This window comes from Winogradskyella ursingii (genome assembly GCF_013403975.1).
GTDB lineage: Bacteria > Bacteroidota > Bacteroidia > Flavobacteriales > Flavobacteriaceae > Winogradskyella > Winogradskyella ursingii.
In genome coordinates, this window is sequence record NZ_JABFDH010000003.1 from 576,714 (window position 1) to 634,384 (window position 57,671).

Consider the following 57,671-nt stretch of genomic DNA (forward strand, 5'->3'; position numbering starts at 1 on the left):
TTGATGAGAATGTATTACCATTTCTTTTGAAAAAATTGAATGTCAATGTATCTATACTTCAACAAGTTTTAGATAAGGAACTAGAGAGTTTTTCTAAAGTAACTGGTGGCGAAATAATGTTGTCGCGTGAGGGAAGTAAATCCTTGAATGAAGCATCAATTATCGCCAAAAAGATGAACGATGATTACGTATCCATTGAGCACTTAGTTTTAGCCATCTTTAAATCTAAAAGTAAAATCGCGCAGATCCTAAAAGACCAAAGCGTCACAGAAAAAGGACTAAATGCAGCAATCGAAGAATTGCGAAAGGGAGATCGAGTTACATCTCAGAGTCAAGAAGAAACATATAATTCCTTAAATAAGTACGCCAAAAATTTGAACCAATTGGCACAAGACGGAAAATTAGATCCAGTTATTGGTCGTGATGAGGAAATTAGAAGAATACTTCAAATTCTATCACGTCGTACCAAGAACAATCCAATTTTAGTCGGTGAGCCTGGTACTGGTAAAACTGCGATTGCAGAAGGGTTGGCACATAGAATTATTGATGGTGACATACCTGAAAACTTAAAGGACAAACAAATTTTCGCTTTAGATATGGGAGCACTTATAGCTGGTGCCAAATATAAAGGTGAGTTTGAAGAACGTTTAAAAGCGGTTATAAAAGAAGTGACCACAAGTGAAGGTGACATCGTATTATTTATCGATGAGATACACACACTCGTTGGTGCAGGTGGCGGACAAGGAGCAATGGATGCTGCTAATATTTTGAAACCAGCTTTAGCCCGTGGCGAACTGCGTGCCATTGGTGCAACTACCCTAGACGAATACCAAAAGTATTTTGAGAAAGACAAAGCTTTGGAGCGTCGTTTTCAGAAAGTTGCCGTGAACGAACCTGATACCGAAAGTGCTATTTCAATTTTACGTGGTATCAAAGAAAAATACGAAACACACCATAAAGTTAGAATTAAAGACGAAGCGATTATTGGAGCCGTAGAACTTTCTAACCGTTATATAACCAATAGATTTCTTCCGGATAAAGCCATTGACCTTATGGATGAGGCGGCTTCCAAATTAAGAATGGAAATCAACTCTAAGCCAGAAGAATTGGATGTTCTCGACCGAAAAATCATGCAACTAGAGATTGAAATTGAGGCCATTAAACGTGAAAAAGATGAAACCAAACTCAAATCTTTAAAAGCAGATTTAGCAAATCTAAAAGAAGAACGTAATGAGCTCAATGCCAAATGGAAGAGCGAAAAAGAATTGGTAGATAATATCCAAAATACAAAACAGGATATTGAAAACTACAAACTTGAAGCGGAACGCGCTGAGCGAGAAGGTGATTACGGAAAAGTGGCTGAAATCCGATACGGAAAAATTAAAGAGGCGACGGAAAAACTTGAAGGCTTCCAACAACAATTATCAGAGCAGCAGGACAACTCGATGATCAAAGAGGAAGTCACTTACGAAGATATTGCAGATGTTGTTGCCAAATGGACAGGTATTCCTGTAACCAAAATGATACAAAGCGAACGTGAAAAATTGTTACAACTTGAAGATGAGTTGCACAAGCGTGTCGTAGGACAAGAAGAAGCTATTGAAGCCGTGAGTGATGCTGTAAGACGAAGCAGAGCTGGACTCCAAAATCCACAAAAACCAATTGGAACGTTTTTATTCTTGGGTACTACTGGTGTAGGTAAAACAGAGTTGGCAAAAGCACTTGCAGAATACCTCTTTGATGATGAAAGTGCAATGACGCGAATAGATATGAGTGAGTATCAAGAACGTCACGCGGTAAGTAGATTGGTTGGTGCACCTCCAGGATACGTGGGCTACGATGAAGGAGGTCAGTTGACTGAAGCTGTAAGACGTAAACCTTATTCGGTAGTGCTTTTGGATGAAATTGAAAAAGCGCATCCAGATACTTTCAACATTTTGTTGCAGGTTTTGGATGAAGGACGATTAACGGACAACAAAGGTAGAATTGCAGATTTCAAAAATACTATCATTATTATGACTTCAAATATGGGAAGTGATATTATTCAACAGCGTTTTGAAGCTACAAAAGATATTCCTTCAGCAATAGAAGCGGCTAAAGTGGAAGTTTTAGGTGTATTGAAACAAACGGTTAGGCCGGAATTTTTAAATCGAATCGACGACACCATTATGTTTACCCCTTTATCTGAAAAAGATATAGTTAAGATTGTTGGTCTTCAGCTTAAAAATGTCACTAAAATGATTGGTCAGCAAGGTATTACTTTCGATGCCACACCAGAAGCGAAGGCTTATTTAGCTAATAAAGGTTACAATCCAGAATATGGTGCGAGACCAGTAAAACGAGTGATTCAAAAAGAAGTCCTCAATCAGCTGAGTAAAGAAATTTTAGCAGGAAAAGTGACAACGGATAGCATTATCCTTCTCGATGAATTTGACGGTCAATTGGTGTTTAGAAACCAAGGAGATTTAGTTAGTGAAGATTTATAAATAAATGTAATAGACTGTAACAAACTATTATAAAAACAGTCTATAGATTGATTGGTTGGTTAAAAGCAGCACAAGGTTTAAGAAATTATAACATGTGCTGCTTTTTTATTTCAAAAACAGAAATATTATATTTTATACCTTACGATAATTAATCCGACCAAAATGGGCATTATTAAATATTACGACTTTAAAGATTCAGAATGTTTCATTTTTGATGAGTTCATTATCAACCAAATTAAAGAAGGTGTGGTCATAGAACCTCATCATAACGATAAGCTGAACGAAGTTATTCAAGAACATTTCAGTGGCAAAGACATGGTTTATGTGTCAAATAGGGTAAAATCTTATTCAGTAAATCCTTTGGTATATCCGGAAACTAAACAAATTCCGAATCTAATAGCTATAGCGATGATTCCCCTAACTGAAACTATGCGAAAAAGCGCTCAATATGAAAAACAATTCTTTGACAAACCCTATCAAATTTTTGATTCTTTAAGCAAAGCCATTCAGTGGGTGCACCAAATACTGAATGAAAAAGTGACAAAAGACAAACTAAATTAGTTTTAACCGTCGTACAAAACGCCCTACATCTAGGGTAAATTGATTGCATAAATCTTAACCATGCAATCATGTATAATTATTTCATATTGAAATAGCTACGAAGTTATTAACAATTATTCGACAAAATACATGATAAAATTTTGTTATAAAGCAGCATTTTAACGGATAAATATATACTTTTGTCTAGCTATTTAATTCCAACTTTTACATTAATAATATAAATTCTATTTGATAATTCTCAAATAATCGGAATTGTCATGTTTAATTTTAAAAAAAGCCTACTTCCCAATGGAATTGAATAGATATATAGATCATACCCTTTTAAAAGCATCTGCTACTGAGGCAGATATTCTTAAACTCTGTAAAGAAGCCATTAAATACCAATTTTGCGCAGTTTGTATAAATAGCGATTATGTACATATTGCAAAACAAGCTTTAGAAAAATCGGAGATAAAAATTTGCTCAGTCATTGGCTTCCCTTTAGGAGCAATGTCTACAGAAGCAAAAATTCATGAAGCCAAAACAGCTATAGATCAAGGAGCTTCAGAAATAGATATGGTAATGAATATTGGCCGTTTAAAAAGCAAAAATCATGTGGCAGTTTTAAAAGATATCAGCGATGTGAAACGTGCCATCGGCAAAATTCCTTTAAAAGTTATACTTGAAATAAGCGACCTATCTAAAAATGAAATCGTTAAAGCTTGTGAAATTTGTATTGATGCAAATGCTGATTTTGTTAAAACCTCAACCGGATTTTCTAAAAGTGGAGCCACACTAACCGCTGTAAAAATTATGAGAAAATCAGTGAAGAATAAATTGAAAGTAAAAGCCTCAGGCGGAATTAATGATGCCGAAACTGCCTTAAAATATGTTGAAGTTGGCGTGGATAGAATTGGTACATCTTCTGGAGTTAATATAATGACAGAATATATGACAAACTTAGCTTCTTAATAAACTTATTATTTAACAAACTTTTTCATAAGCACGCAAAATTTCTATCCTATATTTGATAATCAACCAAAAATGCTTGATTATGAAATCTATTCTGTCGATTGTTCTGCTAAGTTTTTGTTTTTTATCATTTTCACAAACATCTTCGGACGAAGAACTTATAAAAGCAACACTCAACAACTATATCGAAGGCTTTTATCAAGGTGACACCCTCAAATTACAGTCCGCATTAAAACCAAAATTATATAAATTTGGTTATTGGAAAAATAAAGACACTGGAGCATATGAATTTTCCAATCAAATGACTTACGATAGAGCTATTGCCTATGCCAAGAATGTTCTAGAAAAAAAACAACAGAAGGGAAGTGATGTAATCAGGAAAATAGAGATTTTAGATGTGGGCAATCACATTGCTGCTGGTAAAGTTACGGCTTGGTGGGGAATTGATTATATGCTATTATCAAAAGACAATGGCAAATGGATGATAGAACAGGTAATCTGGGAAGGGCCTCTGGAAAAATCGCATACCAACTAATAATTGTTATATGTCATGAAAAAACTCATCGTAATTCTTCTCATTTCAATGGTTGCTTTTCCATCTTGTGCACAGAAAAAAGACAAAGATAAAGACGAGGCAACATCAACCTATTATTTAATAAGACATGCTGAAAAAGATCGCTCTGATGAATCCAATCGCAATCCGAACTTGAAAGATGAAGGCTTACAACGTGCAGAAAACTGGGCTAAACATTTTGAGGATATAAAATTTGACGCAGTGTATTCTACAGATTACAATCGTACCAAACAAACTGCTATGCCAACAGCAACAGCAAACAATGTGAATTTACAGTTTTACAATCCTAGTAATATTAATTTTGAGGAATTCTTAGCTAAAACTAAAGGACAGACCGTATTGATTGTTGGTCACAGTAACACCACTCCGATGTTTACCAACGGGCTTTTGGGCGAGAAAAAATATGAGGACATGTCAGACGATGATAATTCTAGACTCTTCAAAGTCATAATAGCAAAAAACAAGAAAACCTCAGAAGTTTCAGTTGTTGAGTAAATCTACGGTAACGTCGTTAAGCTGTATAGTAGAAAGTAGAGTAAGCTTATCGGCTTCAAACGCTTTTCCCATTTCGGTAAGTGAAACGGATTTATCCTCGGTTTTATAATTATTATAATCCACAAAACGTAAACCATTAATATACCGTTCATTATACGCTTTTCTAAATCGCATGCCTTTGCCGTCCGATTCATTATATGAGTAAGCTAAATATTCTAACTTAAAAGTTTCTTGATTAATCCAATAAATAAATTCATCTTCATAATCTTCACCACCACCAGTTTCACTGAAGGTCACTTTTATTTTATGATAGGCATGATTATCGATGCGCTCCTCCCCTATTAATTCCTTTTTAACAGCTTTGTCATTAAGACCATATGGTAAAACTGAAAAATAATGAACGGAATTTACCGAGGCTGTATAATTGCTTGCAATAGAATCTTCCAACACAGCAACTTCATCATTTATAAAACGTCTAAAGCCATCGTTGGTGAGGACATCAAAAATTGAGTCGTTACTATTTTCTACCGCAGCTCTCAATAACAAAAAATCTCCGTTGTTCCTTTTGGCTGCATAAGACTTGTCTCTAAATTTAAATCCTATATCCGAATTTCCAAACTTCTCACCTCCAGAAACTTCAATGGATTTATCAATAATTTGATTAGCAGTAAGAATTTCAACCTGTGAATCGTTTTTATTTTTACAACCCAGAATCGTGAAAGCGACAAAAACAACAATCAAATATTTCATATTTATACTTTTGAATAGGAAGTCGCAAAGTTAACCAATCATTACACTTAACAATAAAATAAGATCAGTCAATTGTTATGTTTTTACAATGATGTTTCTAAAACTTCAAGCTTACTTCTTCAAACTTCAGACTTACTTTCATACCTTTGCTATACATGCAAAACAAGGTCAACATTCTCAATAAAAAAGCACGATTCCAATATGAGATATTGGATAAATATACTGCAGGAATTGTACTAACTGGCACGGAAATCAAATCCATTAGAGCCAGCAAAGCATCTATTGCCGAAGGTTTTTGTGAATTTAATGAACATGGTGAGCTTTTTGTTATTAACATGACGGTCGAAGAATATAAATACGGTACGCACTACAACCATAGACCTAAGCAAGAACGCAAATTACTGCTGAACAAAAGGGAGTTGAAAAAGCTCGAAAAAGAGGTGAACATAAAGGGAAATGCAATTATCCCTACACGCTTATTTCTTAACGATAGAGGTCTGGCAAAACTTGAAATTGCGCTTGCCAAGGGTAAAAAACTTTACGACAAACGCGAAACCATCAAAGACCGAGATAACAAGCGAAACTTAGACCGCATTAAAAAAATCTATAACTAAAATTTAAGATAGTTATAACTTCTACCCATTCATTTTTATTCTATGTTTGAAACGGTATTGGCAACTAATTGATCAAGAACGGTATCTTTATCAATATAGTAGCAGCATTAATTCACATCAATAAAAAATATTCGCTTTAAACAATCAATCATCAAAAATGATAAAAAAATCGCTCTTTGCATTTCTATTAATATTCTCATCTTTAGCTTCAGCACAAATTGTAGGTACTGTAACTGACACCAATAGCGAACCGCTTCCTTTCGTCAACATCCTAATAGAGAATACCTATAAAGGCACTACTACTAATGACGATGGTTATTACGAACTCAATATTATAGAGCCCAACACCTACACCGTTGTATTCACATATCTTGGTTACAAAACTTTAAAAAGGACGGTAACTATAAGTAAGTTTCCATACGTCTTAAACGCTACCTTAAAAGAAGAGTCTGTCTCGCTCAATGAAGTTGTGGTTAATTCCGAGGAAAATCCCGCAAATATAATTATGCGTCAGGCTATTGAAAAAAGAAAGGAAAATCTTGAGAAAATTAAATCTTTTAATGCTGATTTTTATTCACGTGGACTTATCAGAATCAAGGATGCTCCAGAAAAAATTCTAGGTCAAGAAGTTGGTGATTTTGATGGTGCATTAGACTCAACACGAACAGGTATTTTGTATTTATCTGAAACAATATCAAAAATTCAATATTTACAACCCGATAAATTGAAGGAAAAAGTAACTGCAAGTAAAGTAAGCGGTGACGATAACGGCTTCAGTTTCAACAGTGCATTGGATGTTGATTTTAATTTTTATAATAATACGATTGAATTTGGCAGCGAAATGGTGTCTCCAATTGCCAATAACGCTTTTAGCTATTACCGTTACAAGCTTGATGGTGTTTTTTATGACGAACGCGGAAATCTTATTAATAAAATAAATGTGATCCCAAGACGGGAAAACGATCCTGTTTTCTCAGGCTTTATCTATATCGTTGAAGACCAATGGACCATCTATGCTCTAGAATTGGATATTACTGGAGCACAAGCGAGGATTCCAGCAGCAGATCTCATTTCGTTAAAACAAAGTTTTTCATATTCTGAAAAAGAGAATATCTGGCCAATAATCTCACAAAGTATCGACTTTAAATATGGCCTATTTGGGTTTAATGGCGATGGCAGATTTACAGCTGTCTACAGTAATTATGAATTTAATTTAGGACTCACAAAAAAAGATTTTGGAAGAGAATTAGTAGCTGTTGAAGCAGAAGCCAATAAAAAAGATTCCCTTTTCTGGAATACCATAAGACCTGTACCACTTACGGACGAAGAGCGTACGGATTACATTAAAAAAGATAGCATCCAATTAGTCAGAGAATCTAAACCCTATCTAGATTCAATAGACCGTGCCAATAACAAATTTAAATTAGGCGATATTTTAGGCTATACCTATCAAAACTCTCATAAGGATTTTAGGCTCGGTTATGATATTCCGTTAGGTGGAGTACAGTTTAACACCGTTCAAGGTTACAGCGCAAATGCCAATATTTTTTTTACTAAAAACTATGATGAATTTAGACGCTACTTTAGGGCTAACGCATCCTTACAATATGGATTTTCTGATGACCGTTTAAGAGCCGCGGGTTCCTTAAGTTATAAGTTTAATAATACAAGTCGACGGTTTCTCACATTGTCTGGAGGAGTTAGCACAGCACAGTTTAATCCTTCAAACCCTATAACACCACTCATTAATTCTGTGAGCACATTGTTTTTCGAAGATAATTACATGAAAATTTATGACCGTAGTTTTATTCAGCTCAATTATTCCGAAGAACTATTCAATGGTTTTAGACTATATGCAGGTGTAAGTTACGAGAGACGAAAAGCTCTATTTAATACTACAGATCAAGTCTATATAAATCAAGATAATGATGTGTACACCAGCAACAACCCCTTAAATGAAAGTGCATTTGGCATTGCTCCTTTTGAAACACACAATATTATAAAAGTAAATGTAACAGCACAGATCAATTTTGGTCAAGAATATTTAAGCTATCCCGATAGTAAATTCAATGTTGGTAACGAGGATTACCCAACCCTATTATTAGGTTATGAAAAAGGTTTGGGTGCCACAAATAGCGATTATAATTTTGATCAAATCAAAGCAAGCTTATACCAAACGTTCAGCATTAAGGATAAAGGGCGATTTAGATATAATCTAAAAGGCGGCAAGTTTGCCAATGCAAAAAACCTAGCATTTATGGATTACCAACATTTTAACGGTAATCAAACCCACGTGAGCACTGAAGGTAACTACACCAATGTTTTTAATAATTTAGACTATTATTCAATGAGCACACAAGATGCTTATTTTGAAGGTCACATAGAGCATGACTTTAATGGCTTTATTTTAGGAAAAATTCCATTGTTAAATAAACTGAATTTTAATTTAGTGGTTGGCGCACACCTTTTGTCAACACCAGAGAATAATCCCTATCAAGAATATTCCGTTGGTTTGGATAATATAGGTTGGGGGAAATTTCGTTTCTTACGAGTGGATTACATTCGTTCATATCAAAGCGGGTTTCAAAGTGATGCGATTTTGTTTGGTTTGAAATTCTTTTAACTTTAATGCTTAATCATTGCCGGACAGTTAGTATCACATTAGTAAAACAAATACTTTTAAAATGAAAAAACTAATATTAGCGTTTATGTTTGCCTCATTCTTCTTAAGTGCTCAAGAAGAAACTAAAGACTATACTAAAAACGTAGCCACAATAGACAGCACTATCGAAACACTCTACACGGTAATTTCTGGTGATAAAGGTTTTGAGCGCAATTGGGATTTATTCAAACATTTGTTTCATGCAAATGCAAAGTTAATTGCAACAGGAAAAAACGAAGATGGGAAAACCGTAGTACGCTACATGAGCCCAGATGACTACATCAACACATCTGGCAAATGGTTGGTCGAAAATGGTTTTCACGAAGTAGAAATCAATCGAGAAGTTCAAACATTTGGTCATATTACTCAAGTTTTTAGCACTTACGAATCTTTCAGAACTAAAACAGATGACCAACCATTTATGCGAGGTATCAATAGCATTCAACTATTAAACGATGGAGAGCGTTGGTGGATCATCAATATTTATTGGATGCAAGAATCTGAAGAATTCCCCATTCCAAAAGCATACTTACCGCAGCAGTAATAACTGCGAAGTCAGGAATCCACATTCAGTTGTACCAAATAAAGGATTTTGCATCATCTGCGGAATAACAAAAAGAGAAATAAACACAGTTTGACTAAATTAATTGCGCAACATCACTCAAACTCACTATTAAGTTTAAACAATTCTTAAACAGATTTTAAATCTAAAATTAAGTCCGTATTTTTAAAAAGTACAAAAACCGTCATAACATGAAACCCACATTAAAAACTTATAATACATTAATTCTAGCTTTAGCAATTTCAATATCTAGTTTTGCTCAAGACGTAAAACCAGTTTTTAAAAATGGAGAAGCACAGGTTGTTGAGGCCTTTGCAAATCCTGAAAACTGGATCCGTCACGATTTATGGGTAGAAACCAATTTTGACACCGATGGAGATGGTGAACTAGATAGAATGCACGTGGATGTCACGCGCCCAAAACAAACCGAGACCGAAGGATTAAAACTACCTATCGTTTATGAATCTAGTCCGTATTATGCAGGTGTTGCAGGAGACGTCCCAGGAGTAATGTGGAACGTAAAACATGAACTTGGTGAAACCACCAAAGAACGCACACATCCTGAAGTACAACGTCGTGGGAAGAGACCGATTATTTCAAATTCGCAAGTAAGAACTTGGGTGCCACGAGGATATATTGTGGTACATTCATCATCGCCAGGCACAGGATTATCAGATGGTGCGCCAACTATTGGTGGCCCAAATGAATCTTTAGCACCAAAATTTGTTATCGATTGGCTGTGCGGTCGAGCCAAAGGTTATACGGAACGAAATGGAAATGAAGAGGTCAAAGCATTTTGGTCAACAGGAAAAGTGGGCATGACAGGAACCTCATATAATGGAACAATTCCTCTAGCCGCTGCTACAACAGGTGTAGACGGTTTGGAAGCCATTATTCCTGTAGCACCTAACACTTCGTATTATCATTACTATCGCTCTAACGGTTTAGTACGTTCGCCAGGTGGTTATTTGGGAGAGGATATCGATGTACTATATGATTTTGTGCATAGCGGAGAGGAAGCAAACAGACCATACAATAATAAAATGGTCAGAGACACTGAGATGATGCAAGGTATGGATCGCATCACAGGAGATTACAACGACTTTTGGGCAGGTCGAGATTACCTCAATCAAATGGAGGACATGGAAGCAGCATTGCTAATGTCACATGGTTTTAACGATTGGAATGTGATGCCAGAGCACAGCTACCGCATTTATAAGGCTGCAAAAGAAAAAGGACTTCCTGTTCAGATTTATTACCACCAAAATGGTCATGGAGGCCCACCACCACTGTCAATGATGAACCGATGGTTTACAAAATATTTACACGGTGTGGACAATGGTGTAGAAGATGAAGAAAACAAAGCCTATATTGTAAGAGAAGATGATAACAGACAAGAACCAACAGCATACAAAGATTACCCAAATCCTGATGCTGAAAACGTCGTACTCAATTTAACCAAAGGTGGAAATTCAGCTGGTGGGCTAACAACTAAATCATCAAATGCCGATTTTGAAAAATTGAAAGATGATGTGAGTTTTTCCGGGAAAGATTTAGCAACAGTAACAGAATCTAACAATCGCTTATTGTATGTTACCAATACCTTGAAAAAAGACCTACACATTTCAGGTGTACCAAAAGTGAGTATTACCTTGGCAAGCAATAAACCATCGGCTAATTTATCCGTCTGGTTGGTATCATTGCCGTGGCAAGAAGGTGATGATGTAAAAATCACAGATAATATTATTACACGTGGTTGGGCTGATCCAAAAAACCATACATCTCTGACGGACGAAGAACCTCTCGTCGCAGGCGAATATTACACTATGAATTTCGATTTACAACCCGATGACCAAATCATCAAAAAAGGCCAGCAAATTGGATTGATGATATTTTCAAGCGACCAAGAATTTACACTGCATCCAAAAGCAGGAACGGAATTGACCATTCAGCTTGATAAAACAAATTTAACTTTGCCTGTTGTTGGTGGTATGAAGAGTTTTGAGAGTGTCGTAGAAGAATAAGATTTTTAATTCTTATCTTCAAGCAAAGGCACAAACCGAAATTCACCAAACTCGTGCTGTTCAAATTCCTTAGGACCTTTTCTAATAAAAAGTGTCATGGTTTGTACATTGTCACCAACAGGGATAACTAGACGTCCATCAATCTTAAGTTGGCCCAATAATGGGTTTGGCACAAACGGAGCACCAGCAGTAACTATGATACTGTCAAATGGAGCTTCTTCAGGCATGCCTTTATAACCGTCACCAAAAATCATTTTTTTAGGTCGATAACCAATTTTTGGAAGAAATTTAGATGTTTTCTTAAATAATTCCTGTTGACGCTCAATAGAATATACCTTTGCACCCAATTCTAAAAGCACAGCAGTTTGATACCCACTTCCCGTCCCAATTTCCAACACTTTGTCACCCGATTTTATTTCTAGCAATTCAGATTGAAAGGCAACAGTATAAGGTTGAGAAATCGTTTGGTCGGCAGCAATAGGGAACGCTTTATCTTGATATGCATGGTCTATAAAACCAGAATCCATAAACAAATGCCGTGGAATCTTACCTATTGCATTTAAAACGTTTTCATCTTTAATCCCCTTTTTAATGAGTGTATCAACGAGTTTTTGCCGCATCCCTTGATGCTTAAATGTATCTTTCAAAGCGTAGTTTAGTTTCTGCTAAATTAATTGAAAGAACGGCAAGTTCAAAACTCAAATTTCAAACTTTCCTTAATTATTGAATCCACAGTATTTTATATTTTCTTTTTTAATTGTTTAATACAAAACGACTATTTTTGTTAAAAACTGAAAAACATGCTAAAAGCTGGTGTTCTTGGTGCTGGTCACCTTGGTAAAATTCATCTAAGACTTCTTAATCAATCCAACAAATATAATCTTGTAGGTTTTTACGATGCCGATCCTGAAAATGCAAAACGTGTAGTTGAAGAATTTGGCTACACCTATTTTGATTCAATCGATGAATTAATCGATGCCGTAGATGTGGTAGATATCGTCACTCCTACCCTTTCACATTATGATTGTGCTAAGCAGGCCATCAAAAAAGGTAAACACATTTTTATAGAAAAACCGATTACAAATACGGTGGAAGAGGCAGAAACCATAAGAACCTTAGTAGCCGAGCATGGAGTTAAAGGTCAGGTTGGGCATGTGGAGCGTTTTAATCCTGCTTTTATAGGAGTAAAAGACCAAATAGATAATCCTATGTTTATTGAAACTCATCGTTTGGCAGAGTTCAACCCTCGTGGCACTGACGTTCCTGTAGTTCTGGATTTAATGATACACGATATCGATATTATACTAAGTGTGGTGAATTCCCCCGTGAAACATATTTCAGCGAGTGGAGTTTCCGTAGTTAGTGAAACACCAGATATTGCCAACGCACGTATTGAGTTCAAAAACGGTTGTGTGGCAAATTTAACGGCTAGTCGAATTTCTTTAAAAAACATGCGCAAAACACGGTTTTTCCAAAAAGATGCATATATCTCTGTTGATTTTCTTGAAAAGAAATGTGAAGTCGTAAAAATGAAAAACGCACCAGAAAACCCAGGTGATTTTGACATGATTCTTCAAAATGCAGAAGGTATAAAAAAGCAGATCTATTTTGACAATCCCGAAATCGCAAACAACAATGCCATTTTAGATGAACTCGAAACCTTTGCGGATGCCATTAACAACAATACAAAGCCAATTGTAACATTGCATGATGGTACCGAGGCTTTACGCGTGGCTAACATGATTATTAACCAGTTTTAATTCAAAAAAAAAACGGGAGTCTCATTGTATATACTTAATTAACAGATTCCTGCATTCGCAGGAGTAAAAAGAAAATTTTAAATGAAAAATATAGCAGTAATAGGTGCAGGAACTATGGGAAACGGAATTGCCCACACATTTGCACAATCAGGATTCAAAGTTCAATTAATAGATATAAGTGAAGCATCACTAAATAAGGGAATGGAAACCATTTCTAAAAATCTGGATAGAATGGTCGCTAAAGAAAAAATTTCTGAAGCCAATAAATCCGAAACATTGAACAATATAACAACCCATACCAATGTAGAAAGTGGTGTTGAAAATGTAGAATTGGTTGTTGAGGCAGCCACTGAAAACATAGACTTAAAACTGAAAATATTTAAACAGTTAGACAAAGCTTGTGACAAGGACGCTATTTTAGCAACTAATACTTCATCTATTTCAATCACGCAGATTGCAGCAGCAACTTCTAGACCTGACAAAGTGATTGGTATGCACTTTATGAACCCTGTACCAATTATGAAACTGGTAGAAATCATTCGTGGTTATAATACAAGTGATGAAGTGACCAAGACTATAATGGTTTTGTCAAAAACACTAGGTAAAGTTCCGACAGAGGTTAACGATTACCCAGGTTTTGTTGCTAACCGTATTTTAATGCCAATGCTCAACGAATCTATTGAGACGCTTTACAACGGAGTTGCAGGTGTTGAAGAAATTGATACTGTTATGAAACTAGGCATGGCTCACCCAATGGGACCATTACAATTGGCAGATTTCATCGGTTTGGATGTTTGTCTGTCTATTTTAAATGTTATGTACGACGGTTTTAAAAACCCTAAATACGCTCCATGTCCATTATTAGTCAACATGGTTGCAGCAGGAAAATTAGGAGTAAAATCAGGCGAAGGGTTTTATGATTATTCAGAAAGCCGAAAAGCAGAAAAAATTGCGAAACAGTTTTTGAAGTAAACCAAATCTGTCTTTGCAAGCACACATGACATGGCATTCTCATTAAAATAAATAGACTGCCAGGCTTTTTTATAAACTACTTGCATTGACGCAAACAATAAACATGGCCAAAATTATCCCATTCAAAGCAGTTAAACCAAAAAGGTCTCTCGTTGGGCTTGTCGCCGCTAGACCCTATCAGAGTTATACCAAAAATGAGCGCGAATCACGTTTGGACTATAATCCGTTTAGCTTTTTACATATCGTAAACCCAGGTTACAAATACGACCAGGAAGTGACTGGGGAAGAACGTTACAAACTCGTAAAGAATAGGTATCTGGAATTTAAGGAAGATGGAGTTTTTATTCAAGATGAGAAGCCATCGCTTTATGTATATAAAATCGTGAATCGATACGGCCAGGAATTTAACGGTATAATAGCGGCTGCAAGTGCCGAGGATTATGAAAAAGATATCATCAAAAAACATGAAGATACCATAGCAAATCGTGAACAGACGTTTAAAACCTATCTTAAAACTGTAGGTTTTAATGCAGAACCTGTGCTGTTAACTTATCCTGACAACCATACTATTGAGAACATTATTAAAGACGTTCAAAAAGAATTTGCTGAGTTTGAATTTACTATGACTTATCGAGACACCCACTATTTATGGAAAATAGATGACGGTGAAAAAATAAAAATCATACAGGCTGAATTCGAAAAAATGAGAACCATCTATATAGCAGATGGACATCATCGATCTGCATCCTCCTACTTGTTATACAAAGATGAAAAAGAAGCCAACCCTGATCACAGCGGAGATGAATCTTACAATTATTTTATGTCGTATTTAATCCCTGAATCGGATTTGGTAATTCATGAGTTTAATCGTCTAATTACCGATTTAAATGGTTTGACCAAAGAAGAATTTTTAATAAAATTAGATGAATTATTCCGAATAGAAAACCGAGGTCTGATGCCTTACAATCCATCTAAGCCTCATCACTTTAGCATGTACCTTGATGGTGAGTTTTATTCGCTTTATTTAAGAAAAACCAATTACGAATTTAAAAATGCCTTGGACGAGTTAGATGCTCAAGTACTTTACAAAACAATTTTGGAGCCTATTTTAGGTATTACAGATTTACGAAATGACAGTAGAATTTCTTATGTTAACGGTGAACACGAAATGATCACAATAAAAAGTAGTGTAGACAGCGGAGATTATATAGTAGGCTTTGGAATGTGCCCTTCCAATGTTGGTCAGATGAAACAGATTGCAGATGAGGGTTTAAAAATGCCACCAAAAAGCACCTATATTTTACCAAAACTAAGAAGTGGTATGACCATTTACGAATTTTGACACAACGTGTCGTTCTGAACTTATTTCAGAATTTCAATCAAACAACTGAATGAGTATAAAAGAAAATCTTAATAAATTAAACACACAATTACCGCATCACGTGACTTTGGTGGCAGTTTCTAAAACCAAGCCAGTGAGCGATTTAATGGAAGCCTATAATATAGGTCATCGCATTTTTGGTGAAAATAAAATCCAAGAAATGGTGGAGAAATATGAGGAGATGCCAAAAGATATTAAATGGCACATGATTGGACATGTTCAGCGAAATAAAGTTAAATACATGGCCGAGTTTGTGAATCTTATCCATGGTGTGGATAGTTTAAAATTATTAAAAGAAATAAACAAACAAGCTAAAAAACACGATCGAATTATTGATTGTTTACTTCAGATTAAAATCGCCGAAGAGGATAGTAAATTTGGCATGTCTTCAAAAGAAGCCTCTACCGTTCTGCAATCTGAGGAATTATCAAAATTAAAAAACATTAAAATAACAGGCCTCATGGGTATGGCCACATTTACTGATGACATGAGTCAAGTTGAAAAAGAATTTAAATTCTTAAAATCCACTTTTGAAGATTTAAAACAGCTAAATACCTTTAATTGTGAATTAAAAACCATCTCAATGGGAATGAGTGGAGATTATCAGTTAGCCATAGATTGCGGAAGCAATATGGTTAGAATTGGAAGTAGTATATTTGGCGAGAGAAATTATAATAACTAGTTTTTCGTCTGAGTCGTAATATGTATTAGCGACCAGTCAAAGACTTAAAAAACACATTTATATCTACGCAATACTAGACATAGAAACCACAGGTGGTAAGTTTAACGAAGAAGGTATCACGGAAATTGCAATTTACCAATTTGATGGCCACAAAGTAACAGATCAGTTTATTTCATTAGTTAATCCTGAACGTGAAATCCAACCTTTTGTGGTAAATCTTACAGGAATAAATTCCAATATGCTCAGAAATGCACCAAAGTTTTACGAGGTAGCAAAACGCATCGTGGAAATTACTGAAGATTGTATTTTGGTAGCACATAATGCCGATTTTGATTATAGAATTTTAAAGACGGAATTTAGACGTTTAGGTTTTCCCTATAAGCGTAAAACGCTTTGTACGGTAGAACTTTCTAAACAGCTTATTCCGGATATGGAGTCCTATAGTTTGGGGAAATTAGCGCGAGCATTAGGCATACCAATGAGCGATCGTCATCGTGCAAACGGAGATGCTTTGGCAACTGTAAAGCTCTTTAAAATGCTGCTGAATAAAAATTCGGATAAAAAAATTATTAAAGAAGCCGTTAAGATTGAAAAGAAATCAAAATTATCGTCCAATCTAAGAGACATTATTGAATCTATGCCCAGCGATACAGGTGTCTACTATATTCATGACGCAAACGGCAATATTATATACATTGGCAAAAGCAACAATATAAGAAAGCGTGTTACTCAGCATTTTACAAACACCAATTCAAAATCCAAAAAAATACAAGTAGAAGTTGCAAGTGTTACCTACGAAAAAACTGGAAGTGAATTAGTAGCGCTCTTAAAAGAAAGCGAAGAAATAAAAGCCAATAAACCAATTTATAACAGAGCTTTAAAACGAAATAAATTTACTCAAGGCCTTTTCAGTTTTATTGATGATAATGGATATATAAATCTAAGAATTAGACACTTAAGCAAGGATAAAAAACCCATCACCACCTTTAGTAATAGACAAAGTGCTAATGCATTTATGAACAGAATAATCGAAACCTATGAGTTATGCGACAAGCTCTGTGGTTTGGAAAAGTCACATTCAAGCTGCTTTAAACACGGTATTGAGAAATGTCACGGTGCGTGCATATGTAAAGAAAGTACTGAAGATTATAATAAACGCGTCAATTCTGTCATAGAGCTCAATACTTATGATAATAAAGACATGATTCTAATAGACAAAGGTAGGGATATAGATGAAAAAAGTGTCATCCTGGTTGAGGATGGCACCTTTAAAGGTATCGGTTTTTTCAATCTTAATTTACAAATTAATAATAGGGATATTTTAAACACATTAATTACTCCTATGCAAAATAATCGTGACACCCAGCATATTATTCAGAGTTACATGCGACGCAACAAACGCCTTAAGGTTATTGAATTGGAACACACATGAAATTTCATCTCTTATTTTTAGCAGTCCTATATTCTGCTTTTACCTTTTCCCAAGATTATAATATATCTATGATGGTTTCCAGAAATGATCTAGAGTCTAATAGCTATATAAAAGATTCTACGGCTAATGCACTCATCATTTATGACCATGGCAATAGTTTTATAGATGAAGACACCTTTTGGCTTCGCTTTCAACTCAAACAGAAAATTAAAATTCTAAAACAAGAGGGCATTGAGAAAGGAACTTTTACCGTTAGATTATATAAAGGGAAATCTTCTGAAGAAAAAATAAAAAATATAAAAGCAACTACTTACAATTTAGAAAACGGAAAAATCGTAAGAACAAAACTTGAAGAAAGCGCCATTTTTAGAGAAGAAAACGAAAATTTTACTTTAGTAAAAATTGTCTTGCCTAAAGTTAAGGTTGGAAGTGTACTCACTATAGAATATGAGAAACAGTCAAGATTTGTAACTAAATTCCAACCATGGTATTTTCAAGGATATGATCCAGTTTTATACAGCGAATATAATACGAGTATTCCGGCTAATTACGAATATAATATCAAGTTAGTAGGCACCAAGAAATTTGATACGTTCGATAATAACATTAAAAAGAATTGCATCACAGTAGGCAATGGAGGTCGAGCAGATTGTTCCATCGCGAAATATGTTATGAAAGATATTCCGGCATATAAACCAGAAAGTTTCACTACTACTCCACTTAATTATTTAGCCAGAATTGAATATGAACTAAGCGTAATTAAAAGATTTGATGGTGGTGTTGAAAAAATTGCCAAAACTTGGGCTAATGTTGATGACGAGTTGAAGACTGATAGCGATTTTGGCCGTCAGCTTAGCAAAAGAAGTTTAGTTAGAAAATTACTTCCTGAAGCTATTATATACATAGCCGATCCTCTCGCCAAAGCACAGGCCATATATCAATATGTTTTAGATAATTATAAATGGAATGAAAAATATGAGCGCTACGATGTTTCAGTCAAAGATTTAATAGACACTAAACTGGGTAGTGTTTTTGAAATAAACTTGTTATTGGAAAATTTATTATCCAGTGAGAATTTTGAAGTATATCCAGTTTTACTATCTACACGTTCCAGCGGATTTATAACAAAGGTTTACCCTGTAATTACTGAGTTTAATTATGTAGTTGTCAAAACTATTATTGATGGTAAAACTTATTTTTTGGATGCCACTAGTCCGTATATACCCTTTGGTACGCTACCCTTTAGATGTCTCAATCAATATGGTAGACTTATGGATTTTGATAATAATAGCTATTGGGAGGATATAAAAGTCGAAGATTTTTCGGTGATATCACAAAGAGTTAAATTAGAACTAGCAGATGATATGTTCAAAGGTTCCATTAATAGTTCTTTTTCAGGATATCATGCCAATTCTTTAAAACAAGAGTTTGATGAGAATTCCGTTCAATACAAAAAGAATATGCGTGATGACCATAATCAACTTCGTATTATTAAGCATGATATCGTAGACTTTAAAAAGTCAGCAAATAATTTTACTGAAGACATTGAGTTTGAAATCGACCCAGAATTTATAGGTAACAAAATATATTTTAATCCATTTGTGTTTAAGTTCTTTGATGAAAATCCATTTCAGTTACAAGAACGTACCTATCCAATCGATTTTGGGTATAAGGATATTTACTCTTATGCCATGTCGCTAAAATTACCGGAAAATTTTAAAATCGCAGACATTCCAGAACCCATCAGTTATAGTTTACCAAACAGCACTGGCAGTTTTATGTTTAATGTAAATCTTAAGAGAGATGAATTAACTGTATACTTTAAAATTAAATTTAATGAGCCTATCTACGGATTTGAATACTATCCATATTTAAAAGAATTTATGAAGAAGGTGGTTGAGACGCAAAAAAATACAGTAATAGTTTTAGAGAAACAATAGTATTTTGTTTTGTATTTTTAAATAATGAAAAAGAATCAGGAACATAATTGGAAAACCAAACTTCATGAAATTATTTATGAAGCAGATACACCAGCCGGAAAACTTTTTGATGTTGTTTTGCTCATAGCCATTTTAGCCAGTATCGTATTGGTAATGCTTGAAAGCGTAAGCAGTTTTGATGCTAAATATCATAATTTTTTAAATATTGCTGAATGGATTATAACCATCCTGTTTACTGTTGAGTACATACTTAGAATAATTACAGTAAATAAGCCATGGAGGTATGTAAAAAGCTTTTATGGCATTATAGATCTATTATCTACTATACCAAAATATTTATCTCTCATTTTCGTTGGTACTCACGCATTGGTAGCTTTGAGAGCACTAAGGCTTTTAAGAGTTTTTAGAATTTTAAAATTGGCTCGTTATCTTGGTGCATCCAATCAACTGGCCAGTGCAATAAAAGCGAGTAGAGCTAAAATATCAGTTTTTCTGTTTGCAGTTATGATTGCCGCAATAATTTTTGGCACAATAATGTACCTTGTTGAAGGGGAAGAAAATGGTTTTACCAACATCCCTAAAAGTGTGTACTGGTGCATTGTAACACTTACTACAGTAGGTTTTGGAGATATCGCACCTCAAACACCATTAGGCCAATTAATCGCAACAATTATTATGATTATGGGTTATGGCATCATTGCCGTGCCAACGGGAATAGTATCTGCAGAATATACTAAAGCCTCAAGTGGTCCGAATGCAAAACCTGTCGAGGATAAAGGCGTGATAAAATCAGTTACACTAAACACACAATCCTGTTCAAACTGTATGGCTTCAAAGCATCAAGATGATGCCGATTTCTGCCATAAATGTGGTTATAAATTACGGTATGACTAATATTCTTTTATCAATTGTTGGACCTACCGCTATTGGAAAAACAGAACTTAGTATTAAGCTAGCGCAACACTTTAATTCAGAAATAATTTCAGCAGATTCACGTCAATTCTATAAAGAAATGGAAATAGGTACTGCGGTACCATCGAATAGTGAACTAAATGCCGCAGAACACAATTTCATACAGCATAAATCTATTCATGAAGATTATAATGTTGGTGATTTTGAAAGAGATGCGATTACAAAACTTGATGATATTTACAACACCGATGATATCGCTTTAATGGTTGGTGGCTCAGGACTTTATGTCAATGCAGTGACTAAGGGGTTAGATTATTTTCCTGAAGTAAATTCAGATATTAGAGAAGAATTGAAATATCAATTTCAACATAACGGATTAGCTATTTTACAGCAGAAACTCAAAGCATTGGATCTTGAAACATACAACTCTATTGCAATTGATAATCCTCAGCGCGTTATAAGAGCTTTGGAAATCTGTATTGGATCTGGCAAACCTTATTCGTCATTCAAAACTAATAAATCAAAAAATCGATCATTCAAAACCATTACCATTGGATTAAAAGCAGAGCGCCAAATTATTTATGACCGCATTAATAAGCGGGTAGATATTATGATTGAAAATGGACTAATTAATGAAGCAAAAAAACTGTATCCACAGCGAAATCTCAATGCTCTTAACACAGTAGGCTATAAAGAACTTTTTACTTATTTTGATGGTGAAACAACTTTAGACATGGCAATTTCAGAAATAAAAAAAAACACAAGACGCTTTGCAAAAAGACAGCTCACATGGTTTAGAAAAGATGATACTATCAAATGGTTTGATTACCAAACCGAAATTGACCAGGTTATAGAATATTTTGAATTTGCAATAAAAAAAATCCAGCCTAATTAAGCTGGATTTTTCTTTTTTAATATCGTTTGTAATTAATCTTCACCACCATTAACTACTAAACGGAATCCTTCACCATGAATATTCAAAATTTCAACCTTTGGATCTGGTTTTAAATATTTTCTCAATTTAGCAATGTAAACATCCATACTACGAGACGTAAAATAATTATCATCTCTCCAGATCTTAGTTAGTGCTAATTCTCTTGGCATTAAATCATTTTCATGTAAAGCCAGCAGACGTAATAGTTCATTTTCTTTTGGAGATAACTTTGTTGGATCACCTCCATCAAATTTAAGAAAACGCAATTTTGAATTTAAATCAAAACGGCCAATTTTAAATTCAAATTGTTTACTGTCCGCTACGGTATCCGTAGCCTTTCTTTGCATTATGGCTTTAATCTTCATAAGTAACACCTCACTATCAAAAGGCTTATTAAGATAATCGTCCGCTCCTACTTTGTAACCTTTTAGCACATCTTCTTTCATGGCCTTTGCCGTCAAGAAAATAATTGGTACTTCCGCATTTTTTTCTCGAATTTCTTTGGCTAATGTAAACCCATCTTTATAAGGCATCATGACATCCAAAATACATAAATCGTAATCATCTTTTTTGAACTTCTCAAAACCTTCCATTCCATTTTTGGCATGGACCACATCGTAATCGTTCATCATTAAATAATCCTTTAAAACCGTTCCGAAATTTGGGTCGTCTTCTACTAAAAGAATTTTCTTGTTTTGTTCTTCCATAATTTGATTTTATGATATTAATGGCAACTTTATTATAAAAGTACTGCCTTTTCCTTTTTCACTTTCTACTGATATATGACCTTGATGATCATCTACTATTCGCTTAACATAGGCTAAACCTAATCCATGTCCTTTAACGTTGTGCACATTACCAGTGTGTTCTCTATAAAATTTTTCGAACACACGTTTGGCTACTTGCTTACTCATACCACTACCTTGGTCAGCAATCTTTAATAAGATGTTATTGCCAACATTTTCTGTATATATATCAATCTTTGGTGCATCTTCTGAGTATTTAATGGCATTATCCAAAATATTCACGATGACATTTGTAAAATGCGTTTCGTTTGCCAAAACCGATGATTTTACAGCATCCAAGTGCGCTTTTACGTAACCTTGTCGATCCTCTACGATTAACTCTACATGAGTCATTGCGTCTTCAACTAAGTCATGCAATTTTAGCCGTTCTTTACTTATATTAAGCTCATTCTTTTCTAACTTAGAAATTCGCAGTACGTTTTCTACTTGCGCATTCATTCGCTTATTTTCTTCTTTTATCATGCCCAAATAACGTTTCACCTTTTCTTGGTCATTAATTATTTTTGGGTTCTTTATGGAGTCTAATGCTAAATTAATAGTTGCTATTGGCGTTTTAAACTCATGTGTCATATTATTGATAAAATCTGTCTTAATCTGTGAAATCTGTCGCTGACGTATCAACTGATAGATGGCACTGGAATAAGCCAATATGATGATGCCGGTAAATAAAATAGACAACAAAATCATCCATAATATAGATGAAAGTAAATAATTTTTCCGCTCAGGAAAATCAACATATAATCTGTAACTGCTTTCGTTGTTATTATCTAAAAACACAGGAATACCGATGGTTGTTTCTGGGTTTTTATCAAAATTACTTGATTGAACCTTGGTCGCTAAATCATCATCATAAATAGCAAACTCAAAATCTATATCTACTCCTTCACTTTTTAATTCTCTTGCCAATAAATGTTCTACTTGACTTGGCGAGATTCTTTTATATATAGGGATTCTTTTGAGAAGCGTTTTAAAGCTTGCTTCATAAACTTCTTGTCTGAGTTCTGGCATCGCAGAATATTCTCGCAATGTTTGTTCTGGAGCTAGATTTCTTTCTCCATCTATTTTTGCATTGTTATATATCTCAGTAACTCTATCATTGGTAAAATTACTAATGGTAATACTGTCAGCATCAATTTCAAAGAACAATGAGGGTACTTTAAACCGCTCTTCTAAAACCGTGTTTCTATGTACTATGGTTTTATCGTTTATGGCATCTTCAGCGGTAATATATAGCTGCTGAATTAATGTTGAATCCGGTTGTTCAGTTCTATTTAAATAAGGCTGGAGCTTAACCAAATAGTTTCTAAACTCAGTTTTCTCTATATCACGAGACACAAAACTTAGCGCTCTCTTAACACTTAACGTAAAATTCTTTTCCTCATTTTCTAAACTATTATTGATAAAAAATGATTGTACAAATATGATTCCGATAAGTGATAAACTCATCAGCACCACCAATAACACGAATAGCTTTTTGCCCATCGCCCAAATTTAACATTTTAACATTTAGCACAAATTGGGTTTAACCTTACGTTAACATAAGATATCACGCTATTTGTTCAATAATTTGATTGTGAATTTTTAATGCTTGGATTTTTGCAGAATCTAAATTGTTGTTGGTGATTACAAAATCAGATCTTTTTATTTTTTCAGCGTCCGAAAGTTGATTTTTAATAATAGCCTTAATTTTTTCTCTCGAAGTATTGTCACGCTTTAACAGACGTTCTATTCGTAAATTTTCATCGGCAACAACTGTAATGATAAAGTTGTATTGATTTTCGAGATTATTTTCAAAAATAATGGCGACTTCCTTTAAAATATATGGTGCATTTTGCTTTTTTAACCAGCGCTTAAAATGCGAAGCAACTTTTGGGTGTACAATGGCGTTCATTTTTAACAATAATTCTTTATCACTAAAAATCTTTGATGCTAAAAAAGCACGATTTAATTCGCCCTCAACATAAGCCGCTTTGCCGAACAGTGAAGTCAATTTTTTCCTAATCAACTTAGACCTGTTCATCAACGCCTTAGCTTCTACATCAGCTATATAAACAGGAATTCCCAATGATTCAAAATAATTTGAAATCGTAGTTTTACCACTACCTATACCACCTGTAATACCAACTATTTTCATTTATAATTTAATATAGTCTATTCGATTCTGTTTCAATTTTACACGTTTCACAAAATCAGGTTGCTTAACAATTTTTGGGATGAGATAACGCTGTTCACTATCTACTTCATTGAAATCGCACTCTACCACAAAATCAGATGGTTCAACGGTTTTATATCGTGCTAAATCCACATAATATGTTACATCCAAAGTTTTAGGAAAATAGTTGATTGCTACATCGGCCGGCTTGTTAATAATATTAATTAGAACTTCTGCAGTACCCTCCGTAAATCGTTCAATATTTCCAGATATTTCAACAGATTTAGGATACACTTCAACATTTTTGTATTTGGATCCATTGATTTTTACTGTTGTTAGAATGTCGCTTTTCACGTCCTCCAATTCCAATAATTCCGTATTCAAACTTTTTATTGGAGCAATAGTTTCAGCTGAGCCCACGATTTTGGCACTATCTACACTTAACGAAAAGTCTCCCAATAAATCAAAACCAGTGGCATATTTAATATTATGTTTTATTTTAATTGGAACTTTCTTATTTGCAATTTTAGAATAAGGCAAAACCAATTCTTTTGGCTTTACTGATATTAAGGCATAGGATTTCCCCAACTGTTCAGCTATTAAATATTGATTTTTTTCAACATCGAACACAAATTGATTTGGTTCTAAAGCAACATCTTCCTTAACATCCAATTTCAATTCCATGGATGATTTAAAAAGTAAAGGTACTAATGCGAAGCCATTAGCTTCGACATAAGCTGTAACATAATTCAATGAATCATTTTCTAATTTAACCTCGTCATCCAGTTGCGTTAGGCTTACCTTTAACCTTATATTTTGTTTATAGCTACTTGAAAGTTTAGAGAACAGCAAAAACACAAAAGCAATTATTAGAAATATAAAAAAGCGTTTTACATTACTTCGCTTGAAGAAATTTGATATGTTTAGTTTTTTACGTTTCTCCATATATTATTTAAAGAATAATTGTGGAAATGTTATTTTTGGATCCCTTCTTAACCAATTGATTTTTATGGTTGATAGTAAAAATCCAAAACCATATCCAAAAAATTGAATCCATATTGCTAAGAGAGATTGCATGGCAACAATGAAATTTTTGCTTGATACCAATGCTAAAACAAAAGCTATTATAAAATACACAAAATAAACATACACAGGCCAATTTATTCCAGAAATCGAAAACACAATTGATACTAAAAAACCTAAACAAAATAAAGTAGGAAACCAATATACCAAACTTTTAGAGTTTGGGTGCCATTGGTTTAAAATAGGTCTTACCATTCCGAACTTTTGTACTTGCTTGTAAAATTTAGACCAAGATATTCGGCGTTTATGATATACAAAGGCCTCTTTTATCAACGTGGTCTTAAATCCTAATTTGTGTAACCTTAAAGATAAATCTGGATCTTCACCAGGATGAATTTTACCAAATCCACTAGACGCTAAAAATGCTTTTTTAGACAATCCCATATTAAAACTTCTAGGTTGGAACGCCTCAAACTGTTGCTCACCACCTCTTATACCTCCAGTGGTTATAAACGATGTCATGGCAAAGTTAATCGCTTTCTGTAAGTTCGAAAATGAGTCGTGCGCTGTATCAGGTCCACCGAAACAGTCGTAATAATTATTGTTCAAAAACTTTTTGACTTCAATTAAATAATTTGATGGTAATATGACATCAGAATCCAAAATGATAAAGTAATTTCCCTTAGCTTTCTGCATGCCATAATTTCTTGACTCGCCAGGACCCGAATTTGATTTAAAATAATAGGAAAGATTTAATTTATCATTAAATTCTTTAATAATAGCTTCAGAAGTTTGATCAGAGCCGTCTTCAATTATCACTATTTCCGATTCTTCCACTCCATCAACTTCCAAAAAACTCTCTAAAAGTTCGAGGATTTCCTGTGGCCTATTATATACCGGAATTATAAATGAAAATTGTAATTCTGCCATGAGCACAAATGTAACTAAACCGCAAAAGAAAAGCTATTAATGTCTTTTTAGATTAAAAAGACATCAATAGCTCAAATTAAAAAGTTAAATCTTACTGGTTGTCCACAAATGCATCCATTACGGCATCACTTACTCCCATGTTGCTAAAACCTCCATCATTATATAAGTTTTGCAGTGTAACACGTTTAGTCAAATCACTAAATAATGTTACTGTATAATTAGCACAATCCAAAGCAGTTGCATTTCCTAGTGGAGACATCTTATCTGCATAAGCCAAAAATCCATCAAAACCTTTAACTCCACTACCAGCAGTAGTTGGTGTTGGTGATTGTGAAATGGTATTGACACGTACTTTTTTATCACGTCCAAAGAAGTATCCAAAACTTCTTGCAATACTTTCTAAATAAGCTTTATTGTCTGCCATATCGTTATAATCAGGAAATACTCGTTGTGCAGCCATATAGGTTAAGGCAACAATGCTTCCCCATTCATTCATGGCATCTGCTTTGTAAAGTGTTTGCATGGTTTTATGAAAAGACATGGCCGAAACGTCAGTTCCTTTTTGTGTCCAAGCATAATTTTGATCTGTGTAATGCTTACCTTTTCTTACGTTTATAGACATCCCTATAGAATGCAAAACAAAATCTATTTTACCACCTAAAATCTCCATAGATTTTTCAACCAGGTTTTGTAAATCTTCTTCGGAAGTTGCATCTGCAGGAATAATCTCTGAACCTGTCTTTTCAGCCAATGCATTAATTTGTCCCATTCTCATTGCGACTGGTGCATTTGTCAGCACAAATTTACCGCCTTCTTCGTGCACACGCTCAGCAGTTTTCCATGCTATGGAATTTTCATCCAACGCTCCAAATATGATTCCTTTTTTTCCTTTTAATAAGTTGTATGACATAGTTGTATAGTAGTTTGTCGGTTAGTGTTTTTTCTTCTAGTTCAAATATAATATTAAATGATGAGATTACTGCCTACCCAGTAATGTCAAATTAATTAAGCAATTGCTTAGCATGAGCCATGGCAGATTCTGTAATATTCATGCCTCCTAACATCTGTGCAATTTCAACAATTCGCTCTTCCTCTTTCAGTTTTTTGAGCTGCGTCTGCGTAACATTGTCTACGTCGGTTTTATAAACTTTAAAGTGCGAATTACCTTTGGCGGCAATTTGAGGCAAATGGGTAATGGTAAACACTTGCATGCGCTTGCTCATCTGCTTCATGATATCTCCCATTTTATTTGAAATCTCTCCTGAAACACCAGTATCTATCTCATCGAACATAATGGATGGTAACTGGATGTAATCTGCAAGAATTGCTTTAATGGCTAACATAATTCGAGATAATTCTCCGCCAGATGCCGCTTTCTTTAATTCGTTAAAATTAGAACCTTTATTAGCGGTGAATAAAAATTGAAGTTTATCTTTTCCGTTGTTTTGAAATTCTTTTGTGCTATCTAATTTTATTTGAAACTGAGCATTTGGCATACCCAAATCTCCTAATAGGCTTTCAAGTCTTTTAATTAAAACTGGAATGACTTTTTTGCGTTTTTTATGAATTTCTAAAGCCAAGGCGTTCAATTTACCTTCACTCAACTTTATGTCTTCTAATATTAAATTGATGTTGTCATCTAAACTTTCGGTACTGTCAATTTTTTCTTGAAGTTCGTTTTTTATACCAATCAATTCATTTATATCTGACACCGAATGTTTTTGAAACAAATTATTCACCACTTGAAGCTGCGCATTAACACGATTCAACGCTTCTGGATCTGATGATAAATTTTCATGAAGTGCATCTAATTCTACCAAGACATCGTCCAATTCAATTGCCACGCTTTCTATTCGATCTTTCAACGCTTCATATAGTTTTCCAAATCCCGAAATTTTTGACAGCTCTTGCTTAATGATTTTTAGCTGATCTATCACACCTAAATCTTCAGCTTCAAAAATACTTTTTGCGGCACTTAATCTTTCTCCAATTACTTCTACGTTGTTTAGTGCTTCATATTCAGCATCAAGTTCTTCGATATTTAGTTTTTCTAAATTGACACCTTCAAATTCTTTGAATAAAAATAAATTATAATCATATTCCTTTATCATTTCTGCTTTTGAAACTTCAAGTTGCTTTAATGATTTTTTGAGTGATTTATGATGCTTCAATGCCTGGGTGAATGTTTCTAAGTTTTTCTTATTGTCCGCCAGAGCGTCAATTACCTTAAACTGATAATCATCTTGGGTCAATTGATGGGTTTGATGTTGCGAATGTATGTCAATTAAATATCCACTTAAAGAGACTAAACTTTCTAATGTAACAGGTGTATCGTTAATGAAGGCTCTAGATTTACCTGATGGCAAAATCTCTCGACGAATAATGGTTTGAGTTTCGTAGTCCAAATCTAATTGGTTAAAAACTTCTTTCAATTCATAATTAGCAATATCAAAAATGGCTTCTATAATGCATTTTTCATTTGTGTTTTTAACTTGGCTCAAATCCGCACGTTTGCCCAAAACCAATGACAAACCGCCTAAAAGAATAGATTTACCTGCTCCGGTCTCACCAGTAATTATGGTCAATCCGTTATTAAAATGCACATGAAGTTCATCAATAAGCGCATAGTTTTTTATGTATAGCGATGTTAACAATTGTAGAAAAATTTATCACTACAAAATTAAGTGATTACAACGTTAAAAAAGAAGTCAGCTCAAAAATTCTAAAACTTAATTTTTCGCCATTTTTGAGAATGGATTGGCGCAATTTGGTTGAGAATATTCTTAGTCTCAGCAATATTTACGGTTGGCCCACCAGAAAAAATATCTAAAATCTCATCTGATTTTGCATCGAAAAATACACGCATTAAAAATGAATTTGGTCTTCGACGGTGTATTTGCTGTAGATCTGTAAAGACGTTTGTAATTTTCACCTTAGCCTCCTTTGTATCGTCACTCATTAAATCAAGACCATTTCTATGATAATTGTACATAGAAGATCTAAATTCTTTATAAAGTGGGGATAACATATTGTCTATGAGAGCGAATCGTGATTGCAAACCGTCTTCAAGTTTCCAACCTTGACCATTTAGCTGTTGTGAATAACTGGCAATTGTCTGTGCCTGCTTAAAATACTCGTCTCCACCATTGAGTTCAAAAGTATCTGCATCAATACCTAAAATCATAAAAACATGAAAAGACAAAACTGACATTAAATTAGATTCAAACTGTATAGGGTTATAAACCAGATTTTGAAATTCTAAATATTGAAAATTAAAATTCTTATCGTTAAAATTATATACTGGAGAACTATAAGTTGAATTAAAAATAGGGCGTGACGAAGAGACTTGTATCGTTGCACTAAAACTGTCATTATTGTAGTCTTTAACATTAATGACCATACTGCAATTAATACGTTCTTGAGCCTTGAATCCTTTATCTGTCCATTGCGTATTGTTAATGAACTCCGTAAGCTGTCGCTCTAAAGTTTTAAACACCACATTGTTTTCATTTCCCGTTTGTTGGGCAATAACATTGACCGTACAGTTTAACTCTTGGGAAATAGACGTGATGGTGAATAAAAAACTTAGTAATACAAGTAACTTACGCATGTAGTTGTTTTAAAATTTGTTGCATTAAATCTTCTGCCACTTTGGTTTTTGATTTCAATTCATTTTCAATCATCTCACCAGATGACATTATAAAAGTAACTTTATTTGTAGATCCACCAAAACCTGCTCCTTTATCCTGAAGTGAGTTGAGCACAATTAAATCTAAATTTTTTGCTTTCAACTTACCCTTAGCATTTTCTACTTCATTATTGGTTTCTAATGCAAATCCGACCAAGAATTGATTGGATTTGATTTCGCCCAAAGATTTTAAAATATCTTTTGTTTTTTCGAGCTGTATAGTAAACGTTTCATCTTTCTTCTTTATTTTCTGAGAAGCAACGTTTTTTGGTTTATAATCCGCAACAGCTGCAGAAAGTATACCTATATCAATAGTTTTAAAATGATTGTGCACTTCATTATACATTTCTTCGGCACTAGTTACATGAAATATTTTCACCGAACTATTCTGAGTTTGCTCTTGAGTTGGACCTGTAATTAAAAAAACCTCTGCACCAAGATTGGCAGCTGCATTAGCAATTTCAAAACCCATTTTTCCACTACTATGATTACCAATAAATCGTACGGGATCCAATGCTTCGTATGTTGGACCGGCTGTAACCAACACTTTTTTTCCCCTAAGCGGTAATTGATCAAGGATATCTTTCTCTATATACGATATTATATCTTCAGGCTCTGCCATTCTACCCTCTCCTACTAAACCACTTGCTAATTCCCCTGTTCCTACAGGAATCATTTTGTTATCAAAAGATTTAAGTTTTTTTAACGTAATTTTGGTAGATTGGTGCTTATACATATCTAAGTCCATTGCAGGTGCAAAATAAACAGGGCATTTAGCAGAGAGATAGGTCGCTAATAAAATGTTATCGCAAACACCGTTCGCCATTTTGGCCAAAGTATTAGCCGTGGCAGGGGCAATTACAAATAGGTCTGCCCACAATCCTAAATCTACATGATTATTCCAAACAGGATTGACCTCGTCTTGCCTATTGGCAGAAAGGTCTTCTTCAACAAAAGAGGAATATACAGGATTTTTAGAAAGCGTAGAAAGTGTAAGTGGTGTGATAAAATCCTTAGAAGCAGGCGTCATAACTACTTTGACGTTAGCGCCTGCTTTAATGAATAATCGGACTAAAGAAGCCGATTTATATGCGGCAATACCAGCGGTAATGCCTAGTAAAATATTTTTGTCTTTTAAAATAGACATAAGTGAGTTTTTCCAACCCTATTCCGTAGGGTCTTCGGTATTTCTGTGGTAAATTTTACCATCTAACCACTCTTTTACCGCTAATGCGTGTGGTTTTGGAAGTTTTTCGTAAAACTTAGACACTTCGATTTGTTCTTTGTTTTCAAAGATCTCTTCCAAACTATCATTGTAAGTAGCAAACTCTTCAAGTTTGTCTATCAACTCACGTCTAATATCCGTGTTAATTTGTTCTGCGCGCTTTGCAATTACAGAAATAGCTTCGTAGATATTCTCTGTTGGAGCATCAACCTCATTTCTGTTATAAGTTACTGAACTTACTGGTGCATCGGTCTTTTTTAAATCCATTGTATATAATGATTAACTTTTTGTTGTAATTGTATTTAATTCTAATTGTAACATGTCCTTCATTTTTGAAGCTTCTTCCAAATATTCTGAATCTGGATAGGTCGTTTTTAAAGTTTCATAATAAGCTAATGCTGTATTAATACGTTCTTCTTTTAAAGCGTCTATACTTAAAACAGCTAAGTTATATGCTGAGTCAAATCTATAATACATAGCTTCGTTCCTTAAACTCGTTCCAGGAAAATCCAACAAAAAGTTGTTATACGATTTTATTGAAGCTTTATAATCACTTATAATATTGTATTGTTTTGCAATTTCAAAGGCTTTTTTCTCTAATTTAAAATCCAATTCTTTAACAAGAGTGTTTGCTTCTGCAACATATTGAGAATTTGGATACAAATTGAGAAACAACTGTAATTTCTCTATGGCCTCAACCGTTTCTTTTTGTTCCTTAGAATATCTAGGCGAGTTAAAATAATAGCCTTTTGCTGCTAAAAACGCAGCCTCCTCTACCTTTTCACTAACAGGATAAGCACTTACAAAACGCTCAAAATGATAACTAGCTATATAATAGTCTTCCATTTGATAAGACGCCATTGCATGCATGTAGGTTAGTTTTTCAGCTTGTGGCTTTCCCTTATAAATTGGCAATATTTGCGTAAAAAGTCGATGAGCTTTTGAATATTTTCCAGCCTCAAAAAGCTCAGTGCCCAATTTAAATTTCTCTGCATTATCCTCAGACTTCAAAGCTTTCTGAAAATCACTACAAGAAACCAGTAAAATACTGACCAATAGTATATAAATTCCTTTTTTCATAAATTTAAAACAGGATGCAAAAGTACACATTATTAACGGATTTTAAAAACAAAAATTATGCGCTAAAATAATGGTTGTTTTTAGCAGCATTCCTTATTTAATTAAAGTTTAACTTTTACCTAAATTCTCCAGTTCGGCTTTTATAGTCGATTTTAATTTATCGGTAGCTTCTACCAACGGTAGACGGACGTGTGACTTTGAAATTTTGACAGTTTCCAAAACAGCTTTGATTCCGGCAGGATTATTCTCGGAAAAAATAAGACCTATAATTGGTATTAATTTAAATTGAAGATCATATGCTTCTTTTGCTTTCCCGGCAATACCCAATCTAATCATTTCACTGAATTCTTTTGGTAACGCCTGGCCGATGACCGAAATCACGCCTGAACCTCCTGCAAGAGCTACACCCAAAGCTAAATCGTCGTCGCCAGAGATAATCATAAAATCATTTGGCTTGGTTCTTAACAATTCTAAGTATTGACCCATATTATTACTAGCTTCTTTTACGGCAATGATATTTTCAAAATCCTTGGCCAATCTTACCGTCGTTTCTGGCAACATATTAGAGGATGTTCTACCAGGTACATTATATAAAATGATAGGTTTTGGAGACGCTTTTGAAATGGCTTTAAAATGTTGGTAAATACCTTCTTGCGTTGGTTTACTGTAATATGGAGAGACGGAAAGAATGGCATCAATATGAGATAAGTCAGACGATTCTATTTCTTCAATAATAGCAGCTGTATTGTTACCTCCAATTCCTACAACAAGTGGCAACCTGCCATTATTTACTTTAGCAATAAAAGAAATTAGCTCCTTTTTTTCTTCCTTTGTCACTGTTACACTTTCACCAGTTGTGCCACTGATAACCAGGTATTCTGTACCGTTTTCAATATTATATTCAACCAAACGCTCTAGGGCATCAAAATCTATGGTCAAATCTGAATTAAATGGTGTAATTAAAGCAACACCAGTGCCTATGAATTGGGTCATTATATTTTGTTTAAAATGTTTAAATATTTTTTGAATTCTGTTTTAAAAATTTCAATTTCTTTGGGTTCTACATCAATTATTAAATCATACATGCGTTCATCCTCCATAGATATTCCAACTTTAAAATTTGCTTTTGACAGTGCAGTGATTAGATTTAAATGCAAAACATCCTTCTTGTAGTAACTAATTAACACATCATATTCCTCATCGATAAAAGTCTGCAAATCTATGTGATTTATTTTCCCTTTCCAACCAAAATCCTTGGGACCGCAATAGGCATCCCATTTACTACGGTCTTGGTTGTCCTCAACGCTATAAGCTAAGATTTTATGTTTTGGCGAATTAAGCCCGAGCTCTTTGAAAAAAACTTTAAACGTCTCAAAATTCTCAAATTCTTCAGCATTCAAAAGGACGGCTATAGTTTTCACTTTACCATTATTAACCGAAGTACTGCGGCCAGACAACAATTTGTTGATATATTTTTGATTTGATTTTTCCTTAAATGCTTTTAAAATCATTTATCTTTAGCCTTTGTGCAAATTTAAGAAAAGCACTCATAAATTTTAGTTAACAGACCATAAGTTATTCAATGACTATTAAACATATTTTACAGCTTTCTTTAGTATTGCTTATTCTGTCGTGTAACAACGATTATTCGCTAACAAAAATTGAAGGCAAACGTATCGAAATTAACGACAGTTTAAACGGAAATTCTGAAATTGAGGCATTTATAAAACCTTATCGTGAAAACGTCAATAAGAATTTAGATAGTGTTATTTCCTATGCCACGGACACCTATACCAAAAGCGATGGTGATTTTAATACCGCTATTGGTAATCTTATGGCAGATGCTGTGTTTAGTCAAGGTAATCCTATTTTTAACAAACGTACAGGACACAATATTGATATGGTGCTACTCAATCACGGTGGCATTAGATCAATCATTTCAAAAGGGAAAATTACACCTCGAACTGCTTATGAAGTTATGCCATTTGAAAATTCTATTGTTGTAGTGGCCCTAAAAGGTATACAAATGGTAGAATTAACAGAATATCTCGCTAGAGCTAAACGTGCGCATCCCGTATCGGATCAGTTTCAACTTATACTAGATAAAAACGGTGATATTAAATCCGCAACCATTCACGGCGAACCGATTGAAAATGATAAAACCTATTATGTGGCAACAAATGATTATCTATATAATGGTGGTGACCGTATGGATTTCTTTCAGCCTAACGACAGTCTATATGTACTCAATTATAAAGTTAGAAACGTGTTAATTGATTATTTTAAAGAGAAAGATACCCTAAATCCAAAGCGCGATAATCGTTTTATCCAAATGAACAATTAATACATGAAGAGACGACAATTTATACAACAATCCACAGCAGCTACAGCCTTGGTAGGTCTTGGCGGCCTGAGCTTGCAGTCTTGTGACTTACCAAATACAAAAAAAATAACCATTTTACATACTAATGACGTTCATAGCCATATCGACCCTTTTGGCCCTGATGATGGCAGAAATGCAAACAAAGGTGGTGTTGCGAGGAGAGCTAGCTTAGTCGAATCGATAAGAAAAGAAAATCCAAACACATTATTGCTAGATGCAGGTGACATTTTTCAAGGGACACCATATTTTAATTACTATGGCGGTGAACTGGAGTTTAAGCTTATGAGCATGCTTAAATACGATTTGGCAACTATTGGAAATCATGATTTTGATAATGGTATAGAAGGACTTTATGCCCAATTACCTCATGCTAAATTTGATTTCGTATCTGCCAATTATGATTTTTCTGATACCATAATGGATGCCCATGTAGAGCCTTATAAAATCTTTAATAAAAACGGAATTAAAATAGGTGTTTTTGGGCTGGGTATTCAGCTTGATGGTCTTGTAGATAAAAACATGTATAAGGAAACTGTTTATCTCAACCCCATTGAAATTGCCCAAGATATGTCACGCATTCTTAAAGAAGAAAAGAAATGTGATTTGGTAATTTGCCTATCTCACATTGGTTATCATTATTCAGATTATCCCGAACGTCCAAGTGATCTAAATCTAGCAAAATCTACGAAAGACATTGACCTCATTATTGGTGGGCACACACACACTTTTTTACCAAAACCAACCATTGAGAAAAACAGTATTGGCAAGAACGTTCTTGTAAATCAAGTAGGTTGTTATGGCCTATATTTGGGTAAAGTTGATTTTTATTTTGAAACGGGAAGAGAAGTAAAAGCTGAAGGCACGGCAATCATTGTTTAAAATTCTTTGAACTTAAATGCTAGAGGCACACCAATAGATGCAATACTGCAAATTTCTATTTTAAATAATCTATAAAATGACTATAATATTAAGAATATTACTGCTACTAGTTTTTAATTAAAATTCACTTTCTGAAAGAAGAATTAACTTTCTATTTTTTGATTATCGAAATAGGAAGTTACAGGACCTGTAAATTTCAGTCTGGATTGTAGATAAAACAATAAGAATGCTAGAACTAAAAAAGAAGAATAAATTAATCCAAGGTTGTTTTCCTTTAGAATATAGTAGTATGCCAATTGTATAATTTCTGAAAAGACTACACATATTGAAGCCATTAAATAAAGCATAGATTTATTATCATTTCTGTACATATAATTAATAAGCGCAGCTGAAAGCAGCACCATTACTACCATATTATACACAAATTCTAATACATATTCATAACTAGATAAAACTGTTTCCGTGGTACTACTAACAACAACAACACAAAACACATCAAGAACAAAAAGCACAATAATGGGAACAACAAATTTAGATAACATTAATTTAAAACTGAGCTCCCTCAAAATATTAATGATTAGAAACAAATAAGAGACGATAAAGAAAATATTTACCAAATAATAAATATAAGTAGAAAGCTCAGTAGCAGATTTTGGAATAAACCACGTTATAAATGAAATTACTTGGGCGATAGCAAATAGAACCAAAAACATAAAGAAATATTTCCGTTTATCTACAACCACAATACAATAAAGAGCGGTAAGAAGTACTAGCATGAAAGCACTCACTCCAGCTGCCTCAATTTCTAAACCTTTTCCCTGTAATACTATATAGCACACAGCCAAAAACAACAAAACTGCTTTTAATATTTTATTTAGTAACATTAATTAATCCCTTATTAATAAAACAAATATAGGATTAAATTACAATTAAACGATAAAAAATACATTTTATCGATGAAATGCACTGTTAGTTGTAAGAATTTATTTCAATTTCTCTAAAAAAGACTCTTCTGTAAGAATAGGGACATTAAGTTTTTCGGCTTTTGCGAGTTTACTCGGACCCATTTTATCTCCTGCTACCAAAAAACTGGTTTTTGAAGAAATTGAAGATGATACTTTACCGCCATTATCTTCAATTAATTTTTTCAATTCGTTTCTAGATACACTTTCAAATACGCCTGATACAACTATAGATTTTCCGCTTAGCTTATCAGTTTGGTTGGCCAGTTTCTCTGCTGAAATTTCTAACTGAACCCCAAAATTTTTCAGACGTGCAATAATATTTTTATTTTCCTCTGAAGCAAAAAATTCTACCACACTCTCTGCTATTCGATCACCAATTTCATCAACAGCTATTAGACCTTCAATCGGTGCAGCCATCAAAGCATCAATCGACTTATAATGTTTTGCTAATTTTTTAGCAACGGTTTCACCAACGTAGCGTATGCCTAAGGCGAACAAAACACGTTCAAACGGAATTTGCCTTGAAGCCTCAATACCATTAATTAAATTTTCAGCGCTTTTTTGTGCCATGCGCTCTAACGGAATGACCTCTTGAACCGTTAACTCATATAAATCAGAATAGTTTGATATTAATTTTTCTTTAACCAAAAGTGCAACGGTTTCTCCGCCTAAACCTTCAATATCCATAGCCTTTCTTGAAATGTAATGCTGAATACGACCAATAACCTGTGGCGGACAACCGTTATAATTCGGGCAATAATGTTTGGCTTCTCCTTCAACCCGAATCAATGTCGTATCACATTCCGGACAAGTTAAAATATATTCTGTCGGTGATGAATCAGGTGGTCTTTTGGTTAGATCGACCGAAATGATTTTAGGGATAATTTCCCCACCTTTTTCCACAAAGACCTCATCACCTTCTCTAATATCCAATTTTTCAATTTGGTCAGCATTGTGCAAAGAGGCTCTTTTTACTATGGTTCCAGCCAATTCTACAGGCTCGAGATTGGCTACTGGCGTAATTGCTCCAGTCCGACCAACTTGGTAAGTTATTTCGTGCAACCGTGTTGAAACTTGCTCGGCTTTAAATTTATAAGCCATAGCCCAACGTGGTGCTTTGGCGGTAAAACCAAGCTCATCTTGTTGATATAAACTGTTCACCTTCACTACCACTCCATCAATTTCGTAAGGCAATTCATGACGGTGTTTGTCCCAGTGATTAATGTAATTTAAAACCTCATCTATGGAGTTAACCAATTTAGCTTCCGGCGGAACTTTAAAACCCCATCTCCGTGCTTTTTCCAAACCTTCAAACTGTGTAGAGATCTTAAGGTTGTTTCCTTTTATACTATATAACAAACATTCCAGCGGTCGCTTAGCGACTTCAGCGCTATCCTGTAACTTTAAACTACCAGATGCTGTATTTCGTGGATTTCGATAAGGCTCTTCTCCATTGGAAATACGCTCTTTATTCATTTCTACAAATCCCGAAATTGGCAAAATAATTTCTCCTCGAATATCAAAACGCTTAGGAAAATCTCCTTTTAACTGTAGCGGTACCGTATTAATAGTTTTAATATTGGCTGTGACTTCATCGCCCTGCACTCCATCTCCTCGTGTTACGGCTCTCACTAACTTTCCGTTTTCGTAAGTAAGATTCATAGATGCGCCATCATACTTAAGCTCGCAAGTATATTGAACCTCTCCATCGACCATTTTTTTTATTCTGGTTTCCCAATCGAGCAAATCTTCTTTTGAATAAGAATTATCCAGAGAATACATCCTGAAATCATGAACCACAGTTTTGAAATTCTTTGTGATAGCACCACCGACTCGCTGGGTCGGCGAATTTTCATCATAAAACTCTGGATATTTTTCTTCGAGTTCCTGAAGCTGTTTTAGCTTCATGTCAAACTCAAAATCTTCTATAGTTGGGTTATCGAGAATATAGTAATTATAGTTATGCTGGCGAAGTTCTTCTCTGAGCGTATTTATTTTTTGTTCAATATTCATTATAGCCGTTCTTTATTTAACCATTTCGGTGCTGGCAATGGCTTGTAATTATTCATTTTTTCCAAAAGACCTTCAATAGTTTCATCAATTACTACCGCATCAAAATTTTCCTGTTTTAAAAAACCACGTTCTACCATAGCTTTGCATTGCAAAATCAACGCATCATAGTAACCATTAGTGTTTAAAATTCCAATAGGTTTAGTGTGCAGACCGAGTTGTCCCCAAGTTGTGATTTCAAAAAACTCATCCATAGTTCCAAATCCTCCAGCCATAATTATAAAACCGTCACTTCTGTCATACATAATTACTTTACGATCATGCATATTGTCGGTAACAATAAATTCGGTTAAGTTGGTGTGTGCTACCTCTTTTGTCTTTAGAAAATTGGGAATAACACCGATAGTTTCTCCACTATGATAAATAACACCTTCGGCAACCTTGCCCATAATCCCAATTCTTGCGGCACCGTATACTAAACCTATATTTTTTTCGGCAAGTGTTTGGCCTAATTTGTATGCTTCTCGTATTATTCCAGAATCGTTTCCTAGACTACTGCCGCAGAATACCGCTATGTTTTTCATCAAATCTTTTTTTGTTTCCACGAAAGTGAAAATTTGTTTATTCTATTCATTTAAAATCAAAAACTCTATTTTTTGATTCCTGACTTCTCTGGAATGACACCACTCCTAACTCCCACTAACATTCTATCATTACCATTGAGATCCTGACGTAATTCTACGTCCACAAATCCTAAGTTTAAGAGCAATTGTTTTGTTTCGTTTCCAAGATACTGGTTAATTTCAAAAAATAGGTGTCCATTAGGTTTCAAATTATTAATAGCATAATTAGTGATGGCTTTGTAAAATTGTAATGGATTATTATCCTCTACAAATAGTGCTAAATGCGGTTCGTTGTCAAGGACATTGGGTTTTATTTCTTTCTTTTCAAGATTTCTAACGTATGGTGGATTGGACACTACCACGTCAAACTCCAAATTATCAAAAATCAAATTCCAACGGTCTTCATCTAAAATATTTGTCTTTAAAAACTGAACCTTAACCTCATTAATTTCGGCGTTTTGCTTCGCAACTTCTAATGCTTCTTCGGAAACATCTAAAGCAAAAACCTCTGCATTTGGTAGGTTTTTAGCTAGACTAATTGCAATGCAACCGCTTCCGGTACCAATGTCTAAAACTCTAAAAGACTTCTCGGCAACGCTTGAAGTGACAGAACTTAAAATCCAGTCGACAAGTTCTTCAGTTTCTTGTCTTGGGATAAGGACCTTTTTATTCACTTTAAACTTTAATCCGTAGAATTCCGTTTCTCCCAATATATATTGTATCGGCTCTTGTTGTTTTAACTTTTCCAGGGCATTAAAAAAATCATCGTATTCCGATTTTGTCAATGTGAATTCTGGCTGTAATGCCAATTGAAACCTAGGTAAATCGAGATAAAATTCGGTACAGAGAAAAAAGAAGCTTTCCACTTCATTTCTTCCGTAAATGTCATCTAATTCTTTATGAAAAATGGATTTGAGTTCTGTTGCTTTCAAACTTATAAATCTTTGAGCATCCAAACCGAACAGTTGTAATGACCTGTATCTCCCATAGGTGCATCGATACTATTAAACCCAGCTTTTCTGTATAGTTTTCTGGCATCGTCCATGTACGGCATTGTTTCTAGGTAGCATTGTTCAAATTTCGCTTTTTTTGCAAATTCAAGACATTTTTGCATCATTTGGCTGCCGATGCCTTTTCCACGAATTTCAGCCATAAAATACATTTTTTGTAATTCGCAGATGTTACCTGTATAATTATCCAAAGGCGAAATGCCTGCACCACCATATATTTTTCCATCTTTTTCAACTACAAAATAAGCTTTACGCGGTTGATTGTAGGTTTCAGTCATGCAATTTAGTGCTTTATCTTCATAGGCCGTACCAACTTTTGGAACTCCCATTTCAATTAATACCGAACGGATAGCTTGGGCAATCTTGGCATCGTCCTTGGCTTCAATTTCTCTAATTACATAGTTATTTGCACTCACTTTATTATCTTATTTTTGTGGCATCAAATTTAAGAATTAAGATGCATATCTATTCAATTCAGATACTGTAATTACCACAAATTTTTAGAGTGAATACTGACGAAATTTACATAACTCGATGTTTGCAGATTGCCAAAAATGGATTAGGCACCACACGACCAAATCCAATGGTTGGTGCAGTTGTCGTTTTTGATAACCAGATTATTGGTGAAGGTTTTACAAGTATATATGGTGGAAATCACGCAGAGGTAAATGCCATTAATTCCGTAAGGGACAAATCGAAATTAAATAAAAGCACACTCTACGTCACGCTAGAACCTTGTAGCCATTTTGGCAAGACACCACCTTGTAGCGACCTAATTATTAAGCACAAAATCCCAAAAGTGGTGATTGGTTGTGTGGACGATAATCCTGAAGTTTCTGGAAAAGGAATCAAAAAACTGAAGTCATCCGGTTGCAACGTCATCGTTGGTGTTTTAAGCAATGAATGTAAGCTTCATCATAAGCGATTTTTCACCTTTCACAACAAAAAAAGACCTTATATTATTTTGAAATGGGCTGAAACCAAAGATGGTTTTATTGCCCCAAAATCTAAAAACGAAAAAAAACCGATTTGGATCACCAATAAATTCTCACGACAATTAGTGCATAAATGGCGTGCCGAAGAGCAGAGTATTCTGGTAGGAACAAAAACTGTGATAGAAGATAATCCAAGTTTGACAGTTAGGGATTGGACAGGCGAAAATCCTGTACGAGTGGTTTTGGACAAAGTTTCGAAATTAAAAAACGAACTGCATATTTTTAATAATGAAGCTACTACTTTAAAAATAACAGAATGCGACATTAATTTCAACGAGAAAATAGCACCACAAGTTTGTTCATTATTATATAACCAAAATATTAATTCAATTATAGTTGAAGGTGGTGCAAAAACGCTTCAGACATTTATTGATGAAAATATTTGGGACGAAGCACGGCTATTTATTGGAAATTCGGAATTTAAGGAAGGTACAAAAGCACCTCGGTTAAAAGGAAATTTAACTTCTGAAACTAAAATTGAAACCGATATTTTAAGAATTTATAGTAACAATAATGATATTCCGAATCACGTATAGAATGACAGAGAATGATTAAAACACTAATTTTCGATTTTGGTGATGTCTTTATTAATTTAGACAAGCAGGGAGCAATGAGCAATGCCTTGAATCTGTTTAACATTGAGACTTTTGAAAACGATATGCTTACCGCCAATATAAATTATGAAATTGGTAAAATTTCAACTTCGGAATTTATAGATTTTTACCTCACCAAATTTCCAGATCTTAATGCTTCGAAAATTAAAGAAGCTTGGAACTACCTTATTAAAGACTTCCCTCAATACCGATTGGAATTTGTAAAATCCTTAGCACGTGACGGCAAATACCAACTCATTTTATTGAGCAACACCAATGCCATGCATATTGACTTTATTAAAAGTAAAGTAGCATTTTATGAAGAATTTAAATCTTGTTTTGATGTATTCTATCTATCACAAGAAATTAACCTTAGAAAAGCAAACGCCAATGTCTTCAAGTTTCTACTAAAAGAAAATAACCTCAACGCTAATGAATGCCTCTTTATTGATGACACCAAAGAGAATACAGATACTGCAGAGAAAATGGGATTCCATGTATGGAATATTGATGAAACAAGCGAAGACGTTGTAGATTTATTAAGCATTAAAAAGGACATTTTATGATCTATCTATTGTTGAGCGTCCTTTCATCGACAGCCATTTTTGTTCTGTTTAAACTTTTTACAAAGTACAATGTCAATACGTTACAAGCCATTGTAGTCAATTATTTTGTGGCTTTTGGCTGTGGCATTTTTTTTACAAAGAACAGTTTGACCGTATCGGAAATAGTTGCGTCCAATTGGTTTTTTGGCGCTCTTTTTTTGGGGTTTATGTTTATTGCCATATTTAATGTTATGGCGTTAACCGCTCAGAAAAATGGACTTTCCGTGGCATCTGTTGCCAGTAAAATGAGTGTGGTAATTCCTGTGATTTTTGGAATTTATGTCTTTAAAGAAAGTGCTGGCGCACAGAAAATCACCGGAATTATTTTAGCTCTTTTTGCGGTTTACCTTACATCCATAAAGAAAAAAGAGAACGCAGATTTGAGCAAAGCCATTTATTTGCCCATATTATTGTTTTTAGGCTCGGGAATTATTGACACGTCCATCAACTATTTTGCTCCAGACGATAATATTTCACTGTTTTCGGCCACTATTTTTGCAATTGCAGCAGTCATCGGTACATGTATTCTGATCTACAAACAATTAGCATTGAAAAGCAAATTTGAATTCAGGTGCATCCCTTTAGGTGCACTTTTGGGATTTGTAAACTATAGTTCAATTTACTTTTTGTTGATGGCTCTGCGCATTAAGGATCTTGAAAGCTCTACTCTATTCACTGTGAACAATGTTGCTATTGTGGCGTTTTCAACCCTTGTTGGATTAATGCTTTTTAAAGAAAAGATCTCTGTCAAAAACTGGATAGGGATAGCCATTGCATTATTATCTATTACCTTGGTAACATTGGCCAGATGAACACAAAGGATACATATAAAACCATTTTAAAACCTGCTGAGGGAGAGATTTTTAAAGATAAAAACAGTAAGTTTTATGGTTTTGCATTTCCGGTTATAGATGAAGATGAAATTAAATTACATATTGAAAACCTCAAAAAAGAACATTATTCTGCGAGACATTGGTGCTACGCCTATCAATTGGGACTTGACGATGCCACCTACAGAGCCAACGACGATGGCGAGCCCAGTAATTCTGCAGGAATGCCCATTTACGGACAAATACAGTCTTTTGATTTGACCAATATACTCATCATCGTTGTTCGTTATTATGGTGGAGTAAAACTTGGTGTCGGTGGTTTAATCAACGCATACAGGACTGCGGCACAATGGGCTATCGAATCTGCAAAAATTGTTGAGAAAACAATTGACGATAAATTTCAACTAAAGTTTGAATATAAGCACATGAGCAAAGTAATGCGATTACTTAAAGAACATGATGCCGAAATAACAAAACAAAAAATGGAACTGGATTGTTTGTTGGAAATATCTGTCAGAAAAAGTACTAGTTTAAAAATTCTTGAAATTTTTAACAGTTTTTACGGAGTAGAAATCATTAGATTATAACGAATAATTTTGCAGTTTGTCTAAAAGATATTTTGGGCATCTTGTCGGCCTATTCTTTTCTACATCTATAAAAGCCAAAATTGTATTACCTGTTGCTAATAAATCATCTTTTTCATTTGTCAATTCATAATTGAATTCGATCGATGCTGTCGGCATTTTTTTTAGTGTAGTTTTTACTTTAAGCACATCGTCGTAACGAGCTGAATTTTTGTAATTTATAGATAATGAAATTACTGGCAACATTATGCCGTCGGCTTCCATCCTGCGGTATGTAAGCCCAAACTCACGAAGCCATTCTGTACGACCCACCTCAAAATACTGTGCATAGTTGGCGTGATACACAACTCCCATCTGATCTGTCTCGCCATATCGCACTCTTAGTTTTGTTTCGTTAAATTTCATTTTAATGGGTCTGTTTAATAAAAAAATTGTAATTTTCAGTCGTTTTAAACATGGGGAAAAAATTCTGAAAATTCTATAAAATTTGATTTTTTTATTAAGAATTTTGTTCACATATTTGTCTCGTTAATCAACAAGGGAATTCTGCTTCTCTTTTTTTTTACTAAACTAACTAACGTCAAAAATCTAACTTAAAAAATGAGTGTAACAGCACAATCTGTATGGAGTAATTGTCTTGAATTTATAAAGGATAATATACAACCGCAAGCTTATAAAACTTGGTTTGAACCCATAGAAGCTGTTAAACTTACCCAAAATGCGTTAAGCATTCAAGTGCCAAGTAAATTTTTCTATGAGTGGCTCGAGGAACATTATGTAAAGATCCTTAAAGTAGCTTTAACCAAAGAAATCGGAGAAGACGCTAAGTTGGTATATGTCATAAAGATGGAAAACACTTATGGCAACAAGCAACCATTTACGGAAAAAATTCCAAGCTCAAATAGGTCTGCTGTAAAATCACAAGATGTAGATGTACCTTTTAACAACAAAAGTCCAGAACTAAAAAATCCATTTATCATTCCTGGTATTAGAAATGTAAAGATTGAGTCGCAACTTAATCCTAGTTATAGTTTCGAAAATTTTCTTGAGGGTGATTCTAATAGATTAGCTAGAAATGCAGGTATTGCTGTGGCTAATAAGCCTGGCGGCACTTCGTTTAATCCATTATTAATTTTTGGTGGTGTTGGTCTTGGCAAAACACATTTAGCGCATGCCATTGGCGTAGATATTAAAGATAAGTACCCAGAGAAAACAGTACTTTATATTTCTGCAGAAAAATTTACGCAACAATATATTGACTCAGTCAAGAAGAACAATAGAAACGATTTTATTCATTTCTATCAAATTATTGATGTTTTAATTATTGATGATGTCCAGTTTCTTTCTGGTAAAACTGGGACACAAGATGTGTTCTTTCATATTTTTAACCATTTGCATCAAAACGGGAAGCAAGTCATTTTAACAAGCGACAAAGCACCTGTTGATATGCAGGATATTGAACAACGTCTACTTTCTCGTTTTAAATGGGGACTTTCAGCTGAATTGCAGACACCGGATTTTGAAACTAGAGTTTCTATTTTAAAGAATAAACTTTATAGGGACGGTGTTGAAATGCCAGAAGAAATAGTACATTATGTTGCAAAGCACATTAAAACAAATGTAAGGGAGCTTGAAGGTGCCATTATTTCGTTAATTGCACAATCTTCTTTTAATAAAAAGGAAATCACAATTAACCTAGCCAAAGACATTGTTGAGAAATTTGTGAAAAATACCAAACGTGAGGTTTCAATTGATTACATACAAAAGGTAGTTTCGGATTATTTTCAGATGGATGTTGGTACGTTGCAATCCAAAACACGTAAGCGCCATATTGTACAAGCGAGACAATTGGCCATGTTTTTTGCGAAAAAATACACCAAAGCTTCTTTGGCAAGTATCGGTTCTCAAATTGGCCAAAGAGACCATGCTACCGTACTGCACGCTTGTAAAACTGTCAATAATTTATCTTCTACGGATAAGCAATTCAGAAAATATGTAGAAGACCTTTCAAAAAAATTATCGCTATAAACTTTTAGGATAATGACACGTATTTTAATGGTATGTTTAGGTAATATTTGCCGCTCACCATTAGCACATGGTATTTTACAATCTCAGATTTCAAATCAAAATTTTCATATAGATTCTGCGGGAACAGGTGCTTACCATATTGGTAACCCACCAGATCCCAGATCCATATCAGTGGCTAAAAAATACGGCTTAGATATTAGCAACCAAAAAGCCAGACAGTTTAAGGCTGAGGACTTTGACGCTTTTGATATCATATACGCCATGGACAAATCTAACTATGATAATATTATTAAACTCGCAAGAACTAAAGATGACGTTAAAAAAGTAAAACTTTTTTTGGACGAAAACCCTTTAGTATCAGACAAAAATGTACCTGACCCTTATTACGGTGGCGAAGATGGTTTTGAAACTGTTTACAATTTAGTTGCTAATACTTGCAAATTAATCGTAAAGAAATTAAATCTTGCTCAATAATATTTTGGTAAATATAGAACCTCACTTTTTTGTATCTTAGATAATCACCTAATTACTTTATCTATGAAAAAGTTCGCTCTTGTTTTTGCACTTTTATTTGGTGTCCATGTCTTTTCCCAAGATTTAACATTACAGTTATTTGCTTCTAACCTTAATAATCCCGTGAACATCAAACACGCTGGAGACGACCGTTTATTCGTGGCAGAACGAGGTGGTTTTATCAAAATAGTCAATGCAGACGGATCACTTGAACCAACACCTTTTTTGGATATAGACGGCATTGTAAGCAATTCAGGTGGCGAACGCGGTTTATTAGGTTTGGCATTTCATCCAAATTACTCAAGCAACGGTTACTTTTTTGTAAACTACATAAATAATGATGGTGACACAGTAATATCAAGATTTTCGAGAGATTCCAGTAATCCTAATTTGGCCGATGATAATTCGGAATTGATAATTTTATCTTACGACCAACCATTTAGCAATCATAATGGAGGAGATATGCATTTTGGACCAGATGGATTTTTATATATTTCATCAGGTGATGGAGGTGATGGTGGCGACCCTCTAAATAACGCACAAACCTTGAATAATAATTTGCTAGGAAAATTGCTTAGAATAGATGTCAATAATTCTAATGCTTCTAACCCTTATACCATTCCAGCCGACAACCCTTTTGTTGGTAATACTAATGCTAGTGATGAAATATGGGTTTATGGTCTGAGGAATCCGTGGAAATTTTCATTTGACAGAACAACTAGTGAGTTATGGATTGGTGATGTTGGACAGGGTGAAAACGAAGAAATAAATTTAGCCTCTAGTTCTGAAGCCGGTTTAAATTATGGTTGGAGATGTTACGAAGGTAATGATCCTTTTAACACCACTGGATGCCCTCCTTCAAATACCTTAACATTTCCAATTGCAGAATACAACCACAATAATGATGGAGCTTTCAAATGCTCAATAACTGGTGGTTATAGATACAGAGGTTTATTATTTCCAAATTTTGAAGGGATTTACTTTTTTGCAGACTTTTGCAGTGGCGAGATCGGTACCTTAATTTTCAACGGAACCTCTTGGGATATGGAGTTCAATACATTCTCTGGTAGTTGGTCAGCTTTTGGCGAAGACGTAAATGGAGAACTTTACGTTGCCGATCTGGGCTCAGGTGATATTTACGCCCTTCTGGATGCAGCTGCACTAAATAATCAGGATTTGGATATTAACGACGTTTCTATTTATCCAAACCCTACCAATGAAAGTCTTTATATAAATTTTACGGGTAGAAAAAATAATACTCCATCTACTATTTCTATATTTAATTTGCAAGGTCAACTCGTAATCACAAACTATATAACAGAAAGTAAAATTGAAAAAATTGATGTCTCCGGTTTTGCAAAAGGCTTCTATCTTTTACGTATAGAAACCGAAGATGGTTTTAACATGACACAAAAAATAGTTATAGACTAATGAATTCTAACAAAGGGAAACTTTATCTAATACCAACTAGACTTGGTGACAATCCACCTTTAGAAGTACTACCAATTTCAATCAAAAAAATTATAGAGCAATTAGACCATTATATTGTAGAAAACGAAAAAACCGCAAGACGTTTTATTAAACGAATTTCGCCCAATAAATCCCAGTCTTCATTAGTACTAAGAGTACTCAACAAATATACCACAGACCAAGAACGCGATACTTACCTCAATCCATGTCTTGAAGGTATTTCAGTTGGCTTGCTCTCTGAAGCGGGATGTCCAGCCATTGCCGATCCAGGCTCTGATATTGTTAGTTTGGCACATCAATTAGATATACAAGTAGTGCCGTTGGTTGGACCTTCATCAATTCTTTTGGCTTTAATGGCTTCAGGTATGAACGGACAAGGCTTTACATTTAATGGGTATTTGCCAATTGACAAAAATGAAAGAAAATCCAAGTTGAAGTTGATGGAACGTCTATCATCTGAGCACCAACAAGCCCAGATTTTTATTGAAACTCCTTATCGAAACAATAAAATGCTTGAAGATATCTCCTCAGTACTTCAGCCACAAACTAGAGTTTGTGTAGCATGCGATTTAACTTTGCCTTCAGAATATATAAAAACAATGACCGCTAACGATTGGAAAAATAATAAAGAAGATTTTCACAAAAGACCTGCCATCTTTATAATTCAAAAAGATTAAATAAGAGCTTTTGCTTTCTTTTTAGGCTTGATTACAGAAGTATCGTATCCAGCAAATTTTTTAAGATAATGTTTTACTGTAGATCCGTAGGCGTCAGAAAAGTTACTTCCACCAAAACTACGTAAATACTTTTTAACAGTTCCTGGACCAGCCAAATGAGCGGCAGCTAATATACCAGATTCTGTTACTTTTATTCCTCCTATTACTTTACCTTCAAAGCGTTTAATGTCTTTACGTAAAATCCATTTATTACGCTCTGTATTTGCAATAAAAGCTTTTTCCTGCAACTCAGGATTATATAAAAATTGATTTGGATTATAGATACCAATAAGCTTTAAAGTTTCTGCACCAAATTGATACTTGCCTAAATAGCCAAGTGTATTTACAGTAAAGTAATCTCCTTGAGATTCTTTAAACGCCAATGCCTCTTTAAACCCTTCAAAAGATTTACCAAGATTTGGGGTGTAAATTTTATAAGTTTCGGATGCATCATCGAGCATGGCTAGCTCTTTTGAAAAATTGTAATTCAATTCCAATCCTTCTGTGGAATAATCCTCAAGGTTTAGAGTTGAATTTGGATATAATGCCAATGCAAGCATTAGACAAAATGAAAAGGGTAAAATAAAATTCTTAATGCTATTTTTATTCATAACAGCCTATCTCTTTTATTGCAAAACATTTCCCCAAATAGCTTTGCCAAAATTCGCGTGCAAATATACAACTATTTTTCAATTGCTGAAAATGAGGCAATTATCTGTTAAAATTTTAACTTAAAAGTAGATATAATGCCATTTTACCCGACCACGGTTATTAAATTCAAGTGCTGGAAATGGTATCTTAATTACGTTAAAAACGCTAAAAATAGTTTTTAGTACGTTAGAATTTGTCCTAATCCGAGTTAAATCGACATCCAAACTTAGATAAAATTGTCTAGTTCTATTTTGATCAGGAAACAGAGGATCATTGGCATCTCCTGTGAGCATTCCTTCAGCACCATAACCCAGTGCCAAATTCAACCAATTGGGTATACTTCCAGTCTTTAGAAATGAATTAACGTTAGCGCTTAACCAATACGTCTGTCCATTATAATCCTTTAAAAATTCTTCGGCTAAGCCATTACCTAATATATCTGGACGCTTTTGCGCAAATCTTGTCCTGTGGAAGGAATATTTTAGTAATATACGCTGCTCTTCCCAGAGTAATTCTTGACCAATATACAATCCCGTACCAGCTGCATTAGCCGCCATGTCTGACCATGAAAAACCCCATTCCTGAGAGAAACCGTCAAAAATTTCGACCGCTGTTAAAAATCCAAGACCCAAAGTGCCGCCATACAGTAGCTGGTCTTTTTGAGAAACACCTGCCCAATTTAAAGTGTTTGCACCTAATCTACCTAATTGATAGGATGAAAAGACGTGGCCTAACTTATCCATTTGCAACCACTCATTGCTATCATTAATAGTTTTAAAACTTGAACGTGGATAATCTGAGTACCATAGTTGATCTAAGCTCACAAGTGTTATTGTAGCTAAAGATGCTTCCGTAATCACAACAGTATTTCTTCGTTGCTTGTTTAAGCTATCACTTCGTTTTAAAAACGAATTTATCCCAGATTGGGAACTAACGGAAAAACTTATAAATAAAAAGCAAATGATATGATAGCGATGCCATTTCAAAATTACCGGTTAATTCCCTGAGAAGAAAGATAGCGCTGATACTCACGTGCATTAACATTATGCTGGGAAAGTGTTTTGGCAAATTTATGGTATCCAATACGCTTAGCGTCTGCTGCAAAATAGAGATAATTATGTTTTTCATAATTTAACACAGCATTTATGGCAGACATATCTGGCATGGCTATTAGACCAGGTGGGAGCCCTGCATTCTTATAGGTATTATATGGTGAATCAATCTCTTTATGGACATTCAATACGCGTCTTATGATTGTATTTTTATATTGAGGCAGTTGATATGCTGCAAACTTCAAAGTTGGATCTGCTTGAAGCGGCATTCCAATTTTTAATCTATTGATATAAACGCCAGCGACTCTTGGTTGCTCATCTGCCTTTTTAGATTCTTCATGTACAATTGATGCTAAGGCTATAACTTCGCTTGGAGTTAAATTTAGCGCTTCCGCTTTTGATTTTCTGGTATCTGTCCAAAACCGATTGTATTCTTTCAGCATTCTATTTCTAAATTCTTCTGCCGTCGTGTTCCAGAAAAATTCGTAACTATTAGGCAAATACATACCGAGAGCTGTGGCTTTTGAAAATCCATTCTTGTTTAAAAAGGAAGAGTCTGTCATTGCTTTATATAGCGACACACTATCTGCCTCAATTTCACTAGCTACACGACCTGCCAATGCTTCTAACGAATTTTGATTATTAAAAGCGAGCTTTAAGGGCAAGTTTTTACTTCTAATAGAGTTGATAATTTCATTATTATTCATGCCTTTTGAAAGGGCAAAACGACCAGCCTTTATATTTGTGGTGTATTTTTTTTGATTTGCTAAGGCATCAAACGTATTAATATTATCCAAAAGTGGCACCAATTGCTTACGCACTTGATTGTAATTGGCATTGGATGGGACATATATATATTCGGTTTGTTTGCTAAATTTGGTATTTGGTTTGAACATCGCACCATATATATAGAAGGCTATAACTGCAAATATGACTAGACCAATAATTGCAATGGCCCAAAGAATTTTTTTTATATACATTAATTATTATTTATATGTTGAAGAATATATTCGTCCAAAAACTGAGTTCCGTCATAGTTCCAATCTTTTTTCAACCCAATTTTTTTAAATCCATTATTTTCAAATAATTTTAAACTCGCGTGATTAGTTTCAGAGATATTGGCATAAACTTGATGCAAGTGCAATACCTTAAAACAATAGTTAAGCAATAATTGTAATGCTTCTTTACCAAAGCCTTTAGAGCGATCGGCTTCTGTTTTTATAAGAATTCCGATACCTGCGCGCTTATTTTTAGCGTCAAAATCGAACACATCAATTAATCCAATAGCTTTGGATTTGGCATTGCATATGGCCAAGCGCAATTGTTTGGCTTCAAAAATGTCTTGTTGGGCATTTTTGAGATAATTTCTTATTAAATGTCGTGAGTATGGTGTTAATGTATCGCTTAATGACCAAAGTGACGAATCATTTTCAATCTCGTAAACAAAATCTAAATCTTCTGGCTCTAAGGCTCGTAGATATATATGCTCCCCTTTTAGCGTTACCATGCTATTTCCCCTTTAAAAACTTGTTCTGCTGGTCCGATTAACCAAATATCGCTATAGCCTTGCTTCTGCGGCTTGAAGTTTATCTTAAGTTCTCCGCCAAGTGTTTTCAATTTCACGGACTCTGCATTTGTTTTTCCGCTTTTATGCATTGCCAAAGCTACTGCAGTCACGCCTGTACCACAAGAGAGGGTTTCGTTCTCTACACCTCTTTCGTATGTTCTAACTGCAAAACTATCATCAGAAGTTTGCTCAACAAAATTGACATTGCTTCCCTCATGATTATAAGGTGCACCATATCTTATTTTTGAACCTTGAGATTTTACTTCGAAATTTGTAAGGTTAGAAACCAATTCCACATGATGTGGAGAACCTGTGTCTAAAAATTGATGCTTTTCGAATTGTTGTATCTCTTCGACATTCTTCATTTGTAAATGGACCAAACCATTTTCAATTTTCGCTTCGTGCATACCGTCAATAGCCAAAAACTTTGTAGAATTTTCGATTATTCCCAAAAACCGAGCAAAGGCTACAATGCATCTACCTCCATTACCACACATGCTACTTTCGTTACCGTCAGAATTATAATAAACCATTTTAAAATCTGATTGTTCATCATTTTCTAAAAGTATAAAACCATCCGCTCCAATGCCAAAACGTCTGTCACAAAGCTGCTCAATACGTTTGGTATCATTTTTGTTTATCTTAAGTAAACGATTATCTACTATAATAAAGTCGTTTCCAGTGCCTTGATATTTATAAAATGTCATTGTCATAATTACCCGCAAATATAGTAATTATACCTTTGAAAAAGGCTTGTTAAATAGTAGTTAAAGTTGAAATGAAAATTCAATATTTCAATAATTTTAATCGTTCTATAGTAACTTAAACCTGAAATTTATTATGAAAAAAATAGCAACTTTAGTATTGGTTTCGGCATTAGGTGGTCTATTAACTTTAGGTGGTTATAAACTACTGGTCGAAGATACAAACAACCCTTTAATGGTGGAGCATAACTCGGATTTCCCTGTGTTTGTTCCAACAAATAACTCAGCAACTACTTTAAATAACGTATCTGCTAATGCCCCAAATTTTGTGGAAGCAGCAGAAAAGACTATTGATGCGGTAGTCCACGTAAAAAATACTGCTATCGTAAGTTCACCGATGACTATGCAAGATCTATTCTATGGTCGTAGTTCAGAACGTGCACAAGTAGGTACTGGTAGTGGTGTAATTATTTCACCGACAGGTTATATTGTGACCAACAATCATGTGATACAAAATGCAAATGAAATCAGTATTACGCTAAATAATAACAAGTCTTACATGGCTGAACTTATCGGTACGGATGAGTCCACAGATATTGCTTTGCTCAAGATTGAGCCGGACGAAGATTTACCATTTATGGCTTTTGGAGATTCCGATAGTGCGCAAATTGGCGAATGGGTTTTGGCTGTCGGTAATCCTTTTAATCTTAATTCAACAGTAACTGCAGGAATAATAAGTGCCAAGGCACGTGATTTATCGGGACAAAACCTGCAATCGTTTATACAAACAGATGCGGCCGTCAACCCGGGAAATTCAGGTGGTGCCTTAGTCAATACCAACGGTGATTTAATAGGTATTAATACGGCCATTTCATCTAGAACAGGCTCTTATATTGGTTACTCTTTTGCCGTACCTAGTAATATTGCACGAAAAATAGTAAATGATATTATGGAATATGGCAATGTCCAAAACGGTATTTTGGGTGTCGTTGGAGCTGCCTTAAATAATATGGCAGCCGAAGAACTCAACCTTGAAACCGCTCAAGGATTCTATGTAAGTGACGTTCAAGAAGATACTGGTGCCGAAAAAGCTGGAATCAGAGAAGGAGATATTATTAAACGCATTGATAATGTAGAAATTTCAAAATTCTCAGATCTTACTGGCTATCTAAAAACAAAAAATCCAAACGATGTGGTTAATGTAACATTACTAAGAGATGGAGATTTAGAAAATCTAAAAGTGACCTTGCTCAAGCCAACAACTACAATCATACAACCAATTGGAGTACTTAAAAACACCAGTGACAGGGAACTCAGAACATATAATTTAGATTATGGTGTGAAAATTTCTAAATTCAATGAACAATATGCTAAATATTGGAAACAATACGGAATAGAGGAAGGCAGTATTATTACCAAACTGAACGGCAAAGAACTGTATTCTATTGAAGATGCAACAAACGCCATGAAGCTTAGAGCTTATAATGAACCGCTGCGAATAGAATTTATAAACAATTCTGGTGAAAAAGATTCTATTCTAATTAGATAACCCTTTAGTAGATAGATATTAAACCCTTCAAAGAATTTTTCCACGAAGGGTTTTTATTTTCGTTTAAATACGCTACGAAAACGTTTGAAATATGTATTTTTGCGCCAAATTTAAAAATCACTAAATCAAAAAAGAAATGGGTTTTAATGACACTTACGAAAAAGAGTTAGCGTTTCAGGCAGACCGTCGCAGAGCAACGGTTGAATTTATTAAGATTGTGAGCGACTTATGGTACGACAAATCTATTGAGCTTGTAATTTTTAGAAATCAGTTGATAGATAGAAATGTGAGCGAAATTTTAAATCTACATGAGTATGCTGGCGAATTTGTTCAAAAACCAATTTCAATTTTTGATTCTGTAGAAATTGCCCAAGCCATTAAGTCACTCAATCTTCCACCTGCTAAATTGGATATTGGGAAATTGACTTATGAGTTTCATTTAGAAGATCAAAAACATGGTAATGCAATGGCATTTGTTTCGGAAAAATTAGGCAATGCAAAGCAGAAAAAAACCATACAACCTAAAGATGTGGTTCTTTATGGTTTTGGCAGGATAGGACGGTTAGTCGCTCGCGAATTAATGACACGTACAGGAAAAGGCAGCCAATTAAGATTAAGAGCTATTGTTACGAGAGGTGCCATTGATGCCACGGTCTTGGAAAAACGTGCCTCTTTGCTACGAAATGATTCAGTTCATGGTGATTTTTCGGGAATGGTATCTACAGATGTCAAAAATAGTGCACTTATAATAAATGGGACTACAGTAAACATCATATCAGCCAATGCACCAGAAGAAATCGATTATACTAAATACGGAATTAACGACGCTTTAGTTATTGATAATACAGGCGCGTTTAGAGACAATGAAGCTTTAAGCAGACACTTAAAGTCTAAAGGTGTTGACAAAGTTTTATTGACCGCTCCAGGCAAAGGTGTTCCTAATATTGTTCATGGCGTTAACCATTTAGAACATGATCCAGACAAGGTAAGCATTTACTCTGCCGCATCTTGTACTACAAATGCAATTACACCTGTGTTAAAAGCTATGGAAGATTCTTTTGGAGTTAAAACAGGCCACTTAGAAACTATACACGCATACACTAATGACCAAAATCTTGTAGACAACTTTCATAAAAAATATAGAAGAGGTCGTGCTGCAGGTCTCAATATGGTAATAACAGAAACAGGTGCAGGACAAGCCGTAAGCAAAGCGCTACCTTCTTTAGACGGTAAACTAACCTCTAATGCGATTAGAGTACCTGTACCTAATGGTTCTTTAGCCATCTTAAATTTAGAATTGGAGAAAGAGACATCTTTAGAGAGCATTAATACTATAATGAAAAAATATGCTCTAGAAGGCGACCTAGTTGAACAGATTAAATACGAAATGAGTGATGAATTGGTTTCTAGCGACATTGTAGGTAGCTCAGCACCTTCTATATATGACAGTAAAGCAACGATTGTGCGCGCAGATGGAAAAAATGTAATTTTATATATATGGTACGATAACGAATACGGATACAGCCACCAAGTTATACGTTTGGCCAAATATATAGCTAAAGTAAGACGTTTTGCATATTACTAGTAGAACGCTCATATTCTAAAAAATCTCGCCAATTGGCGAGATTTTTTTGTTTTGCACGCAACCCTATTCAGTATTTAGCATCTTTTACATAGTAACCAAACCATCAATCATGAGAAAAATTGCATTTTACTTATCTCTTTTGGCTTTAATATCTCATCAAAGCTGTATCTCTTTTGGAGGTGGCGATGATGATATAGCAAACCATTCCAATTTTGAGCCCGTTATAATGAAACGCTCAAATTTTGAAACCACTACTTTAGTAGAAAACGCACCTAGAGTTATTGAAAATTCAGGAAAAATTTATGTCAAGGATAATTTTATCTTTATTAATGAAGTAAATAAAGGATTTCATCTTATTAATAATTCTGATCCTTCCAACCCTGAAAATATTGCTTTTATAAAAGTTTTGGGATCTTCAGACTTAAGTATTAAAGAAGACGTTTTCTACGCCAATAATGCTACGGATTTAATAGCATTTAAAATCAATGAAACTACCGAGACACTTCTTATTACAAAACGTATTAAAAACACCTTTCCTCAAATTATGTCACCGGAAGGTGAAATATCCTATAATTTAGAACAAGATGAAATAATCATCGATTGGCAACCTGTAAACTAAACAATTATGAAAAAATTAAGCTTATTACTATTTGTTTGTTTCTTATTAGGTTGTGATTCTGACGGGACAAATTCTGATTCAACATTTTCAGACAACGGGCAAGGTGGATCCTTAGCACGTTTTGCGCTTTACAACAATTACTTGTATGTTGTGGATAACCAGGACCTCAATGTCTTTAGCGTTATAAACAAAGAAGAACCCGTTCAGGTAAATACGGTGCCAATCGGATTTAATATCGAAACCATTTTTAGCTATAGCAATTACCTATATATAGGTTCTAGAAATGGAATGTTTATATATAATGTGAATAACCCAGAAGAACCAACCTATATTTCAGATGTCCAACATTTTACCGCATGTGACCCAGTTGTTGCAAATGACACTCATGCTTTTGTTACACTGCACACGAACATAGGTTGCGGAAACAATATTAATGCTCTGGAAGTTTATGACATTACGGAAATCACCAATCCGGTTTTGGTTTCTAGGAAACATTTAACCCAACCTATTGGATTGGCACTTTATAACAACTACCTATTTGTTTGCGATGACGAAGTTAAGATTTTTGATATTTCTGATCCAGAAGATTCTCAGTTGGTGGCTTCCATAGATGTTGATAGTTTTGATGTGATTATCAACAATGAAATTATAGTACTAATTGGAGAAAATGGCTTGTACCAATACCGTTTGGACCCAAATGACATTACTAATATTGCACAATTGAGCACAATAAACATCTAAATTTAAAATACATCCGTATATAAGATAGCCTCACAGAAATGTGAGGCTATTTGTTTAGCCATTTTTAAAAATATGCTTTTAAAATTGCTATCTTGTGAAACTTAAATTCAATAGACCAAAAAAATCAAACTCAAATGAAATTTTTTACCAAAATTGCTGTAGTTCTGCTAGTTACTTTTAGCTTTCAACATATAAATGCACAAGAAGAAGATGAAAATTTATCACTTGATAGCGGTACAATTGATAGCCAATTTGAATATATTTTAAAAAAATCCGGAAATTTTAGAGGTACAAATGGCCAGATGTACGAAGCTGTAAAACGTAATGATATTATTAAGATAAAAGCAAACACCATCGATTCTCTAAAAACAACATATGCCAAGTTAAATAGTTCAGAAAAAAC

General features: G+C 34.4%; 58 protein-coding genes (2 of these 58 cut by a window edge). 32 read left to right on the top strand and 26 right to left on the bottom strand.

Features of this window, described 5'->3' with window-relative positions:
* The 5 genes from clpB to HM983_RS10035 all read left to right on the top strand — a co-directional run.
* On the top strand, positions 1 to 2,486 hold the 3' portion of the coding sequence (gene clpB, locus HM983_RS10015; RefSeq protein ID WP_179345271.1) for an ATP-dependent chaperone ClpB. It extends 121 nt beyond the left edge of the window; only the last 2,486 of its 2,607 coding nucleotides appear in the window; its start codon lies beyond the left edge, outside the window; its stop codon occupies positions 2,484 to 2,486.
* 162 nt (positions 2,487 to 2,648) lie between these two features.
* Entirely contained in the window at positions 2,649 to 3,047 is a 399-nt protein-coding gene (locus HM983_RS10020; protein WP_179345272.1) for a hypothetical protein, read from the top strand.
* Between the two features lie 288 nt (positions 3,048 to 3,335).
* Positions 3,336 to 3,998, top strand: a complete 663-nt coding sequence (gene deoC / locus HM983_RS10025; RefSeq protein ID WP_179345273.1) for a deoxyribose-phosphate aldolase — start codon at positions 3,336 to 3,338, stop codon at positions 3,996 to 3,998.
* An 82-nt stretch (positions 3,999 to 4,080) separates the two neighbouring features.
* Positions 4,081 to 4,533: a nuclear transport factor 2 family protein gene (locus tag HM983_RS10030; protein ID WP_179345274.1), complete on the top strand. Its 453-nt coding sequence runs from the start codon at positions 4,081 to 4,083 to the stop codon at positions 4,531 to 4,533.
* A 15-nt stretch (positions 4,534 to 4,548) separates the two neighbouring features.
* A complete protein-coding gene (locus HM983_RS10035) occupies positions 4,549 to 5,067 on the top strand; it encodes a SixA phosphatase family protein (protein ID WP_179345275.1) in 519 nt (172 codons plus the stop codon).
* On the opposite strand, the gene HM983_RS10040 is transcribed toward HM983_RS10035, so the two are convergent.
* Positions 5,053 to 5,817 carry a DUF6503 family protein gene (locus HM983_RS10040; RefSeq protein ID WP_179345276.1) on the bottom strand — a complete coding sequence of 255 codons (765 nt, stop codon included), beginning with the start codon at positions 5,815 to 5,817 and terminating at the stop codon, positions 5,053 to 5,055. The genes HM983_RS10035 and HM983_RS10040 overlap by 15 nt on opposite strands.
* 155 nt (positions 5,818 to 5,972) lie before the next feature.
* Here HM983_RS10040 and smpB point away from each other — a divergent pair, with 155 nt between their 5' ends.
* From smpB to HM983_RS10060, 4 genes are all read left to right on the top strand, one after another.
* Positions 5,973 to 6,431: an SsrA-binding protein SmpB gene (gene smpB, locus HM983_RS10045; protein ID WP_179345277.1), complete on the top strand. Its 459-nt coding sequence runs from the start codon at positions 5,973 to 5,975 to the stop codon at positions 6,429 to 6,431.
* A 157-nt stretch (positions 6,432 to 6,588) separates the two neighbouring features.
* Positions 6,589 to 9,054, top strand: a complete 2,466-nt coding sequence (locus HM983_RS10050) for a DUF5686 and carboxypeptidase regulatory-like domain-containing protein (protein WP_179345278.1) — start codon at positions 6,589 to 6,591, stop codon at positions 9,052 to 9,054.
* Between the two features lie 61 nt (positions 9,055 to 9,115).
* Positions 9,116 to 9,637, top strand: coding sequence for a hypothetical protein (locus tag HM983_RS10055; RefSeq protein WP_179345279.1), 522 nt, complete (start codon positions 9,116 to 9,118; stop codon positions 9,635 to 9,637).
* Positions 9,638 to 9,846: 209 nt separating this feature from the next.
* Positions 9,847 to 11,679: a Xaa-Pro dipeptidyl-peptidase gene (locus HM983_RS10060; RefSeq protein ID WP_179345280.1), complete on the top strand. Its 1,833-nt coding sequence runs from the start codon at positions 9,847 to 9,849 to the stop codon at positions 11,677 to 11,679.
* Positions 11,680 to 11,684: 5 nt separating this feature from the next.
* Here the strand turns inward: HM983_RS10060 and HM983_RS10065 are convergent, their stop codons facing one another.
* Positions 11,685 to 12,326, bottom strand: coding sequence for a protein-L-isoaspartate(D-aspartate) O-methyltransferase (locus tag HM983_RS10065; protein ID WP_179345281.1), 642 nt, complete (start codon positions 12,324 to 12,326; stop codon positions 11,685 to 11,687).
* A 153-nt stretch (positions 12,327 to 12,479) separates the two neighbouring features.
* Between HM983_RS10065 and HM983_RS10070 the strand changes: the two genes are divergently transcribed.
* From HM983_RS10070 to miaA, 8 genes are all read left to right on the top strand, one after another.
* Positions 12,480 to 13,439, top strand: a complete 960-nt coding sequence (locus tag HM983_RS10070; protein ID WP_179345282.1) for a Gfo/Idh/MocA family protein — start codon at positions 12,480 to 12,482, stop codon at positions 13,437 to 13,439.
* A gap of 81 nt (positions 13,440 to 13,520) precedes the next feature.
* Positions 13,521 to 14,411: a 3-hydroxyacyl-CoA dehydrogenase family protein gene (locus HM983_RS10075; RefSeq protein WP_179345283.1), complete on the top strand. Its 891-nt coding sequence runs from the start codon at positions 13,521 to 13,523 to the stop codon at positions 14,409 to 14,411.
* 103 nt (positions 14,412 to 14,514) lie between these two features.
* A complete protein-coding gene (locus HM983_RS10080; protein WP_179345284.1) occupies positions 14,515 to 15,753 on the top strand; it encodes a DUF1015 domain-containing protein in 1,239 nt (412 codons plus the stop codon).
* 49 nt (positions 15,754 to 15,802) lie between these two features.
* Positions 15,803 to 16,474, top strand: coding sequence for a YggS family pyridoxal phosphate-dependent enzyme (locus HM983_RS10085; RefSeq protein WP_179345285.1), 672 nt, complete (start codon positions 15,803 to 15,805; stop codon positions 16,472 to 16,474).
* A 61-nt stretch (positions 16,475 to 16,535) separates the two neighbouring features.
* Complete coding sequence (locus HM983_RS10090) at positions 16,536 to 17,906, top strand: 3'-5' exonuclease family protein (RefSeq protein WP_179345361.1); 1,371 nt, start codon at positions 16,536 to 16,538, stop codon at positions 17,904 to 17,906.
* Positions 17,903 to 19,846: a DUF3857 domain-containing protein gene (locus HM983_RS10095; RefSeq protein ID WP_179345286.1), complete on the top strand. Its 1,944-nt coding sequence runs from the start codon at positions 17,903 to 17,905 to the stop codon at positions 19,844 to 19,846. The genes HM983_RS10090 and HM983_RS10095 overlap by 4 nt, the downstream gene beginning before the upstream one ends.
* Before the next feature lie 24 nt (positions 19,847 to 19,870).
* The gene (locus HM983_RS10100; protein WP_179345287.1) at positions 19,871 to 20,740 is read left to right on the top strand and encodes an ion transporter; all 870 of its coding nucleotides are present in this window, start codon (positions 19,871 to 19,873) and stop codon (positions 20,738 to 20,740) included.
* Positions 20,691 to 21,653 carry a tRNA (adenosine(37)-N6)-dimethylallyltransferase MiaA gene (gene miaA, locus HM983_RS10105; RefSeq protein ID WP_246277499.1) on the top strand — a complete coding sequence of 321 codons (963 nt, stop codon included), beginning with the start codon at positions 20,691 to 20,693 and terminating at the stop codon, positions 21,651 to 21,653. The genes HM983_RS10100 and miaA overlap by 50 nt, the downstream gene beginning before the upstream one ends.
* Positions 21,654 to 21,685: 32 nt before the next feature.
* On the opposite strand, the gene HM983_RS10110 is transcribed toward miaA, so the two are convergent.
* From HM983_RS10110 to HM983_RS10170, 13 genes are all read right to left on the bottom strand, one after another.
* Positions 21,686 to 22,399 carry a response regulator transcription factor gene (locus HM983_RS10110; protein ID WP_179345288.1) on the bottom strand — a complete coding sequence of 238 codons (714 nt, stop codon included), beginning with the start codon at positions 22,397 to 22,399 and terminating at the stop codon, positions 21,686 to 21,688.
* Between the two features lie 9 nt (positions 22,400 to 22,408).
* Positions 22,409 to 23,980, bottom strand: coding sequence for a sensor histidine kinase (locus HM983_RS10115; RefSeq protein WP_179345289.1), 1,572 nt, complete (start codon positions 23,978 to 23,980; stop codon positions 22,409 to 22,411).
* A gap of 64 nt (positions 23,981 to 24,044) precedes the next feature.
* Positions 24,045 to 24,632, bottom strand: a complete 588-nt coding sequence (gene coaE / locus HM983_RS10120; protein ID WP_179345290.1) for a dephospho-CoA kinase — start codon at positions 24,630 to 24,632, stop codon at positions 24,045 to 24,047.
* Positions 24,633 to 25,595 (bottom strand): YbbR-like domain-containing protein, encoded by a 963-nt coding sequence (locus HM983_RS10125; protein ID WP_179345291.1) that lies wholly within the window; start codon positions 25,593 to 25,595, stop codon positions 24,633 to 24,635. It abuts the gene before it with no gap.
* A gap of 3 nt (positions 25,596 to 25,598) precedes the next feature.
* A complete protein-coding gene (locus HM983_RS10130; RefSeq protein WP_179345292.1) occupies positions 25,599 to 26,603 on the bottom strand; it encodes a glycosyltransferase in 1,005 nt (334 codons plus the stop codon).
* A gap of 91 nt (positions 26,604 to 26,694) precedes the next feature.
* On the bottom strand, positions 26,695 to 27,513 hold the full coding sequence (locus HM983_RS10135; protein WP_179345293.1) for an enoyl-ACP reductase FabI: 819 nt from the start codon (positions 27,511 to 27,513) through the stop codon (positions 26,695 to 26,697).
* 91 nt (positions 27,514 to 27,604) lie between these two features.
* On the bottom strand, positions 27,605 to 29,257 hold the full coding sequence (gene recN / locus HM983_RS10140; RefSeq protein WP_179345294.1) for a DNA repair protein RecN: 1,653 nt from the start codon (positions 29,255 to 29,257) through the stop codon (positions 27,605 to 27,607).
* A 68-nt stretch (positions 29,258 to 29,325) separates the two neighbouring features.
* Positions 29,326 to 30,213: a type IX secretion system protein PorD gene (gene porD / locus HM983_RS10145; protein WP_179345295.1), complete on the bottom strand. Its 888-nt coding sequence runs from the start codon at positions 30,211 to 30,213 to the stop codon at positions 29,326 to 29,328.
* Complete coding sequence (coaBC, locus tag HM983_RS10150; RefSeq protein WP_179345296.1) at positions 30,206 to 31,438, bottom strand: bifunctional phosphopantothenoylcysteine decarboxylase/phosphopantothenate--cysteine ligase CoaBC; 1,233 nt, start codon at positions 31,436 to 31,438, stop codon at positions 30,206 to 30,208. The genes porD and coaBC overlap by 8 nt, the downstream gene beginning before the upstream one ends.
* Positions 31,439 to 31,456: 18 nt before the next feature.
* Complete coding sequence (locus HM983_RS10155; protein WP_179345297.1) at positions 31,457 to 31,783, bottom strand: DNA-directed RNA polymerase subunit omega; 327 nt, start codon at positions 31,781 to 31,783, stop codon at positions 31,457 to 31,459.
* A gap of 12 nt (positions 31,784 to 31,795) precedes the next feature.
* Positions 31,796 to 32,596, bottom strand: a complete 801-nt coding sequence (locus HM983_RS10160) for an outer membrane protein assembly factor BamD (RefSeq protein ID WP_179345298.1) — start codon at positions 32,594 to 32,596, stop codon at positions 31,796 to 31,798.
* Between the two features lie 108 nt (positions 32,597 to 32,704).
* A complete protein-coding gene (dapA, locus tag HM983_RS10165; protein ID WP_179345299.1) occupies positions 32,705 to 33,589 on the bottom strand; it encodes a 4-hydroxy-tetrahydrodipicolinate synthase in 885 nt (294 codons plus the stop codon).
* A complete protein-coding gene (locus HM983_RS10170; protein WP_179345300.1) occupies positions 33,589 to 34,107 on the bottom strand; it encodes a DUF6913 domain-containing protein in 519 nt (172 codons plus the stop codon). The genes dapA and HM983_RS10170 overlap by 1 nt, the downstream gene beginning before the upstream one ends.
* Positions 34,108 to 34,178: 71 nt before the next feature.
* On the opposite strand from HM983_RS10170, the gene HM983_RS10175 reads away from it, so the two are divergent.
* Both HM983_RS10175 and HM983_RS10180 read left to right on the top strand, forming a co-directional pair.
* The gene (locus HM983_RS10175) at positions 34,179 to 34,940 is read left to right on the top strand and encodes a 5'-nucleotidase C-terminal domain-containing protein (protein ID WP_179345301.1); all 762 of its coding nucleotides are present in this window, start codon (positions 34,179 to 34,181) and stop codon (positions 34,938 to 34,940) included.
* Between the two features lie 3 nt (positions 34,941 to 34,943).
* Positions 34,944 to 35,858 carry a bifunctional metallophosphatase/5'-nucleotidase gene (locus tag HM983_RS10180; protein WP_179345302.1) on the top strand — a complete coding sequence of 305 codons (915 nt, stop codon included), beginning with the start codon at positions 34,944 to 34,946 and terminating at the stop codon, positions 35,856 to 35,858.
* Positions 35,859 to 36,001: 143 nt separating this feature from the next.
* Here HM983_RS10180 and HM983_RS10185 read toward each other — a convergent pair whose 3' ends face one another.
* The 5 genes from HM983_RS10185 to HM983_RS10205 all read right to left on the bottom strand — a co-directional run bounded on the left by HM983_RS10185 (position 36,002) and on the right by HM983_RS10205 (position 40,882).
* Positions 36,002 to 36,742, bottom strand: coding sequence for a hypothetical protein (locus HM983_RS10185; protein ID WP_179345303.1), 741 nt, complete (start codon positions 36,740 to 36,742; stop codon positions 36,002 to 36,004).
* A gap of 99 nt (positions 36,743 to 36,841) precedes the next feature.
* Positions 36,842 to 38,836, bottom strand: coding sequence for an NAD-dependent DNA ligase LigA (gene ligA / locus HM983_RS10190; RefSeq protein WP_179345304.1), 1,995 nt, complete (start codon positions 38,834 to 38,836; stop codon positions 36,842 to 36,844).
* Positions 38,836 to 39,417, bottom strand: coding sequence for an LOG family protein (locus HM983_RS10195; RefSeq protein ID WP_179345305.1), 582 nt, complete (start codon positions 39,415 to 39,417; stop codon positions 38,836 to 38,838). The genes ligA and HM983_RS10195 overlap by 1 nt, the downstream gene beginning before the upstream one ends.
* A 65-nt stretch (positions 39,418 to 39,482) precedes the next feature.
* On the bottom strand, positions 39,483 to 40,388 hold the full coding sequence (prmC, locus tag HM983_RS10200) for a peptide chain release factor N(5)-glutamine methyltransferase (protein WP_179345306.1): 906 nt from the start codon (positions 40,386 to 40,388) through the stop codon (positions 39,483 to 39,485).
* Positions 40,389 to 40,390: 2 nt separating this feature from the next.
* Positions 40,391 to 40,882 carry a GNAT family N-acetyltransferase gene (locus HM983_RS10205; protein ID WP_317166962.1) on the bottom strand — a complete coding sequence of 164 codons (492 nt, stop codon included), beginning with the start codon at positions 40,880 to 40,882 and terminating at the stop codon, positions 40,391 to 40,393.
* A gap of 89 nt (positions 40,883 to 40,971) precedes the next feature.
* Between HM983_RS10205 and ribD the strand changes: the two genes are divergently transcribed.
* The 4 genes from ribD to HM983_RS10225 are packed head-to-tail and all read left to right on the top strand — an operon-like array spanning position 40,972 to position 44,076.
* Positions 40,972 to 41,997 (top strand): bifunctional diaminohydroxyphosphoribosylaminopyrimidine deaminase/5-amino-6-(5-phosphoribosylamino)uracil reductase RibD, encoded by a 1,026-nt coding sequence (gene ribD / locus HM983_RS10210; protein WP_179345307.1) that lies wholly within the window; start codon positions 40,972 to 40,974, stop codon positions 41,995 to 41,997.
* A gap of 11 nt (positions 41,998 to 42,008) precedes the next feature.
* The gene (locus HM983_RS10215; protein WP_179345308.1) at positions 42,009 to 42,620 is read left to right on the top strand and encodes an HAD-IA family hydrolase; all 612 of its coding nucleotides are present in this window, start codon (positions 42,009 to 42,011) and stop codon (positions 42,618 to 42,620) included.
* Positions 42,617 to 43,471, top strand: coding sequence for a DMT family transporter (locus HM983_RS10220; RefSeq protein WP_179345309.1), 855 nt, complete (start codon positions 42,617 to 42,619; stop codon positions 43,469 to 43,471). Before HM983_RS10215 ends, HM983_RS10220 begins: the two co-directional genes overlap by 4 nt.
* Positions 43,468 to 44,076, top strand: a complete 609-nt coding sequence (locus HM983_RS10225) for an IMPACT family protein (protein ID WP_179345310.1) — start codon at positions 43,468 to 43,470, stop codon at positions 44,074 to 44,076. The genes HM983_RS10220 and HM983_RS10225 overlap by 4 nt, the downstream gene beginning before the upstream one ends.
* Here the strand turns inward: HM983_RS10225 and HM983_RS10230 are convergent.
* Positions 44,071 to 44,478: an acyl-CoA thioesterase gene (locus HM983_RS10230; protein ID WP_179345311.1), complete on the bottom strand. Its 408-nt coding sequence runs from the start codon at positions 44,476 to 44,478 to the stop codon at positions 44,071 to 44,073. The genes HM983_RS10225 and HM983_RS10230 overlap by 6 nt on opposite strands.
* 195 nt (positions 44,479 to 44,673) lie before the next feature.
* Between HM983_RS10230 and dnaA the strand changes: the two genes are divergently transcribed.
* From dnaA to HM983_RS10250, 4 genes are all read left to right on the top strand, one after another.
* Positions 44,674 to 46,101, top strand: a complete 1,428-nt coding sequence (gene dnaA / locus HM983_RS10235; protein WP_179345312.1) for a chromosomal replication initiator protein DnaA — start codon at positions 44,674 to 44,676, stop codon at positions 46,099 to 46,101.
* A gap of 12 nt (positions 46,102 to 46,113) precedes the next feature.
* On the top strand, positions 46,114 to 46,575 hold the full coding sequence (locus HM983_RS10240; protein WP_179345313.1) for a low molecular weight protein-tyrosine-phosphatase: 462 nt from the start codon (positions 46,114 to 46,116) through the stop codon (positions 46,573 to 46,575).
* Between the two features lie 63 nt (positions 46,576 to 46,638).
* A complete protein-coding gene (locus tag HM983_RS10245; protein ID WP_179345314.1) occupies positions 46,639 to 48,045 on the top strand; it encodes a PQQ-dependent sugar dehydrogenase in 1,407 nt (468 codons plus the stop codon).
* Entirely contained in the window at positions 48,045 to 48,761 is a 717-nt protein-coding gene (locus HM983_RS10250) for an SAM-dependent methyltransferase (RefSeq protein ID WP_179345315.1), read from the top strand. Before HM983_RS10245 ends, HM983_RS10250 begins: the two co-directional genes overlap by 1 nt.
* Here HM983_RS10250 and HM983_RS10255 read toward each other — a convergent pair.
* The 5 genes from HM983_RS10255 to dapF form a co-directional block, all read right to left on the bottom strand.
* Positions 48,758 to 49,411: a peptidoglycan-binding protein LysM gene (locus tag HM983_RS10255; RefSeq protein ID WP_179345316.1), complete on the bottom strand. Its 654-nt coding sequence runs from the start codon at positions 49,409 to 49,411 to the stop codon at positions 48,758 to 48,760. The genes HM983_RS10250 and HM983_RS10255 overlap by 4 nt on opposite strands.
* A 120-nt stretch (positions 49,412 to 49,531) precedes the next feature.
* Complete coding sequence (locus HM983_RS10260) at positions 49,532 to 50,437, bottom strand: DUF2279 domain-containing protein (RefSeq protein WP_179345317.1); 906 nt, start codon at positions 50,435 to 50,437, stop codon at positions 49,532 to 49,534.
* A gap of 2 nt (positions 50,438 to 50,439) precedes the next feature.
* A complete protein-coding gene (gene mltG, locus HM983_RS10265) occupies positions 50,440 to 51,483 on the bottom strand; it encodes an endolytic transglycosylase MltG (RefSeq protein ID WP_179345318.1) in 1,044 nt (347 codons plus the stop codon).
* On the bottom strand, positions 51,483 to 52,010 hold the full coding sequence (locus HM983_RS10270) for a GNAT family N-acetyltransferase (RefSeq protein ID WP_179345319.1): 528 nt from the start codon (positions 52,008 to 52,010) through the stop codon (positions 51,483 to 51,485). Before HM983_RS10270 ends, mltG begins: the two co-directional genes overlap by 1 nt.
* Entirely contained in the window at positions 52,004 to 52,783 is a 780-nt protein-coding gene (dapF, locus tag HM983_RS10275; RefSeq protein ID WP_179345320.1) for a diaminopimelate epimerase, read from the bottom strand. Before dapF ends, HM983_RS10270 begins: the two co-directional genes overlap by 7 nt.
* Before the next feature lie 127 nt (positions 52,784 to 52,910).
* Between dapF and HM983_RS10280 the strand changes: the two genes are divergently transcribed.
* The 5 genes from HM983_RS10280 to HM983_RS10300 form a co-directional block, all read left to right on the top strand.
* Positions 52,911 to 54,323 carry a S1C family serine protease gene (locus HM983_RS10280; RefSeq protein WP_179345321.1) on the top strand — a complete coding sequence of 471 codons (1,413 nt, stop codon included), beginning with the start codon at positions 52,911 to 52,913 and terminating at the stop codon, positions 54,321 to 54,323.
* 136 nt (positions 54,324 to 54,459) lie between these two features.
* A complete protein-coding gene (locus HM983_RS10285) occupies positions 54,460 to 55,908 on the top strand; it encodes a glyceraldehyde-3-phosphate dehydrogenase (protein WP_179345322.1) in 1,449 nt (482 codons plus the stop codon).
* Positions 55,909 to 56,017: 109 nt separating this feature from the next.
* Positions 56,018 to 56,527, top strand: a complete 510-nt coding sequence (locus tag HM983_RS10290; protein ID WP_179345323.1) for a hypothetical protein — start codon at positions 56,018 to 56,020, stop codon at positions 56,525 to 56,527.
* 6 nt (positions 56,528 to 56,533) lie between these two features.
* Entirely contained in the window at positions 56,534 to 57,268 is a 735-nt protein-coding gene (locus HM983_RS10295; protein WP_179345324.1) for an LVIVD repeat-containing protein, read from the top strand.
* A gap of 134 nt (positions 57,269 to 57,402) precedes the next feature.
* Positions 57,403 to 57,671 carry the 5' end (the start) of a tRNA (guanine-N1)-methyltransferase gene (locus HM983_RS10300; protein WP_179345325.1) on the top strand. The gene runs 346 nt beyond the window's last position, so 269 of the gene's 615 nt are visible here — the first part of the coding sequence; it begins with the start codon at positions 57,403 to 57,405; its stop codon lies beyond the right edge, outside the window.

Bases quoted from the DNA above. Each gene is read 5' to 3' on its own strand.
- HM983_RS10020 (WP_179345272.1), top strand. From the start codon at position 2,649: ATGGGCATTATTAAATATTACGACTTTAAAGATTCAGAATGTTTCATT.
- deoC (WP_179345273.1), top strand. From the start codon at position 3,336: ATGGAATTGAATAGATATATAGATCATACCCTTTTAAAAGCATCTGCT.
- HM983_RS10030 (WP_179345274.1), top strand. From the start codon at position 4,081: ATGAAATCTATTCTGTCGATTGTTCTGCTAAGTTTTTGTTTTTTATCA.
- HM983_RS10035 (WP_179345275.1), top strand. From the start codon at position 4,549: ATGAAAAAACTCATCGTAATTCTTCTCATTTCAATGGTTGCTTTTCCA.
- HM983_RS10040 (WP_179345276.1), bottom strand. From the start codon at position 5,817: ATGAAATATTTGATTGTTGTTTTTGTCGCTTTCACGATTCTGGGTTGT.
- smpB (WP_179345277.1), top strand. From the start codon at position 5,973: ATGCAAAACAAGGTCAACATTCTCAATAAAAAAGCACGATTCCAATAT.
- HM983_RS10050 (WP_179345278.1), top strand. From the start codon at position 6,589: ATGATAAAAAAATCGCTCTTTGCATTTCTATTAATATTCTCATCTTTA.
- HM983_RS10055 (WP_179345279.1), top strand. From the start codon at position 9,116: ATGAAAAAACTAATATTAGCGTTTATGTTTGCCTCATTCTTCTTAAGT.
- HM983_RS10060 (WP_179345280.1), top strand. From the start codon at position 9,847: ATGAAACCCACATTAAAAACTTATAATACATTAATTCTAGCTTTAGCA.
- HM983_RS10070 (WP_179345282.1), top strand. From the start codon at position 12,480: ATGCTAAAAGCTGGTGTTCTTGGTGCTGGTCACCTTGGTAAAATTCAT.
- HM983_RS10075 (WP_179345283.1), top strand. From the start codon at position 13,521: ATGAAAAATATAGCAGTAATAGGTGCAGGAACTATGGGAAACGGAATT.
- HM983_RS10080 (WP_179345284.1), top strand. From the start codon at position 14,515: ATGGCCAAAATTATCCCATTCAAAGCAGTTAAACCAAAAAGGTCTCTC.
- HM983_RS10085 (WP_179345285.1), top strand. From the start codon at position 15,803: ATGAGTATAAAAGAAAATCTTAATAAATTAAACACACAATTACCGCAT.
- HM983_RS10095 (WP_179345286.1), top strand. From the start codon at position 17,903: ATGAAATTTCATCTCTTATTTTTAGCAGTCCTATATTCTGCTTTTACC.
- HM983_RS10100 (WP_179345287.1), top strand. From the start codon at position 19,871: ATGAAAAAGAATCAGGAACATAATTGGAAAACCAAACTTCATGAAATT.
- miaA (WP_246277499.1), top strand. From the start codon at position 20,691: ATGATGCCGATTTCTGCCATAAATGTGGTTATAAATTACGGTATGACT.
- HM983_RS10110 (WP_179345288.1), bottom strand. From the start codon at position 22,399: ATGGAAGAACAAAACAAGAAAATTCTTTTAGTAGAAGACGACCCAAAT.
- HM983_RS10115 (WP_179345289.1), bottom strand. From the start codon at position 23,980: ATGGGCAAAAAGCTATTCGTGTTATTGGTGGTGCTGATGAGTTTATCA.
- coaE (WP_179345290.1), bottom strand. From the start codon at position 24,632: ATGAAAATAGTTGGTATTACAGGTGGTATAGGTAGTGGTAAAACTACG.
- HM983_RS10125 (WP_179345291.1), bottom strand. From the start codon at position 25,595: ATGGAGAAACGTAAAAAACTAAACATATCAAATTTCTTCAAGCGAAGT.
- HM983_RS10130 (WP_179345292.1), bottom strand. From the start codon at position 26,603: ATGGCAGAATTACAATTTTCATTTATAATTCCGGTATATAATAGGCCA.
- HM983_RS10135 (WP_179345293.1), bottom strand. From the start codon at position 27,513: ATGTCATACAACTTATTAAAAGGAAAAAAAGGAATCATATTTGGAGCG.
- porD (WP_179345295.1), bottom strand. From the start codon at position 30,213: ATGCGTAAGTTACTTGTATTACTAAGTTTTTTATTCACCATCACGTCT.
- coaBC (WP_179345296.1), bottom strand. From the start codon at position 31,438: ATGTCTATTTTAAAAGACAAAAATATTTTACTAGGCATTACCGCTGGT.
- HM983_RS10155 (WP_179345297.1), bottom strand. From the start codon at position 31,783: ATGGATTTAAAAAAGACCGATGCACCAGTAAGTTCAGTAACTTATAAC.
- HM983_RS10160 (WP_179345298.1), bottom strand. From the start codon at position 32,596: ATGAAAAAAGGAATTTATATACTATTGGTCAGTATTTTACTGGTTTCT.
- dapA (WP_179345299.1), bottom strand. From the start codon at position 33,589: ATGACCCAATTCATAGGCACTGGTGTTGCTTTAATTACACCATTTAAT.
- HM983_RS10170 (WP_179345300.1), bottom strand. From the start codon at position 34,107: ATGATTTTAAAAGCATTTAAGGAAAAATCAAATCAAAAATATATCAAC.
- HM983_RS10175 (WP_179345301.1), top strand. From the start codon at position 34,179: ATGACTATTAAACATATTTTACAGCTTTCTTTAGTATTGCTTATTCTG.
- HM983_RS10180 (WP_179345302.1), top strand. From the start codon at position 34,944: ATGAAGAGACGACAATTTATACAACAATCCACAGCAGCTACAGCCTTG.
- HM983_RS10185 (WP_179345303.1), bottom strand. From the start codon at position 36,742: ATGTTACTAAATAAAATATTAAAAGCAGTTTTGTTGTTTTTGGCTGTG.
- ligA (WP_179345304.1), bottom strand. From the start codon at position 38,836: ATGAATATTGAACAAAAAATAAATACGCTCAGAGAAGAACTTCGCCAG.
- HM983_RS10195 (WP_179345305.1), bottom strand. From the start codon at position 39,417: ATGAAAAACATAGCGGTATTCTGCGGCAGTAGTCTAGGAAACGATTCT.
- HM983_RS10215 (WP_179345308.1), top strand. From the start codon at position 42,009: ATGATTAAAACACTAATTTTCGATTTTGGTGATGTCTTTATTAATTTA.
- HM983_RS10220 (WP_179345309.1), top strand. From the start codon at position 42,617: ATGATCTATCTATTGTTGAGCGTCCTTTCATCGACAGCCATTTTTGTT.
- HM983_RS10225 (WP_179345310.1), top strand. From the start codon at position 43,468: ATGAACACAAAGGATACATATAAAACCATTTTAAAACCTGCTGAGGGA.
- HM983_RS10230 (WP_179345311.1), bottom strand. From the start codon at position 44,478: ATGAAATTTAACGAAACAAAACTAAGAGTGCGATATGGCGAGACAGAT.
- dnaA (WP_179345312.1), top strand. From the start codon at position 44,674: ATGAGTGTAACAGCACAATCTGTATGGAGTAATTGTCTTGAATTTATA.
- HM983_RS10240 (WP_179345313.1), top strand. From the start codon at position 46,114: ATGACACGTATTTTAATGGTATGTTTAGGTAATATTTGCCGCTCACCA.
- HM983_RS10245 (WP_179345314.1), top strand. From the start codon at position 46,639: ATGAAAAAGTTCGCTCTTGTTTTTGCACTTTTATTTGGTGTCCATGTC.
- HM983_RS10250 (WP_179345315.1), top strand. From the start codon at position 48,045: ATGAATTCTAACAAAGGGAAACTTTATCTAATACCAACTAGACTTGGT.
- HM983_RS10255 (WP_179345316.1), bottom strand. From the start codon at position 49,411: ATGAATAAAAATAGCATTAAGAATTTTATTTTACCCTTTTCATTTTGT.
- mltG (WP_179345318.1), bottom strand. From the start codon at position 51,483: ATGTATATAAAAAAAATTCTTTGGGCCATTGCAATTATTGGTCTAGTC.
- HM983_RS10270 (WP_179345319.1), bottom strand. From the start codon at position 52,010: ATGGTAACGCTAAAAGGGGAGCATATATATCTACGAGCCTTAGAGCCA.
- dapF (WP_179345320.1), bottom strand. From the start codon at position 52,783: ATGACAATGACATTTTATAAATATCAAGGCACTGGAAACGACTTTATT.
- HM983_RS10280 (WP_179345321.1), top strand. From the start codon at position 52,911: ATGAAAAAAATAGCAACTTTAGTATTGGTTTCGGCATTAGGTGGTCTA.
- HM983_RS10285 (WP_179345322.1), top strand. From the start codon at position 54,460: ATGGGTTTTAATGACACTTACGAAAAAGAGTTAGCGTTTCAGGCAGAC.
- HM983_RS10290 (WP_179345323.1), top strand. From the start codon at position 56,018: ATGAGAAAAATTGCATTTTACTTATCTCTTTTGGCTTTAATATCTCAT.
- HM983_RS10295 (WP_179345324.1), top strand. From the start codon at position 56,534: ATGAAAAAATTAAGCTTATTACTATTTGTTTGTTTCTTATTAGGTTGT.